Raw genomic sequence first — 57,671 nt, 5'->3', positions numbered from 1 at the left:
CTCTCACTATGACGGTGCGATCAATAATTATTTCCTTTCGAAAGATTCAAGCGCAGATGATGCCTTGTTTAACTTTACAAAATTGCCGTCACAAACACTTCGTTACGGGGAAAATCCTCATCAAAGTGCAGCGTTCCACGGTGATCTTGATAAAATGTTTGACAAGCTTCACGGTAAAGAATTGTCTTATAACAATCTTGTAGATGTTGACGCATGTATCGGTTTGATCGATGAATTCGCTGGTTCAGATCCAACATTCGCCATTATAAAACATACCAATGCCTGCGGTGTTGCTACGGCTGCGACTGCAAAAGAAGCTTATCTGAACGCTTTGGCTTGTGATCCGGATTCTGCTTTTGGCGGTGTTGTGATCACCAATGTTAAGGTTGATCTGGCTACGGCAGAAGAACTGAATAAACTTTTCATGGAAATTCTGATCGCTCCTGATTTTGAAGAAGGCGCATTGGAATTGTTGAAATCAAAGAAAAACAGAAACTTGTTGAAGCGTAAATCTGTGGAACTTCCAGGAATTATGTTCAAAACAATATTAAACGGTGTGTTGGTACAGGATAAAGATCTTGCAACTGAAACAGCGGAACAAATGACAACTGTAACCGAAAAAGCGCCAACAGCTAATGAATTGGTTGCTCTGGAATTTGCTTTGAAAGTTTGTAAACATACAAAATCAAATACGATTGTTCTTGCCAAAGAAAACCAGCTTTTCGCAAGCGGAACAGGACAGACATCGCGTATTGATGCGCTTCGTCAGGCGATTGAAAAAGCGAAACATTTTGGCTTTGATCTGCAAGGAGCGGTAATGGCATCTGATGCGTTTTTCCCATTCCCTGATTGTGTTGAAATCGCGACTCAGGCAGGAATTACGGCAGTTGTACAACCAGGTGGCTCTATCCGTGACAAAGATTCTGTTGCTTATTGCAATGCAAATGGCGTGGCAATGGTAACGACTGGAATTCGTCATTTTAAACATTAATTCTAATTTTAAGCACGGCGTTTCGTTATTTTTGAGACGTCGTGTTAAAATCAATTTGTATTAAAGCGTGCCTCATTGAAAACCAACCCATTATTTAAATCCCGTGTTGCCGCTCTTGGCAAATTTCTTCTGATCGGGTTGGTTTTAGTTATTCCGGGTTATTTTTTTCTTTATCCTCAGGTTCTTCAATGTCAACTTATAACCTTGTCAAATTTTGAAAAGGTTAGTGACTATATTTATTCCAGTCCCGAACTTCAAAATAGTCAGCGTAAAAATATTGTCGGTGTTATCAAAAAAGCTGAAATGCGGATTGATTCTTTTTGGCTCGGAAAACAGGCCAAACCGAAAATAATAGTTTGTGAAACGCCACAGGAATATCAAAAATATTGTCAGAGTACGGAAGGGGCAGGGTGCAGTTTGGGCACGCCCTGGGGACAATCATATGTCATTTTAAATGCACAAGGTTTGAATGTGGATGTGATAAGTCACGAAATGTCACATGTAGAACTGCTTGACCGGTTAGGCTGGTGGAAAACGACAATGCATATTCCGCAATGGTTTAACGAAGGGACGGCATTAATGCTGGATAAACGTTTTGTGAATAACCCGGATTCGCTCGGCCGGTATTTTGATTATATGGATGAATGGCTGTATCAAACCGGTGGCGGACAAAATATTTTGGAACTCAAAAACATTGCTTCTGTCAAAGGATTTTTTAGCGGAGGCCCCAAAGAGGTGATGCTCGCGTATATGACATCCGGGCTGGAAGTATCGTACTGGCTGGCTTATTGCGGACAGGCCGGTCTGGTAAAACTGGTTGCTGACATGAAAAACGGGGAATCTTTTGAAGAAAGTTATCGCAATCTGGAAAATAAGGCGAAGAAAAATGCCATTCTGAAACTCCCTGATAATCCACTCCGTTTACCCGATTCTTATAAAATTGATGAGTAAAGTAGCTTCTGATTTTACTTGTTAATCTGTTTTTAAACATCAATGATAAATAAAGGCCGACAATAGTAAGGAACATCATTTTTTTACTTGCACTATTTTTCGAAAATAGTGTACCTTTCGGATTGAACAGAAATCGCTTATCCATCATCTAATATTTGATATTTGAAATGCAACAGTTACAAACCCTGGATTACATAGTATTCTTCTTTTACTTTATTCTGGTATCGGGTTACGGGTACTGGATCTACCAACGAAAAAAATCAACTACTGAATCTACGCAAGACTTTTTCCTGGCAGAAGGATCGCTTACCTGGTGGGCAATTGGTGCATCTCTGATCGCGTCAAATATTTCCGCGGAACAATTTATCGGGATGTCTGGAAACGGATTTTCTATGGGTCTGGGGATTTCAACCTATGAATGGATGGCAGCAGCCACGCTGATTATTGTTGCCGTTTTCTTCATGCCGATTTATCTGAAGAATAAAATTTACACAATGCCCCAGTTTTTAAGTCAGCGTTACAATCCAACCGTAAGTTTGATTATGGCTGTTTTCTGGCTGGCTTTGTATATCCTTGTTAACCTTACATCCATTCTATATTTAGGTGCGCTGGCGGTTTCCGGTATTTCAGGACTTGATTTTACCTTCTGTATGATTGCTCTGGCGGTTTTTGCCATTATTATTACCATTGGTGGGATGAAGGTTATTGGTTTTACTGACGTAATTCAGGTTTTCTTCCTGATCATTGGTGGTTTAGCGACAACTTATCTTGCAATTAATCTGGTCTCAGGAGAAACGGGGATCGACGGTTTGATGAGCGGAATGAAAATGATGCGTGAAAATCATGATGATCACTTCCACATGATCTTCCGTAAAAGCAGTCCATTCTATATGCAGCTTCCAGGCCTTGCGGTTTTGTTAGGCGGTATGTGGATCGTGAATTTGAACTATTGGGGTTGTAATCAATACATCACACAACGCGCTTTGGGTGCGGACTTGAAAACTGCCCGTAACGGTATTTTGTTTGCAGCGGGTCTTAAATTGTTGATGCCAGTTATTGTTGTTTTGCCTGGTATTGCCGCTTATGCACTTTACAGCAAAGGTCTTTTCCAGGCTGAAATGTTGGGAGCAGACGGAGCGATCAATCCGGATAAAGCATATCCTGTACTACTTAACTTACTACCAACAGGTTTAAAAGGTCTTTCTTTTGCAGCTTTAACGGCGGCGGTTGTAGCCTCCCTGGCTGGTAAAGCGAATAGTATTTCTACAATTTTTACACTCGATATTTTCAGAAATTATATCGGTAAAAATGCAGATGAAAAGCGATTGGTTTGGGTTGGACGCTGGGTTGTAGTAGTAGCCATGATTCTTGCAATTGTTGTATCTCCTTACATGGGAATTGATAAAAAAGGTGGTTTCCAGTTTATTCAGGAAATGACGGGACTTCTGTCGCCAGGGATTTTTGCTTCCTTTATTATGGGATTCTTCTGGAAAAAAACCAATTCAGCCGGCGCATTATTCGCTATCGTGGGTGGTTTCCTTATTGCGCTTGCAATGCACAACAATTACTTCCCTTTCGCAGACTGGACACAGGTGCCGTTCCTTGACAGAATGGGAATTGTATTCCTGATTTGTGTGGCCGTAATGTTTGTTCTTGGATTGGTATTGCCTGACGAGAAAAAAGGATTACAAATTGACGTTTCAATGTTTAAGCCACATCGCAGTTTTGTGATCGGTGCTTCTTTTGTTATCGCCTTGATCGCAATTTTATATAATCATTTCTGGTAGAACCGGATTTGGAGTAAAATAAGAAAGGCCCGGAAAATTTCCGGGCCTTTCTTATTTTATCAAAGAAAATGAAAGCTTATGCTTCTTCTTCAATGATTGTAATTTTCTGAATTTTATCTCCCTGACGGATTAAATCTACTGTATCAACGCCTTCAACCACTTTGCCAAAGCAAGTATGGTTTCCGTCCAAATGAGCAGTATTGTTACGGCTATGGCAGATAAAAAATTGAGATCCACCTGTATCACGTCCTGCGTGTGCCATCGAAAGAACGCCACGGTCGTGATATTGTTTATCAGCTTTCACTTCACATTTAATTGTGTATCCCGGACCTCCGCGTCCTGTTCCCTGAGGATCTCCGCCCTGAATCATGAAATCAGGAATAACGCGGTGGAATGTAAGTCCATCATAAAATCCTTTTTTAGAAAGATCTACAAAGTTTTTCACAGCAATCGGTGTCTCCTTATCATAAAATTCGATAAGCATGGTACCTTTATCGGTGATCATTTCGGCCTTTGTCATATTCGTTTTGACTGGTATTTGATAAAAAATAAATGAAGTATTTCTATACACTTGTATTTCATAACAAATGCAAAGAAAAGCATATTGCAGTCTTCCTTTGCATTGTAATGATTATATAACCAAAGAAATTAAGAATCAGTTGCTACTCTTGCCAATTGTTTTGAATCCGGTTTCAATTCAGAAAGTTTTTTCTCTTCCCTTATTTGCACCATTTTATCCAAAACATCTCCGCTGCCCCATTCCTTGCTTCTTTTAGGATTGGAAAACCACTCTTTTACTGCTAATATTTTATAAATGTACTTAGTTGTTTCTGCGTTTAACCGAAGCTTAAAATAGTCATCTTTATTTTGTGAGTTCATTCGGTGCTGGATGTGCGTTGGTCCTGCATTGTAGGCAGCGGCTACAAGTGTCCATGAACCAAGCTGGCGGTGAAGTCCTTTTAAATACTTACCTGCTGCGTGAGTGGATTTAACTAGATGTTTGCGATCGTCAACCGTTCCATTTACGGTTAAGCCAAGTGATTTGGCTGTTGCGGGCATTAATTGCCAGTATCCCCTTGCTCCTCTGTGTGAGGTAGCTTCGTGGCTCATGGCACTTTCTATGATTGGAATGTATTTGAAGTCGGAAGGCACTCCGTACTTTTTCAGGATGGGTTCAATAATTCGCATCCTTTTTTCTGCGCTCGTCATCAGTTTACGAAAGGAATCGGTGTCGTAATTTCTGATCATGTTCTGGTACCGCTCGGCTATGCGCATTTCCGTAAGAGGTACCTTTTCGCCACAAAAATTGATGGCAAGAAGGTTGGAGTTGATTGTTAGTTCAGACTTCATTTCCTTCTTTTCTACCTTCAAGTTGCTAAGAGAAAATATCCCCATTGATGCAATTGAGAAGGCAATAAAGATTAATCTAATCATCCATTTTTAATTTCGTTCAACATAATTTTCGGTGGTATTCCACGGGACAAAGATAACGCTATTGAATTAATAATATTTCATTTAAGTGTAAAAAGTTGATTTATAGGTGATTGGCTAATTTTGAATTAGCACTAATTTAAGTTGAAATAATTTCGGATTCTGAAAGGGTTCAAAAATAATTTGTAGGTTTAAACCCAATTTGAAGAATAATCATTGGAAATCACCAAAAGATACAAAATGAATATTTCATAGCATTAATTGTGCTTTTTTAATGTATATTTTTCTATATTGAAAAATAAAATTTTCAAATCTTTATTTTTCAACATTTTTTTGATTCAAACCGGACATGTTTTTTGCTATAAAACCATTCCAAATGAGTAGCGAAATCACTGGTTTTCGTTCGGAATTTTTGTTATTCATTCAGTTTTTAAATAGTAACTTGCATAGTTAGACTCATCACTTTAAAAATGGTCACAGTAGCAGAAGCTAAAAGAAGAATTACGGAGAACACAATTGCGTTGTCCACAGAAGTAAAGACTGTGCAGGAAGCCTCAGGTTATGTATTAGCGAAAGATGTCCTCGCGACTTTTTCTCTGCCTTCTTTCAGACAATCGTCCATGGACGGTTATGCTGTTTTGCATACCGATATTACCAATGAAAATATTTCTCTTCCCGTTGTTTCAGAATCAAAAGCGGGAGGAACTTCGAAGCTTTCTCTGGAACCTGGAACAGCCATCAGAATATTTACCGGAGCCCCTGTGCCTGCTGGTGCTACGGCGGTAATCATGCAGGAACGTACGTCAGTGGAAAATGGGGTTGTGATGATAAAAGAATTTCCTGTTGCCGAAAATCTGAATGTCAGAAATGTAGGACAGCAGATCCGGGAAGGCGACATTGCCTTATCTGCAGCAAGTTATCTGTCAGCCGGAGCAATTGGTTTTTTGACAGGATTGAATGTTCAGGAGGTCGAAGTATTTCGTAAACCAAAAATTGGAATTCTGGTAACCGGTGACGAGCTTGTCAAAACGGGTGAGGAATTAGGTGACGGACAAGTTTATGAGTCAAATTCGGCCATGCTTGTTGCTGCCTTAACTAAGGAAGGGATCAATGATGTGGAAGTTTTTTACGCACAAGATGATTTAACATCAACAATCAATAGTCTTGAATTACTGGCGATTCGGAATGATGTCGTGATTGCCACTGGCGGTGTTTCAGTAGGTGACTATGATTATGTTGGGAAAGCGCTGGAGTCGATAGAAGCTGAGACGATTTTTTACAAAGTCAGACAAAAACCCGGGAAACCTTTATTATTTGCTAAGACTAAGGGAAATCATTTTTACGCATTACCAGGAAATCCGGCTTCGTCTCTTGTTTGTTTTTATGAATATGTCTTGCCCGCATTAAGATTGATGTCGGGGAGAAACGATAACTTTTTACCTTCATTCAAGCTGCCGATTTCTCATGCCTATTCTTTTAACGGAGAAAGGGATGAATTTTTGAAAGCAAGTGTTTCTAATGCACAGGTAACTTCTCTGGAAGGACAGGAATCTTTTGCTTTGCGTTCTTTTGCAGTGGCCAATGCATTAATTTATTTGCCGGTAACTCAACAAAATGTTTACGCAGGCGATCTGGTGGAGGTACATTTATTGCCTTTGTAAAATTAGAACTGATAAAAATGAGTATCAATATTTTATATTTTGGCATGTTGGCAGAAATCTCGGGGCAAGCCAAAGAATCTTTTCCTGGGAAAGAAAACATGACAGTAAAAGATTTGAAAGAGCAGCTGTTTGAAAAATATCCACAACTGCGTGAAAAAAAATTTAAAGTGGCTATTAATCAAAAAATTGGGGACGATGGGATGATTATTCCATCATCAGCAGAAATTGCATTATTACCACCATTTGCCGGAGGTTGACAAAATCATTTAATTTAGAATAACAGAATAAGGAATAAATGGATAAACTTCATAAACCTAAAAAAGTATTCGTTCCGGGTGCCATCAGTCCTCAGTTTGTCGCAGATTCAATTGCTAAACACCAAAGCAAAGTGAATATTGGTGCACATGCCATTTTTCTTGGACAAATCCGGGCGGATGAAAAGGAAGAAGGTTTCGTAACCGGAATCGAATATTCGGCTTATGAAGAAATGGCAGAACAGACTTTTCATGAAATCCGGGAAGACGCGTTTTCAAAATTTGACCTGATTTGTATGCATATTTATCACAGTATCGGACTTGTGCCAACGGGTGAAATCAGTCTTTTTGTATTTGTTTCCTCAGCCCATCGTCGTGCGGCTTTTGAAGCGTCCGAATATATTGTTGAACAAATAAAAACCAAGGTTCCGATTTTTGGAAAAGAACTGGTAGGGCCAGCCGGAGAATATATCTGGAAAGAAAATAAGTAAAATTGATACAATGGTTGATATTACCCATAAAACCAATACGTTAAGGATTGCAACAGCGCAGGCAATAGTTCAGGTCAGTAAACCGGAAACAATTGCCGCGATTCAAAACAAGACTGTTCCCAAAGGTGATGTTTTTGAAATGGCAAAAGCCGCCGGATTACTGGCAGTAAAAAAAACACCGGATTTATTACCGGATTGCCACCCGATTCCCATTGAATATACCGGCGTAATTTATAGAATTGAGGAATTGACGATTGTTATTGAATTGACAGTCAAAACAATTTATAAAACAGGTGTTGAAGTTGAGGCCATGCATGGCGCATCCGTTGTGGCACTTACACTTTATGACATGCTGAAACCGATTGACAAAGGTGTTGAGATCCGGAATATCAAATTGTTGGAGAAAAAAGGCGGGAAAAGCGACAGAAAAGCAATTCCTGAAAATTTGAAAACCGCGGTAATTGTTTGTTCTGACAGTATTTCAAAAGGTATTGGTGAAGATAAATCGGGAAGAAAAATTATTGAAAAACTGGATTTGCTTGGGATTGAAGTGAATGATTACAGCATCATTCCAGATAATAAAAATACGATTCAGGAGAAAATAAAAAGTCTTTGTGGGTTATCTTATCAATTGATATTAATAACCGGAGGAACCGGATTGTCGCCAAGAGATGTTACTCCCGAAGCTGTCAGTGAATTAATTGAGAGGGAAATTCCGGGAATCGCTGAAACGGCCAGACAATATGGACAGGAAAGAATTCCTACTTCCATGTTATCAAGATCGGTTGCAGGTTTGATAGGAGAGACACTGGTTTTAACAATGCCGGGAAGCACTGGAGGCGTAACTGAATATATGGATGCACTATTTCCGCACGTCCTTCATGTTTTTAGTGTTATGGAAGGAAACAAACATTAATTACAATTGAAAATGTCTCAACCCATACTGGATACATTTGGTCGCAAGCACACTTATCTGCGCATTTCGCTGACGGATAAGTGTAATCTGCGTTGTACCTATTGTATGCCTCAGGAGGATATGCAGTTTATGCCTTCCAAATGGTTGATGCAGGCGGATGAAATTCAGACACTTGCAGGCATTTTTGTGGATATGGGTGTTGAAAAAATCAGATTAACAGGCGGCGAACCATTAATTCGGAAAGATGTTGGCCAGATAATTCAAAATTTGGGAAAATTACCAACTTCATTGACTTTAACGACAAACGCTGTGTTTGTTGATCAGTTTATAGATGATCTGAAAAATGCAGGCGTACGTTCCCTGAATGTTAGTCTGGATACCTTGAATGAAACCACTTTTAAAAACATCACAAAAAGGGATCATTTCAACAAAACGCTGGATAGTATTAAACTCCTGATTTCCGAAGGATTTGTTGTCAAGCTCAACGTCGTGGTAATGAAAGGGGTTAACGACAGCGAGATTAATGATTTTGTAAGGTTAACACTGGACGAGCCAAATCTTCACGTTCGTTTTATTGAATTTATGCCTTTCAACGGGAATAAATGGGAAATGTCAAAAATCGTTTCTTACAATGATTTGCTGACTCATATAAGTAAGCAATTTGCATTTGAAAAACTGGAAGGCGAGTTACAGGATACTGCGCACAGTTTCAGGGTCAACGACGGAAAAGGGACTTTTGGGATTATTGGTACGGTAACACATCCTTTTTGTGCTGGATGCAACCGAATCAGGCTCACGGCTGACGGGAAACTTAAAAATTGTCTTTTTGATACAACAGAAATTGACCTCTTAACACCTCTTCGTCGCGGTGAAGATATTCGTTCATTAATACATGCTCATTTTTATAAAAAGCATTTTGCACACGGAGGCCATATTGACTTTACCGCCAAAGAAGCAAAAGCGGATTATGAGCAGAACAGGAGGATGATTGCTATTGGGGGGTAATTGTCTAGCCTGGTTTTTTCTACAAATATTATCTGTTTGTTAAATAAAGATTATAAAATTCATCTGGAATTTATCATCACACCGCGATTTTTTATCACTCTACCGCTCAACACGATTTTTTACCGTTCAACTATTTGCATGCAACATCTGCATCGCTGACGACATCATTGTTGAAAATTTAGCCATAAATCTTCAATCATGAAAAATTTCAAAACAACTTTCGTTGCCGCTATGATCGGCTTATTGGTAAGCGGATTTGCTTTCGCCGGACAAACTCAAAATGCATCAGGAAACAAATATTATGAGCCTTTTCGGGTGGGGATGTATCGTGTAAAAAATACATTGATGATGAATGTATTGGTAGAGAAAGAAAAAAATACCCGCGTTCATATCAGACTTGTAGACAGCAAGGGAAAGATTTTACATCAGGAATACGTAGGTAAAGGAATCGAAAAAATTGGTCAGAAATTTGATTTTTCTGAAATCAGTGATGGAGATTACAAAATTGAAATCGTGAGCGGAGAAGAAAAAATTACGAAAAATGTGAGTCTGGCAACTACTGAAATTGCAGAAGTTGCGGGCAGAAAATTAGTAGCACTAAACTAAATTGAAGATTGGGTTACAAATCCTGAAAAATTTGTAACCCAATAATTTTATTTCGCCCAGCCATTTGCTTTTAACCAGCCGTCCATAGCTGCCGGCCAGTTTGCCAAAGAGCCTTTTCCATCGGTTCTCAATCCAAACCCATGTCCTCCTTTTGGATATAAGTGCATTTCTGCCGGTGTTTTAAATTTTTTCAAAGCCAGATAGTAGGCAATGCTATTTTCCACGGGCACCGCTCCGTCATCCATTGCATGTACTAAAAAAGCCGTTGGTGTTTTTTCGCTAACCTGTAATTCGTTTGAATAATATTTTATTAATTCTTCAGACTTTTCAGCTCCTAACAAAGCATCCCGTGAACCTGCATGAGCAATTTCTGGCATAAAAGAAACAACAGGATACAACAGGATTGAAAAATTTGGTTTTGCCTCTTCCGAAGCCTGTTTTCCAAGATTGTAATGCGTTGATAGCGTCGCGGCCAAATGTCCTCCCGCCGAAAATCCCATCACGCCAATTTTATCAGTATCAATATTCCATTTTTTTGCTGACTGGCGGATAAGCTTAATTCCCTGCATCGCGTCCATCAACGGAACTTCATGCTGATGCGTCATAGCCTTTGCATCCGGCAACCGATATTTCAAAACAAAAGCTGAAATGCCTCTTTCATTAAACCATTTTGCCAGGTCACTCCCTTCATGTGAAGCGGCAAGAATTCCGTAACCTCCTCCTGGACAAATCATCACAGCCGCGCCGCTTGCTTTTTCTTTTGGCACAATAAAAGCGGTGATCGTAGGAACTGTTACACCGCTGATTCTTAATATTCCGGAAGCATCCGTTACTGATTTTTCTTCAACCTTATTGGCAATCGAATTGGGTACTTTTCCTTCCGGCCATAAGGATATTACTTCATTTTGAGCCATTGATTGTAATGATAAAGCAGTCAGGCCAATGGCCATCAATATAGATTTTGTTTTTTTCATCGGTAAAAGAGCTTTCCGGTAAAAGACGATTGTTTTTAATCTCTACCCCAAATCTGCCGATGATGTTACTGAAAGTTATTTTTTATTAAACTTATTGATTCAACATTACAAAATACTGATTTTAGTACTATTCAAATATTTACTATGTTTAATGATATTGTAATCGTATGAAATTGCTTGTGAAAATATACTACGTATATTATTAGTTGTTTTACAAGTTGTTATTAATCAGATTATAAGATTAAAAAACCAAAAATTAATATACTTTATTTGTACAAGTTCCAGTTTAATACTTGTGCCGTGCGATTAGAACGTGAATTTTGATTTTTTTGGTATTATCTGATACATCAATCAATAATAACTTTATGACCATCATACGAATCGTTAGAATGACTTTTTTGCCTGAGAAAATTAATGAATTTCAACGCATTTTTGAGCAATGTAAAAACGATATCAGAAGCATGCCAGGATGTTTACATCTTGAACTTTGGCGTGATGTAGACAATCCGAATATTTTTGTAACACACAGTCACTGGGAATCGGTGGAAACCCTGGAAGATTATAAAAGGACCGAGTTTTTTGGTTTGATCTGGAAAAAAACCAAGATACTTTTCGCCGATACCCCACAGGCATTTTCGGTTGAAAAAATATCCTGACTTAATATAGGTTTCTTCGGTTTTTAGTACCCGCTATTTTTTAGCCGGATTGATCATGATATGCGCGCGATGTGTTCCCGGGTCCATAATCCATGGCATGCCCGGTACATCCGGTTTTAGCGGAAGTCCGGTAGTTTCTGAGGTGGCGTAAGGGATATAAACTACATAACGCATATAGCCATCTTTCAATACGCCCGTTTTTGGATCATAATTTTCAGCAGATCCGGAAAACGAATAAAGTGTTGCGGGTTGTTTTGGCATTAGAAGTTTTTTGCTTTTTACTTCTTCTTCACGAATATCAAATATCTCTTTCTGGGTCTTTCCTTCTTTGTTTAAAGTCCTCCCGCGTTCCATAAACGGTTCAAGGTCTGCGTGATAACAAGCTACATTAATATCTTTTTTGGTGGGGTCGTCGGCGATACAGACAAAATCATTTGTTCCGTTTCTTAAAATTTTAAAAGATCCATCCGGAGCATAACCATATACTTTTGCCGCAGCCTGTTTGTCGCTTGGTGCAGCCAATACCGCTGTTTTAATTTGTATGTCTTCGGGAGAAATTACAGTTTGTGCTTCAACCTGAAATGCAAAGCAGAGAATAGCAAGACTAAAAAAAATCCTCTTCATGGTAGTAAATGGTAGGTGGCTGTTTTCTTATACTCTAAATTTAGTAATCTTTATGGATAGAAACCTAAAATGGGTGACTTTGTAAAGCTTATTCTGCCCAAAAAATAACTGATTAAATTTATCACCGATGAACTTTAAGAATCCGGCAACATTATCAATGTCTGGTATGCTTGCCCTGGGAATACTCGCTGCGTCTTACATGCGAACCAACCCAAGCACTGTAAAAGGATCAGGTCTGGATAGTTTGTACGAAAATCTGACTACCGAACAAAAGCATTCTCCCAAATATGCTACCGCAGGATTGACCGTCGCAAACGGCCTGGAAGCGACACTTTTTGCCTCAGAACCGACGCTGACAAATCCTACCAATATTGATGTGGATCATTTGGGCAGAGTTTGGGTTTGTGAAGCGTATAATTATCGTCCGGCAATTAACGGCAATCCAACGCATGCTGAGGGCGACCGGATTTTGATTTTGGAAGATACCAATGGCGACGGGAAATCGGATAAAACAACGGTTTTTTATCAGGGAAAAGAATTGAATTCGCCTTTGGGAATCTGGGTGATGGGCAATCAGGTAATTGTTTCTCAAAGTCCATACGTCTGGCTTTTCACAGATGCTGACGGTGATGGAAAAGCGGATAAAAAGGAAATCATTTTTGAAGGTGTAGGCGGTGAACAGCATGATCATGGTATGCACGCTTTTGTCTTTGGTCCGGATGGAAAATTATATTTCAATTTTGGAAATGAAGGCGGACATCTGCTGGATGGAAAAGGAAATCCGGTTGTTGGCCAGGATGGAAAACCTGTTGATTTTAAGAAAAATAAACAGGGAATGGTTTTCCGCTGTGACCCTGATTTCAAAAATATTGAAGTGCTTGGAAATAATTTCCGGAACAATTATGAAGTAGCTGTTGATAGTTACGGAACCATGTGGCAGTCGGATAATGATGATGACGGAAACAAAGGTGTCCGGATTAATTATGTGATGCAATATGGGAATTATGGTTACACGGATGAAATAACCGGCGCGGGTTGGCGTGCAAACCGTACTAATATTGAAGATTCGATTCCTTTTCGTCACTGGCATTTAAATGATCCCGGTGTTATCCCGAATCTTTTGCAAACCGGAGCCGGTTCACCCACGGGGATGATTGTGTATGAAGGTCGCTTGTTGCCCAAAATATTCTGGGATCAAATGATTCATTGTGATGCGGGCCCGAATGTGGTTCGTTCTTATACTGTTGCAAAATCAGGCGCAGGTTATTCTGCCAAAATTGTAAATCTTCTGGAAGGGAAACGCGATCAGTGGTTCCGGCCTTCGGATGTCTGTGTGGCGCCGGATGGTTCACTTATCGTTTCCGACTGGTACGATCCGGGTGTTGGCGGGCATCAGGCAGGTGATCAGAATAAAGGACGTTTGTACAGACTTGCTCCTGAAAATACGCCATATAAAATTCCTTCGGCGGACTTTTCAACGGCAGCAGGCGCAGTGCAGGCTTTACAAAATCCTAACCTTTCGGTGCGCTATCTCGCCTGGAATGCTTTGATGAAAATGGGTGATAAATCACTTCCTGAGCTTAAAAGGCTATTTGAAAATACAAAAGAAAATCCGCGTATGCGTGCACGCGCGCTATGGGCTATTGCCACGATTGACAGAGTAAGTACGGAAAATCTGGAATCTGCTTTACGTGATGCTAATCCAGATATGAGGATCATGGCAATACGCGTGGTTCGTGAAAAAAGAAATGCGGATCTGGTAAAATATATCAAATTGCTGGCGAATGATTCGGATGTTCAGGTACGTCGTGAATGTGCTTTGGCGCTTCATGGAACAGTTGCTCCGGATGCTGCAAATCTTTGGGCAGAACTTGCCCAGCAATATGACGGAAAAGATCGCTGGTATCTTGAAGCTTTGGGAATTGGCGCCGAAGGACAATGGGATGCATTTTTCAAGGCCTGGCTTTCAAAAGCTGGACCAAATCCGATTGGAACAGATGCCGGGAAAAATATTGTCTGGCGTTCAAGAAGTAAGGAATCAGTTAATCTGCTTGCATCGCTGGCGAGTGATCCTGGCGTTGATTTGAAAAGTCGTCTGAAATATTTCCGTGCTTTTGATTTTAATCCGGGAGCGAAAGAAAAATCGACGGCTTTACTGAAAATCATGAAAGGAAAAGCCGAAAACCAGAACGAAATCAATGAACTGGCGCTTCATCACCTGGATCCGGTTTTTGTAAAACAATCACCGGAAGCGTTGGCTGCTTTGAAAAAATTGCTGGATGCAACGTATGGTACGGCTGCTTACATGGAACTGGTTTCCCGTTATGAGCTTCCTGCTGAAAATAACCGGTTACTGCAACTGGCAACGTCTAAATCACAGTCAAACATTGGTCGCTCTGCCGGACAACAACTTTTGAAACAAGGAGGCGCGCCATTGCTTTGGACGGTTATCAAAGGAAAAGACGCTGAAAAAGCATCGGCAGCTTTGGCTTCTATAAAAGGTGTTGGAAGCAAACAATCTCTGGATATTCTTAAATCGGTCGCACTGGATAGCAAAATGCCAATCGCCGTTCGTTCGGAAGCTGTGCGCTCTTTAGGCGGCACGATGAATGGGGAGGATCTTGTTTTGGTTTTGTTGAAAGAAGGAAAAATTGCCGGCGATTTAAAAACACCAGCTGTTCAGGGACTGAGTGGAGCCTGGCGGAAATCAATCCAGATTGAAGCTGCTAAATATATTGACGGAAATAGTGTTGGTGCCAAAAAACATCCGGATATCAAAACACTTGTTGGTATGACCGGAAATGCCGGGAAGGGAAAAGAAATATTTTCAATGTATTGCTCAGTTTGCCATCAGGTAAATGGACAAGGAATGGATTTCGGACCGAAACTTTCTGAAATTGGCAGTAAACTTCCAAAAGAAGCAGAGTACGCGGCCATCTTCGAACCAAGTGCTGGAATTGGTTTTGGTTATGAAGGTTTTGAAGTACAATTTAAAGATGGCTCATCAGTGACCGGAATTGTTTCAAGCAAAACAGAAACAGATTTGATCATGAAACTTCCGGGCGGCACATCCCAGGAATATAAAATGTCGCAGGTGAAATCAATGAAACAGATGAAAGATTCCATGATGCCGGCTGGTCTTCAGGACGCCATGACGACGGATGAACTTGTTAACCTTATAGAATATTTAAGTAGTCTGAAGAAAAAATAAGTTACCTCTTTATTACAAATCTTCAATTGCAGCCCGTTAAAACACTTTTGTTTTAGCGGGCTGTTTTTTTGCAATTATTTTTTCAATTTAAGTAAAACTTTGTTTCGTTAATCTGAGAAAGAACTGGTAATTTTGAAGTTGTCCAATAGTCTTCTGCTCCATAGAATTAAGTTTTGAAACGAATTAATTACTTTAAGTCTGCCTTTCTGGTTGCCGCAAATCTTTGTTTTTTTAGTCTGAATGGTATATGCCAAGTGGTTGATACACTGGCAAAAATTCATCCGGATAGTTTGTATGCAACTTTCAGCGAACCTGAAAAACGATTTTCAAGAAATGCTGTCGCTGGTCTTCAAACAGCTGACGGACTTGAAACAACCCTTTTCGCTTCTGAGCCATTAATTACCAATCCGATCAATATCGATGTCGACCATCGCGGACGTGTCTGGGTTTGCGAATCTTATAATTATCGTCCTGCCGTTAATGGAAAATCAGAACTGAGTGTTGGAGACCGGATCGTGATTCTGGAAGATACAACCGGTGATGGAAAAGCGGATGTGACCAAAGTTTTTTACCAGGGTTCAGAATTAAACTCTCCGTTGGGAATCTGGGTGATGGGCAACAAAGCCATCGTTTCCCAAAGTCCGTACGTGTGGCTTTTCACCGATACCGATGGTGATGATAAGGCTGATAAAAAGGAAGTTCTTTTTAAAGGAATTGGAGGAACACAACAGGATGCCGGGGTTCACGCTTTTGTATTTGGCCCGGATGGGAAATTTTATTTCAATTATGGAAATGCAGGAAAACAGCTTGTAGACGGAGAAGATCGTCCACTTTTAGATAAATATGAAAGACCAATCGATTTCCGACAATACCGTCAGGGAGTCGTTTTTCGTGTTGATCAGGAATTCAGAAATGTAGAAATACTAGCCGAAAATTTTCATAATGGTTTTGAAATCGCCGTTGATAGTTATGGTACAATGTGGCAGTCGGATCAGGAAGAACCTGGCAATGGTGCTGACCGGGTTAACTATGTCATGGAAAATGGGAATTTCGGCTACATTGATGAAATGAGCGGAGCCAGCTGGCGTATCAACCATACCAATCTGGAAGATGAAATTCCGCGGCGTCACTGGCATCAGAATGATCCGGGAGTAGTACCAAATTTATTAGAAACTGGCTCAGGACTGCCCATGGGAATGGTGGTTTATGAAGGAGATTTATTACCGAGACGTTATTGGGATCAAATTATTCTGGCTGATGCCGGGCAAAATACAGTTCGTGCTTTTCCAATGCAACCCGATGGAGCTGGTTTTAAATCAACTGGGATTCTTTCGCTTTTGGAAGGAAAAAGAGATAAATGGTTTCGTCCGACGGATGTTTGTGTAGCACCGGACGGTTCGCTGATTATTTCAGACTGGTATGACCCGGTGGCAGGTTCTCACAAAATGAAGGACAAAAGCAGAGGCCGGATTTTCAGGATTGCGCCTCCAGGCACGCCCTATAAAATCCCGGTATATGATTTAACTTCTCCGGTTGAGGCAGTGAAAGCGTTACAAAGTCCTAATTTATCCCAGCGTTACCTGGCCTGGAATGCCTGTGTAAAACTAGGTATGGCAGCAGAACCGGAGCTTGAAAATTTATTCAGATTATACAATGGAAATCCAAAATTACGCGCCCGTGCACTTTGGGTTTTGAATAAAATTGAAGGTTTTAGTTATAGAAACCTGGATATTGGTTTTAGGGAATTAAATCCAAATTTGCGTATCGTAACTTTAAGAGCGGTTCGTCAAAGAAACAGCGATCCTACGGAATATATCAAAAGATTAACCTCCGACCCAAATCCACAGGTGCGCCGGGAATGTGCTTTGGCCATTAATCATAACCATACTTACGAAGCGCTGGATGTTTGGCTGCAACTGGCACAGCAATATAAAGGCAATGACCGCTGGTCTGTGGAGGCGCTAAGCATTGGTGCGATAGGTCAGTGGGAAAGAATTTTTCCTGCATGGCTTGCAAAGGCCGGGAAAAATCCTGGTGCCTCGGATTCCGGAAAAGATTTGATTTGGCTGGCAAGAACCAGACAAGCAATTCCGTACTTAACTGATCTGGCTTCGGATACGTCAGTTACTTTTAAAAGCAGATTACGTTATTTCCGGGCCTTCGACTTTTTCCACGCAGGCTATGAAAAATCGCAGGCACTGATGCATGTGATGGATGTAAAATCATCTGACCGGATTGAAGTCAGCAAACTGGCATTGCTGCATTTGGACAAATCTTTTGTTACGAATTCCCAGCAAGGATTGACGGCGCTAAATAAATTGCTTGACGAAACATACGGTACCGAAGATTATATTGAACTAGTAACCAGATATGCCCCGGAGTCTGAAAATTCAAGGTTATTCCAAATGGCCGTTGAAAAATCTGGCAGTGTTATTGGCCGGGATGCCGGTGCTTTGCTTCTGGAAATTGCCGGCGTTTCTTTTATTACCGACAAATTATCTACCTTAAACGATTCGAAAAAATCAGCTTTACTGGCTTCTCTTCAAACCGCGGGAAGCGCGGAATCTGTATTTATTTTACGATCAACGGTATTGGATGTTGGTCAAAAAGAATCCGTTCGGGCGGCAGCAGCGCGTTCTCTTGGAGGGTCTTGGCCTGGGGAAGATGCGGTGGTAAAGTTGTTAAAGCAAAATCAGATCGATGGAGATATCAGGGAAGCTGCTTTGGAAGGTGTTAAAAATGCTTTCCGGGAAGATGTAAAAAAAGAACTGGCTCCTTATTTCCCAAAGCCTGTTGAACCGGTCGTTGTTGCAGAAGAAGTGGAGCAGCCAAAAAGTAAAAAGGAAAGAAGAAGAAAGAGAAAAGGAGATTAAAGATTTCCGGTTTTAAGGTTTCACGCAAAGCAAAAAAGTTAAAACGCAAAGTTCGCAAAGTTAAAATCTTAGCGGTCTTTGCGTTTTTTTTCTTACCTGCTTTGTGTGAAACCCTTAAATTAATCGGTATAAATCGCCCAAACTTTTCTTTATTCCCTAAAACCATAACAATATCATTAAATCATGCTCCGCAGAAACTTTGTTAAATCATCTCTTGGAATAGCCGGTGCTGCCATTGCAGCGAATGAGGCTTTTGCAGCTCCAACTTCTAACATGGCAAAAAATACCTTCAAACTAAAATACGCTTCCCACTTCGGTATGTTTCAAAACAGTGCCGGAAAAGATGTGATTGATCAGCTTAAATTCATGGCTGACCAGGGATTTATGGCTTTGGAAGATAACGGTATGATGGGTCGTCCGGTTGAAGAGCAGGAAAAAATCGCCAAGGAAATGACTCGTTTGGGAATGGAAATGGGCGTTTTTGTTGTGGATAAAGGTGGAAACGGAGCAAATACATTAGCGTCCAACAAAAAAGAACATATTGATATTTTTCTTGCGGGCTGTAAAAAAGCAGTCGAAACAGCAAAGCGTGTGAACGCAAAATGGATGACGGTTGTACCAGGAGATTTCGACCGCAGTCTGCCGATTGGTGTACAAACCGGAAACGTTATTGATGCACTGCGAAGAGGAGCTGAAATCCTGGAACCACATGGTTTGGTCATGGTTTTGGAGCCATTAAGTGATACGCCAAACTTGTTTTTACGTACTTCCGACCAGACTTACGAAATCTGCCGCGGTGTAAACAGCAAGTCATGTAAAATCCTGTATGACATTTATCACATGCAGAAAAATGAAGGTCGCGTTATCCATAATATCGAAGCAACATGGAGTGAAATCGATTATTTCCAGATTGGCGACGAACCTGGAAGAAACGAACCAACCACAGGAGAAATCAACTATAAAAATATTTTCAAATACATCTACACCCGCAGCAAAAAAGAAGGAAGAAATTTCATCCTGGGTATGGAACACGGAAATTCTCAAAAAGGAAAAGAAGGAGAAGCTGCGTTAATTAAGGCTTATGTAGACAGCGATAATTTTACAATTTGAGGTAGCTGTTGGCTGTTAGGAGACCAGCTTTTAGCTCGGAAAAAATGAAAATGGCCGGTAGAATTATCTACTGGCCATTTTCTGTCTAAAGCTAACAGCTATTAAAGAACTACAACTGAATTTTCTTCTGCATTTACTCCCGCAGGAACATATTTATCAGCTTCCCAGTCATTTGCCCAGATTTCGTTATCTAAAAGATAACGGAATTGGTATTCTTTACCAGGAACCAAGTCAAGGCTAGCCTTGAACGAACCGTCTTTTTGTTTTTTCAATGCCACCGCTTCTTTCGGATTCCATCCATTAAACTCGCCTACAAGCGTAACTTTTTCAGATTTTTCAACGGCTTCAGCAGGCAAGGTGAACGTTACTTTAACAACGGGCTTGCTTTTCAAATACTGTTTCGTTAATGCCATAATTAGTAGTGTTATTTAGTTGATGAGACAAATATACAATCAAAAATTATACAAATAAATGACTGTCAGCATAATAAATTTTTTCTTTCTTCGAATAGTTATATGATTTCGTTTGAAAAAGCGCTCTCAGTGCAATTTTTAGCGGCTTTTTCTGCAAAAACACAATATTATATTAAAGTCATACCAGCATCATAAATGGCCATAATGTATTGGATTATTTTTAGATAACATAACTCAATGAATATAAAAAATGCTGCAAAACAATTATTGTTAAGCAGCATTTTGTAAAAGGAGTCAGTCCGGATATTCTATTGCGACCATTCGGTAGGTTCACGGTCCCAGCGATGTTTCTTTATCTTTTCAAGCTCTTTTTCTGTCAATCTTTTTCCGTCACTAGTAGCCACGTTTGACTTAACATGTGCTAATTTTCTCATTCCCGGAATGGTTGTATGAACATCCTGGTTTTCAAGAATAAATCTCAAAGCAGCTTCCGGCATAGACATATTTTCAGGCAAATCCGGTCGAAGTGCTTCTGCATGATCAACGCTGCTATTCAGATTTTCCGGAACAAAATAAGTAGAACGCCAGTCGTCTGCCGGGAAGGTTGTTTCCTTGGTAAGATGTCCTGACAAGGTACCTTCATCCAATGGAACACGTGAAATGACACCAATATCCAGTTTTCTGCAAAGCGGAAAAAGATTGTCTTCCGGTGCCTGATCGAAAATATTATAGATAACCTGAACTGCATCGATCAAACCTGTTTCTAAGGTTGTTAACGCGTTGTCCGGTTCCCAGCGATTGATGCTGATTCCCCAACGTTCCACTTTTCCTTCTTTTGTCAGCTTTTGAATCGCTTCTTTCCACTCATCTTCATGTGCCCATGCATCTTCCCAAACATGGAATTGCAAAAGATCAATGGTTTCCAAACCCAGATTTTTAAGACTTTTTTCGGTATACTCAACAATGTAGTCTGCCGGAAAAACATCCTTTAAAAGGAATGATGGTTTTGAAGGCCACTGACGATTTTTTGGCGGAATTTTTGTTGCAGCATATAATTTTTTATCAGGATTCCGGCGGATAAGTTCTCCCAGAATCATCTCACTTTTACCTTCGGCATAACCCCAGGCTGTATCAAAAAAGTTACATCCTGATGCCACGGCCAGGTCCAGAGAATCCTCAATTTCCTTGATATCTGATCCTGTCCAGCCGGCAAGTCCCCACATTCCATAACCTATCTCGCTGATCTTCCAGTCACTACGTCCAAAACGGCGGTATTGCATTTTTGTTAAAGTTTAGTTGTTTTTTCTTTAAAGGAATTTATAGTACAATTTTAATGCTATTGAAATACATTTGTTTTAATTTATTACATTTAGAAGATACTGCGTTTGTTATTAAAGAAAATGTCATTTAGCTGGAAAGAATTGTTGGAGGGTACCATGAAACGGTTGGTTGGCTTATTGTTGATTGTGGGAATGGCAGGGTGGAATACGCAAACAATGCCCAAAGATAATATGCTAACTTATTGCAGTACTTTTCGTCAGATTCAGGAGGATATCAGAGACTGCGCCATTACACCGGATTCGGCGGCGCGGGCCTGGCAGCAAAATATCAGAAATATCAGGGCTACATTTCATAATGGGGATTCTTGCCGGATGGGTGATTCGACTTATTTCGTTTTTCCAATTAAAGGTTACACGCCAGAGAAATCAATCGGCGGAAAAGGAATGGGTTACCGGGCCGATGGTTTTGATCTTTTTGATATGGATGTAAAGGGAAGTCACCCGGCGCATGATCTTTTTGTTTACGATAGAAATCAGGATAATCTGGACGACAGAACCTGGAAACCGGTTGAAGTTTTGGCTTTCACTTCTGGCGTTGTAGTGGCCGTAGAGAATAACTGGAAATACGATAGCGATTTACGTGGCGGAAACTGGATCTGGATTTATGATCCATGCCTTGACGGATTATTTTATTATGCCCATAATAATGTTTTATTTGTAGAACCTGGACAATGGGTAAATGCCGGAGATAAAATTTCGGAAATGGGTAGAAGCGGTTTTAACGCATTTAAAAAACGCTCACCTACGCATTTACATTTAATGTTTTTGAAATTAAACAGCGATGCCTTACCATATCCCGGTGATACTTACGACTGGTTAATGAATTCAATAGTGAAACAATAGCCTTGTGAATAAGCGAGTTGGGAAGAGGGCTTGATTAAAATTGATTGAAAATATTTGTAATATCTTATAATTCACTCCCTTAACTATTCCTAATTTCTCGTAATTATGAACAACCGCCGGTCTTTTATCAAAAAAAGTGCTGCCTTGGGTATGGGCGCCTTTGGAGTCAATAGTCTTTTTAACGAATTGCATGCCGCTGATTTTCAGTCGGCTGAGAAATTCTGGAAAGATGATATTGGGAATAATGAAGATTACTGGGCGGTTATTCAGGAAGCCTATTCCGCCAGCAAAAGTGATATCATTATTTTGAACAATGGCGGTGTTTCTCCTTCTCCGTTGGTGGTTCAGGAAGCGCTGGAAAAATATAACAGACAGGCGGCACAAGGTCCTTCTTACTACATGTGGCGGGTTATGGATAAAGGACGTGAGCCATTACGTCAGCGATTGGCAGCATTAGGAGGTTGTGATCCGGAAGAAGTTGCAATCAACAGAAATGCCACGGAAGCTTTAAATACCGTGATTTTTGGTCTGCCTTTACAAAAAGGTGACGAAGTAATCGGGATGAAATTCGACTATCCAAACATGATGAACGCCTGGCGTCAGCGTCAGCTTCGGGATGGAATTGTTTACAAACAATTGTCATTTGAATTTCCGATTGAAAATGATGCGATGATTGTGAAGGCGTATGAGGATGCGATCACACCTAATACGAAAGTTATTCATCTTACACATGTGGTCAACTGGGTTGGACAAATTATGCCGGTTAAGAAAATCTGCCAGATGGCGCATAAAAAAGGCGTTGAGGTGATCGTGGATGGCGCGCATTCTTTTGGCTTACTTGACTTTAAAATTGCCGATCTTGAATGTGATTATTTCGGAACCAGTCTGCACAAATTTTTGAGTGCGCCAGTAGGTAGTGGGATGATGTGGGTGAAAAAGGATAAAATCGCTAAAATCTGGCCATTGGTTTGTAATCATGAACCGACGAGCGCAGATATCCGCAAATTTGAAACACTTGGAACAAGAAGTTTTTGTATCGAACAGGCAATCGGTGAAGCAATTAATTTCCAGGGAGCCATTGGTACAAAAAGGAAACAGGATCGTATTCATTATCTCAAAAAATACTGGGCAGAAAAAGCACAGCAAATTCCGGGTGTAAAAATCCATACGTCGTTAAAACCGGAATATTCCTGCGCAATCGCCGGTGTAAGTGTAGACGGGATCAAGCCAGGAGAACTGGAAAGTAAGTTGTTTACGGATTTCAAAATTCATACAACGCCAATCAGTTATGAATATGTGAACTGTGTACGTGTAACGCCTCATGTTTATACCAAAATAAGTGATCTGGACAGGTTGGTTGGGGCTTTGGAGAAGATTTCGAAGAAGGCGTAGACGATATAAATGATAGAAATTGTAAAATCCTTTGAAGGCATTTATTCTGCTTTTCAAAGGATTTTGAGTTTTAGGTCATTTAGGTTTGTTAACCATCTATCCAATTAAATCGTCGTTTAAACAACTTAAAACATTTATTGGAGCTTATATTCAACCGTTTGACAAAATTGCTTTCACTACTGTTTTCTAAACCGCTACATTTGGTTTATTCTTTAACCGGGAAAATTTGTTAAAACTATGACCAAACTACGCAACGGTTCTTTCATCAAAAGAGCCAAAGATATAACGCTAAGCAGCGCATTAACGCTGGCGATTTTGTCAGGAACGTCAATGATAAGCAGCTGTTCGTCTAACGATGATGAATCTGATTACAGCTATGAAGAAACCACCTATTCAAAAGGGATCCGTTCGCACATTAAGGAAGTAAAACCGGGCGAATTTAAAATTACGGATGAAGAAAGCGTAGCCGCAGACAAATCCCTGGCAATCGTTACTTATCTGGATGGACATACGGATTCTTTAAGTACAACTGCCGCCAAAGCTTTGATTGATAAAGATATACGTAATAATCAGTCTTATGTCGGCCATCATAGTGGACTTTCCAGTATGCTATTGTATGGTGGAATTGGGTATATGCTGGGAAGAAATAATAGTAACAGCTACATGAACACCTATCGTGATCAGAACAATTCCAGAGGAAGTGTTTATAGCAGTCCAGGTGTTTTTAGTAAATCTCAAAGTGCAGTGAATGATGTGAGCGCGTCGCGTTCAACAAGAATTGTAAATACGCGTCCATCGGGTGGAAGAAGCGGATTTTTCGGACGTTCCTCAGGAAGAAGCGGAGGTTGATTTCAGTTTTTGAAAAAAATCTGAAATCTAAAACTTGAAATATAATGATAAAATTAAAATCGCTACCAAAAACTCCGGAAAGTGCACTTCAAAAATTAGGCTGGAACTGGATGTTAGGAACAGATACGACGCCATATCTGGTAAAAGATGTTGTTGTGGTTGATGAAGATACAGCCACTCAGTACTATGAAGCTGCTGCAACACTTTACGATATGTTTGTTGAAGCTGGTCAATATGTTATTGATAATCAGATATTTGATGAAATGGGAATTGCCCCGAATCTGGTTGAACTGGTTAAACTTTCATGGGAAGAAGACCGGAATGTACATCTATACGGACGTTTTGATCTTGCCGGCGGTTTTGACGGACAGCCGGTGAAACTGATAGAATTCAATGCTGATACAGCAACTTGTCTGCCGGAAAGTGCGGTGGTGCAATGGGCACATTTGCGGACAAATAATGAAGATGATTCCAAGCAGTTTAATACTTTGTATGAAACGCTTGTAAAACAATTTCAATATATCAAGCTGGTTAACAAGGATCTGACTGCATCCATACTTTTCTCGACCATGCGTGGTTTTCCGGAAGATGATACGAATGTGAATATTTTGTCGGAAGCGGCCAAGGAAGCCGGTTTTGATGTTGATTTTGCTTACATTGATGAGGTTGAGTTTTCCAAAGAAGGAATTTTCAAACAGGATAGCTCGGGATCAGGAAGTTTCGTCCGTTTTGATTTCTGGTTTAAACTTGTTCCCTGGGAATTTATTGGTGGCGATGAACCTGAATTGACGACCTTATTGACAGAAATTGCCAAAAATCGATTGGCTGTTATCCTCAATCCGGCATATACTTTACTGTTTCAATCAAAATATATTCTTAAAATTTTGTGGGATTTATTTCCTTATCATCCGCTTTTGCTGCAAACGGAAAGGTATGTGATACCGCATAAAAAATCGGTTAGCAAAGTTTTGTTTGGCAGAGAAGGAGCTAATATTTCCATCATTGAAAGGGGAGGTGAAGTACTGGAAAAGGTGGAGGGAGATTATGAGGGACAAAAAAGAATTTATCAGGAATACGTAGAGTTTCCGAAAGATGAGGAAGGATTCTCATATCAGGCCGGCGTTTTTTACGCAGGCGAACCTTGCGCATTAGGTTTCCGGCGCGGAGGCAAAATTCTTGATAACACTGCTCAATTTGTAGGTCATATCGTTGAATAATCGGTTCTGATTTTTAGTATGAAGGTTTCTGTTAAGTTTTTGTTCGGGTTATTATTGGTTTTTGGTTTAGATTCTAAATCCTTTGCACAGGAAAAAGATCAACCTGTTATTTTCAAAATTGATATTAAAAATAAGGCGCAGGTTATTGAAAATTTTGGGGCAGCAGGTTGCTGGTTTTCAGAAGGTATCGGCAAATACTGGCCTGAACAGAAAAAGGAACAAATTGCCGAATGGCTTTTTAGTAAATCTTTTGACGAAAAAGGAAATCCCAAAGGAATAGGTCTTTCCGCCTGGCGGTTTAATATCGGCGGCGGAACAGCAGAACAAGGTGACAGCAGCGGAATCAAAGATTTCAGAAAACGGGTTGAATCCTTTCAAAATCCTGACGGAAGTTATGACTGGAACAAACAGGCCGGTTATATATGGTTTGTCAAAAAAGCGAAATCTTATGGCGTCGAAAATCTGATTGCATTTTCAAATACGCCACCCGTACAATTCACTCAAAATGGTCGCGGCTTTAAAACTGAAAAAGATTATAAGTCAAATCTGAAATCTGATAAGTACGGTGCATATGCAGGTTTTTTGGCAGATGTAATTAAACATTTTGATGCAGAAAATTTGCATTTCAACTATATAAGTCCGGTCAATGAACCACAATGGGACTGGTCGAATAAGCCCGGACAGGCAAGTCAGGAAGGAACTCCCTGGCGCAATGAGGAAATTTATAAAGTTACCACAGCCCTTGACAGTGCCTTAACGGCTCAAAAACTTTCTTCGAAAATCATGTTGGTTGAAGCAGGAATGCTAAATTATTTATACGCAGGTTCCGGTAATACCAACCGCCAGATTCAAAATTTTTTTGGGAAAAACAGTAAGTTGGAAGTCAGGAATCTAAAACATATGTCTGACTTCATTGGCGGACATAGCTATTTCACGGAAAATGGTGACAGCAGTCTGGTGCAGATCAGAAAAAATGTATCCGATACAGCCAGGAATTATGATGTAAAATTTTGGCAAACTGAATATTCCATGTTAGCCGATGGTTTCCGGGAAGGTACCAAAGAAAAACGCTCAGCGATAGATTGTGCATTGTTTCTTGCCAAAGTTATTCACAATGACCTTGTTGTAGGAAATGCATCTGCCTGGCAATTATGGAATTCCTATGAACCAGGCAGTCCGGATTTTGACACAAGATATTTTCTGATCGCTCTAAAACCCAACGAAAAACATACAGACGGAGAATATTTTCAAACCAAAGGTTTATGGGCGTTTGGGAATTTTAGTCGTTTTATTCGTCCGGGAATGCAACGATTGATTATTGATCGAAGTGATAAAATGACAGATCTGAAAGCTGCGCAAATTGTGATGTTATCGGCTTATACAGATGAAAAAGGCAAAGTTGTCGTCGTTGCTATCAATTATACAACGTTAGAAAAACGTGTTAAACTTAACCTTGCAAACGCCGGTAAATTTTCAAATTTGAGAAAATATATAACAAGTGCTTCGGAAGGTGATAATCTTAAACCATATCCTGTTCAGAAATTAAAAGATGAGGTGATTTTACCGGCGAGGTCGGTGGTTACTATGGTTGTGGAGTGAAATATTTTGTTCGATTTTCAATCACCATTTCCTACCTTTGCACTCAATGAAAATATTCAAGCTCATATTAAGTCTTTACATTTTACTATTGTCGTGCTTCCCGTGCGGCGATGGGCTGGAATGTAATGGCAAAGATGAGCTGAAAATTTCTGCTTCCCTGGAGCACAAGGATCATACACATGAAAATGAATCCTGTACGCCATTTTGTACATGCAGCTGTTGTGCAGCTTCTACTTTTTTCCAATTTTCAGTTCCAGCGGTTAAAATTCCCAAAGCTGTGTTTGCCGCTGCGAAGTTCCCGGTTTACTCCAATTGTTTCCGTCCGGAACTTTCCTTTTCCATTTGGCAGCCGCCGAAGATTGCCTGATAACAACTTACTTTTTTGGTAAAATTTTGAGGTATCGAGCCGTTATGGTTCCATGTCAAAATTCTGCCTGTTTGTTATTTGGCTATTTAAATTTTCATGTTAGATAAAATCATTCATTTCAGTATCTATAATAAGTTTATTATAGGTCTGTTTATGCTGGCGTTAATTGCTGTTGGAGGTTATTCGCTTAATAATTTGCCCATTGATGCCCTGCCTGATATCACCAATAATCAGGTACAGATCATTACAACTTCCCCAACGCTGGCAACGCAGGAGGTTGAACAATTTATTACCTATCCGATTGAACTCGCCGTAAAATCAATTCCAAAAATTGTGGAATTAAGATCAGTAAGCCGTTTCGGATTGAGTGTTGTTACCATTGTTTTTGAGGAAAATGCAGATATATACTGGGCGCGCGCGCAGATTTCTGAACGACTGAAAGAAGCGGAAAGTAAAATTCCCAAAGGTCTGGGAAATCCTGAACTGGCGCCAATCAGTACCGGACTTGGTGAGATTTATCAATACGTAGTTTTTCCTCAGAAAGGTTTTGAAAAACAATATTCAGCAACAGAATTGCGAACAATTCAGGACTGGATCATTCGTCCGCAGTTGATCGGAACACCCGGGGTAGCGGAAGTTAACACGCTCGGCGGAAGTCTGAAACAATATGAAATTGCAATTGAGCCGGATAAATTGAAAGCGATGAATACCACCATCGCAGAAATTCTGGATGCGCTGGAATTGAATAATGAAAATACCGGTGGCGCTTACATTGACAAAAAACCATATGCCTATTTTATCAGAGGAATTGGAATGGTCAATGGAATTGATGCGATCAACAAAATCGTAATCAAAACAAAAAACGAAATACCGATCTTGATTCGCGATGTTGCTACCGTTCAAATTGGCAGCAGCGTTCGTTATGGAGCTGTTACAAAAGATGGAAAAGGCGAGGAAGTAAGCGGGATGGTGATGATGCTCAAAGGTGAGAACAGTGCCGAAGTAGTATCACGCGTTAAAGAAAAAATGGAGCAGATCAAGAAATCCTTGCCAAAAGGAGTTTCAATCGAAGCATTTGTTGACAGGACAAAACTGGTTAACCGTGCTATCGGAACCGTCGAAAGAAATCTTCTGGAAGGTGCTTTAATCGTGGTTTTTGTGTTGATTCTGTTGATTGGAAATCTTCGTGCAGGATTAATTGTAGCTTCTGTAATTCCGTTGTCGCTGTTGTTTGCAGTGAGTATGATGCATTTATTCGGTGTGTCGGGAAATCTGATGTCGCTTGGTGCGATTGATTTTGGGTTGATTGTTGATGGTGCCGTGATCATCGTTGAATCGATTATTCACCGGTTGCAGATTAATGTCAAGGGCAAATTAACGTCCGAGGAAATGGATGCCGAAGTGTATGAAGCTTCGGCCAAAATCCGGAGCAGCGCAGCTTTTGGTGAAATTATAATCCTGATCGTATATCTGCCCATTCTGGCACTTGTTGGTATTGAAGGCAAAATGTTTGGTCCAATGGCGCAAACCGTATCGTTTGCCATTCTCGGTGCTTTCATTCTTTCCCTGACATATATTCCAATGATGACGGCGTTGGTTTTGAAAAAACAGACGAGTCATAAGATCAATATCAGCGACAAGATCATTCATTTTATACAGCAGATTTACCAGCCATTATTAGCTAAATCTCTACGGTTTAAAGGTTTGGTGTTGTCGATTGCTGTGATATTTCTAATTATTTCTGCCTTCATTTTCAGCTCTTTGGGAGGTGAATTTATTCCAACACTTGACGAAGGTGATATTGCCACAAATCTGGTTATAGCCTCGGGAAGTTCACTTTCGCAAGAAATTGAGGCGACTACAAAAGCGGAACAAATCCTGAAAGCCAAATTCCCGGAAGTGAAAATGATTGTAACCAAAATCGGTAGTTCCGAAATCCCAACCGATCCGATGCCGATGGAAGTAGGTGATATGATTATCATTTTGAAAGATAAAAAAGACTGGACTTCGGCGAAAACCAAGGAGGAATTAATGGAAAAAATGTCAGAAGCTCTGGAAGCAATTCCCGGTGCAACCACAGAATTTTCTCAACCGATTCAAATGCGTTTCAATGAGTTGATGACTGGTGTCAGAAGTGATGTCGCGGTCAAGATTTTTGGAGAAGATCTGGAAATGCTGGTTAGTAAAGGCGATGAGGTTTTGAAAATTATCCAAAATATAAAAGGCGTTACTGAAGCAAAAGCGGAAAGAGTGGCTGGATTGCCACAAATAACGGTTCGCTACAACAAAGATAAACTGGCCTTGTATGGTTTAAATGTGGGAGATCTTAACAAAGTCATCAGAACCGGTTTTGCCGGAGAAATTGCAGGTGTGGTTTACGAAGGTGAAAAACGTTTTGATATGGTCGTTCGATTAGCTCAGGAAAAAAGACAGGATATCTCAAATCTGAAAACACTATTTGTTTCACTTCCATCAGGCAGTCAGATTCCTTTAGAACAGGTAGCCGATATCGCTTACGAACTTGGCCCGATGCAGATCAGCCGGGAAGATGGAAAGCGAAGAATTGTGGTTGGATTTAATGTTCGCGACCGGGATGTAAAAAGTGTGATTGAAGAAATTCAGGACAAACTGGATCAGAAATTAAGTCTGCCGGCTGGATATTATGTGACTTATGGAGGACAATTTCAAAATCTGATTCAGGCGAATGAGCGTTTGGCTGTTGCCGTTCCTGTTGCACTCCTTCTGATTTTTGTATTGCTGTTTTTTACTTTCCGTTCCGTCAGCCAATCGCTATTGATTTTCTCTGCTATTCCTTTCTCTGCTATCGGCGGTATTTTTGCTCTTTGGATTCGGAATATGCCTTTCAGTATTTCGGCCGGCGTTGGTTTTATTGCATTATTTGGCGTTGCAGTATTAAATGGGATTGTTTTGATTGGTTATTTCAATCAGTTAAAAGCGGAAGGAATATCCGATGTCATGCAGCGAATAAAGGAAGGAACCAGCGTTCGTTTGCGTCCGGTTATGATGACTGCGGCGGTTGCTTCACTCGGTTTTCTCCCGATGGCATTAAGTACAAGTGCAGGAGCGGAAGTTCAAAAGCCGTTGGCCACCGTGGTAATTGGCGGTTTGATTAGTGCTACTTTGCTGACTCTGATTGTTTTACCAATTCTTTACTGGTATCTGGAAAACAATTTGAAAATCAAAAAATCAGGTATCGTAACTGCCCTGATGATTTTGCTTTTTATTGGATTTGAAACAAAAGCACAATCAATTTCCAAGCTGAGTTTGCAGCAAGCGATTGAATTAGGTTCAAAAAATAATCAGCTGATTTCTGCGGGAGAACTGGAAATAAAGATGCAGTCCGAATTGAGAGGAACTGCTTTTGATATTCCCAAAACGAATATTGGTGGTATGCTCGGACAATATAATACCAAAGCATTTGACCAGAATTACGAAATTTCCCAATCTTTCAGTCCGTTCCAGTATGGCGCCAGAAAGGAAGTTTTAACCAGCAATCTTAAAGGAAGTCAGATCAAACTGGAACAGTCAAAAAAAGAAATTATCTATGCAATCCGGCAAACCTGGATGTCACTTTTGTATTTGACCAAACTAAATACTTCGCTTACAAAACAGGATAGTTTGCTTGGACAATTTGTAAAAGCCGCGTCTTTAAGGTTTCAAACCGGCGAAACAAATTTGCTGGAAAAGACAACAGCGATCACCAGGGAGCAGGAAATTCAGCAGCGTATAAAACAAAATGAAAGCTTGATAGCTGTTGGGAAATCGAAAATCAGATTGCTTCTGAATCTCAATACTGATTTTTCTGTAAGTGATACCAGCTTTTCAGCCTTGCCGATTAGTGTTTTGTTTGATACAACAGCGATAAATCAAAATCCTGTTTTTCTTCACGCGTTACAACAAGTTGAAATTGCAAGAGCGAACAGAAATCTGGAAAAAGCATTGTTGATGCCTGATTTTACGGCCGGATATTTCATTCAATCGCTCACCGGAAATCAGGATATCGATGGAAAAAACATCAATTACAACGGCGTTCCCCGCTTTCAGGGTTTTAAGGCTGGTATTGCAATACCAATTTTTTCTAAAAGTTACCGGTCAAAAGTTCAGGCTGCGGAAACTAATATTCAGTTGCAGCAAAAGAATGTGGATTATCTTCAGTCGCAGCTTCAAAATCAATATCAGCAACAACTGACACAACTTTATACTTACCAGTCGCTGATTGAATACTACCAGACTTCTGCAATTCCAAACGCAAAGACGATTTCTACAAATGCCTCCAAAAGCTATCAGGGCGGAGAAATTTCTTACGTGGAATATCTTCAGGGCATTCAAACCGCACTGGATATTGATATGAATTACCTGAAAGCGATTGCGGATTTTAACCAGTCTTTTGTGAGCCTGCAATATTTATTAAATCAATAGTTGAAAATCATGAACAGAAAAACCAATATATATTTAAATATTTTGCTGGCATTTGTGACAGTACAGATTCTGCTTTCTTGTAAAAATACCTCGGAAAATGAGACTGAGGAACAGGAAAAACCTAAGACTGAGGAAAAAGTTGGAGAATCAGAAAATAAGGAAGTCGCACTGACACAGGCGCAATATGACGCATCAGATATTGTGCTGGGCACCTTTGAAAGTAAAAATCTTAGTGAGGTAATTAATGCCAATGGTTATACCAAATTGCCACCTCAGAATCAGGCAGATGTTTCCGTTTTTATGGCTGGAATTGTTAAATCGATCAGGGTTATTGAAGGTGAATTTGTGAAAGCCGGACAAACCATTGCAACGCTGGAAAGTCCGGAATTTACAAGGCTCCAGGAATCTTTCCTTATTTCAAAAAGCAATACTGAATTTTTAGCAGCGGAATTTGAAAGACAAAAAACGTTGTCGGATGAGAATGTGAATGCAAAAAAAGCTTTTCAAAAAACAAAGGCGGATTATGAAACGGAAAAGGCACGTTACAATTCGCTTCAGAAACAACTGAGCATGTTACACATTAGTGGATCAGGTTCAGGAAATATTGTTTCAATAGTATCTGTCACAGCTCCGATTTCAGGATATATAACAGAGGTAAATGTCAAGATCGGAAGTAATGTTCAGCCCGGGACTTCATTGTTCAGTATTGTGGATAATACCAAAATGCACGTTGATTTGCTTGTTTATGAAAAAGATCTGCAAAAGGTAAAACCGGATCAGACGGTCCGTTTTGTACTTACCAATCAGGATAATACAGAAATTCGGGGCAAGATTTTTAGTGTTGGAAAAGCATTCGAAAATGAAACGAAATCTGTTGCCGTTCATGCAGACATATTAAATGACAAACAAATACTGATTCCTGGTATGTATGTGAATGCACTTATTGACATTGGTAAAAATAAGGTAAACGCTTTGCCGGTTGATGCTGTGATCAAAGCAGATGGACGGGAATTCATTTTTATATTGGAAGATGAGCAAGTTACTAAGGCGAAAAAAGAAACGGACGAGAAGCTGTATCATTTTCAGCGTATTGAAGTGAAATCCGGAACAACGCAGCTGGGGTATATTCAGGTTACTCCTTTGCAGGTTTTGGAAAAGAATGCCAAAATTGTCTTGAAAGGGTCTTATTATATTCAAAGTCATCTTTTAAAAAGTGACGGAGGTGGAGGACATGAACATTAAGTTTTGTTGAAGCGTTGATAGGAGATAAAAGAATTAATTATGTACAGTATCATTACTGCAACAATATTACTCGGTCTGGTTCACGCACTCATTCCCAATCACTGGCTTCCTCTGGTAGCCGTGGCAAAAGCGGAAAAATGGGAGCGTCCGGAGCTTTTAAGTGTTGCCTTTATAATTGCATTGGCTCATGTTGCTGGTACGGTGGCACTCGGAATAATTCTGGGAATCATCGGGACGCGACTGGCAGGAAAATACAATGAATTTGTAGATATTATCGCACCCGTTTTATTGATTATTTTCGGTTTAATCTATTTTTCTGTCAATCTTCCGCATCATCATCATGGCACGCAGGAAGATGTAAAACAGTATGAAAAATCACGCACCAAATGGATTCTGATTTTAGTAGGAATTATGTTTTTATCACCTTGTCTTGAAGTGGAAAGTCTGTTTCTTTCGGCAGGCGCTTTTGGTGTGAAAAGTGTTTTTTTACTTGCTGCCGTTTATGCAATTACAAGTATAGCCGGAATTGTCAGTTTGGTGATGTTAGCGTTTAAGGGTATACATTTGGTTGACACTCATTTTATTGAGCATAATGAGAAACGGATTACCGGTGTTATTCTGATTCTGGTTGGTATTATTACTTTTTTTCTTCATTAAAAAAGCTAAGTTCCTGAAAAAATGGAACTTAGCCTACTTATTTTCACAGCTTTAATGTTTATCCCGCGTTATGCAATGGATTGAAATGTTTCAACTTTATTCATAAGATCCACGACGTTGGTAACCTGCATTTTACGATAAATCTTAAATTTTACAGTACTGATCGTCGAGGGCGCCAGTTTCAATTCGCGGGCAATTTCAGCTGTTCGAAACCCTTTTAAAAGTAATTGCATAATTTCAGATTCACGGACCGAAAGCAGATTTATAAGATCATGATCAACCATTCCTTTAAGCAGAAAATCCGTAAGTCCGTCGTCCATATATTTGCGACCTTTGATAATCGTATTAAACGCGGATTGGAATTCATGTTTGGTCATGGTTTTCAGACAAATTCCGTCCACACCTTTTTTCAAATAAGGAAGAGCCCATACTTTCTCATTTTCTTCACCAAGAACCAGTATTTTAATTGAAGGCTGAATCCTTCTGAGTCCTTCAAAACTGTTTAAGTTAGTCAGGTTCGATAGGCGAATATCAACGATCAGGACATCAAAATATGATTTCCTCATAAGTGCGGGAATACTTTCCCAGCTATCTGCTTCTTCAATATATACATTGCCCGCATACTCCTTAATAGAAGCTGCAATTCCCAATCGGAAAAAGTCGTTTTTAATTAAAATTAATATCCTTGTCATTTTTGCTTCTGATTGATTAGTGTATGAAATAAATGAAAAATTATTTCCTGAATTTACCAGGGTAATTAAAATTGCTATTACTTTATACTTTTAATTCCTTTAATTCGAGCAGTTTGCTGATTGCTTCATTGATTTTCGTAGTAACAATAATATTTACGGGAATTAAAGGTTTTCCTATAATCAGATTGAGTTTTTCCAGCCATTCGGTACTTTCGGAAGTGTACAAAATGATTCGTAATGCTGGTTTGCTTTTATGGAGATAACCCAGGAAATCAAGCGTCTCCATATCCGGAACATCCAGGCGAACAACTAATAAGTTGTTCTTGTCTTCTGTCAAACTTGCTCTTTTCCCAAAAGCAAGTTTTCTAAAAACGTCACTAATGCCAACCGCTTCTTCTATAGTCACTTCTTCTTTATTGACCTGCAACAGATCAACCAGTTTGGTACGCGCATTATTTTGCAGATCATAAGCAAGAAGTCGTTTCATAACGGTTATAATTTTATTTTCAAGTTCCGGTGACCGTGATTTCAGAAAGATGACAGGGTTTGTCATGTCAAAACTCAGTTAATAACACGATTGCCATGATGAGGGTAAAGTAAGCATTCTTTTGCCGGCAGCTGTCTGAACCTTGTTTGTCCCGGTTCAAACAGCTTGCAATCTGGCATTAGTGTGTGTGCAGTGCAGCCGGATTTAAATTTCTTTTTTTTGTCATAGATGTGTGTCTGTTTGGTTGTAAATGATGCTAATTTCTGATACCAAAGCTAAGGGAGATTTTTAGATGAATTTGTCGAGACACAAATTCCATTTTGTAGAAATATCTCTATTCTTTTTTTATTGGTTTTGTCGCTGAATCTATGTATCAGGGCATAAAAATTTATATTAAAACATAGAGATTTGTTTTAATGAACTGTAATCGAGATGTTAACAGGAAAAAGAGTGGTACCGGGGAAATGGTTAGAGAGCCATACTTATACTATGAGTAAATAGAATTTTTTTATCGACGGTCAGAAATTTTTCAAAAGAGAAACCTTTTTGGATAACTCAATTTCATCTGATACTTCGAGTTTGTCAAAAATCCTTCGTTTGTAAGTACTTATCGTATTTTCTTTAACTTTTAAAATGGAGGCAATTTCTTTTGTCCATTTGCCTTCTGTTAAAAGCTGCATGACAAGCATTTCGCGTGGAGACAGCGTCATGATAGGATTTTTAAGCTTTTTGGAATTATTATCTCCCAGATTGTTCAATAATGTTTGCTGAATGCGATAGCTCACATATTTTCCTCTGTTCATCAAGGCTTTATACGCGGCTTGAAATTCATCGTGTGATGCCTGTTTGGAGAGAAATCCATCTGCACCTGCCTGCATATACGGAAGCGCGTAAACTTGTTCGTCATATCCGGAGTGTATCAGGATAAGTATATCCGGTTGCCGCTGGCGCACCATTTCCATCATTCTGATATTTTCTCCTCCCGGAATGTCAATATCAAGAATCAATAAATCGAATTTCTCCTTATCTAAAAGTCCCAAGCCTGCGGGAAAACTGTCTGATTGTGTCACATTTGCTTTGGGATCTGTATCAGAAATAAGCTGTCCGAGGCCCATGCGTATTAAAGGATGATCTTCAATAATTAAAATATTCATAAATAGTGCAGGTATTGTTTAGCTACAAATCTAAATATTAATTACGGGTTAAAGTATCGAAATAAATCTACAAGAGTTATCCATTTTACGACAGTTTGACGAAAGTATCACCCTATTTTTTCAATAGCCAATTATCGGAATTTATTTTTTTCAAAAGCAGATTCTTTGTTAAAATTTAAACTGTAACATAATGAGCTAAACTTGGAATTAGAAAGGAATTAAGATTCATTTCTGAGATATTGAGTTACAAAATCGATTATATACGTTTAGGGCAAACCGTTGAAATTCCCTGCCGTTCAAACTTCTTTGCAAATTCTACAATAACGATTTTAGCTTTATAGATATAAAAAGATAGAAGATTTTTTTGGTGGCAAGATCGATATTTTATTTGGCTTATACCTTATAATTAAAAATAAATACATATCTTAAACCATATTTTTCAATAAATAATTTTAGTTAATTATTATATATCCAAATTAATAAAAAATGTTTAAATCTCAATAAGGAACACCAGGAACTGTCTGTAACGGAATTATTAACCACGATTTCTGAAGCAGTACGACATATCTTTTGTGATCTAATGAGGTAACCCAAAACCAATAATTATTTAGTGATGTGTAAAAAACTAAACCTTTTAAAGATTTTCTTTTTGCTTCTGATTTTTACTGAGTCAAAAGCCATCGTATCGGATTCAATTCATATTACACTTACAGAAGGAACGAACATGGCTATCGCACTCTCGCCGGATAAAAAAAGCATTGCAATGGATATACAAGGAACCATCTGGCTTCTACCTGTTGGAGGCGGAAAGGCGATAGCCTTAACGGATGCGCTGGGAGATTGCCGTCAGCCGACCTGGTCAGCGGATGGCAACCAGATCGCCTTTCAATCTTATAGGGATGGCAATTTTCATATCTGGAAAATTAATAAAGATGGAAGTGGTTTAACACAGCTGACTTTTGGAGTATATCACGACCGTGAACCACATTGGTCGCCAACAAAAAATGAAATCGTTTTTTCCTCTGACCGAAGTGGAAATTATGACATCTGGAAAATTGATCTGGGAAAAGGTAATCTGACAAGGCTTACCACAGAGCCGGGTAATGATTATTTTCCGGCTTTTTCGTCCGACGGTTCGAAACTGGCCTATGTTTCTGAGCGCAATTCTGCTGCGGGCTTGTATATTCTTGAATCAGCAAGTGAGCCTAAATTACTGGTTCATAGTAAAGAAAAGTTATTTTCTCCCGCGTGGCATCCGAACGGAAAGCAGGTTATTTTTAATAGTCTTTTGCCACAGGGAAGTCAGCTGGAATTGGTAGCATTGGGTGGAGGCGACTGGCAAACTTTATCGGATAAATCGGAAGATGTATTTCCTTTTAAAGCGAGCTGGATTTCGGATACTGAATATTTGTACACCGCGAACGGCCAGATACTTCGTGCAAGTTTGAGTGAAAGGAAAACGACAAGGATAACTTTTCAAGCCGAAGTTATTTTAAACCGTAAAAAATATGTAACAAAGGTCCGGGATTTTGATTCAAAAAAACCACAGGCAGTTCAGGGAATCAGAAGTCCGATGGTTTCTCCCGATGGGAAAAGTATTGTTTTTACTGCCTTAGGTGATTTGTGGATTTATACAAAAGGAACAAAAAAACCTATCCAGATTACTAATGATATATTTATTGATATTGATCCGGTCTGGTCGCCTGATGGAAAGAAACTAGCTTACACCAGCGACAAAAAAGGAAATATGGACCTGTACGTCAGGGATCTGGTGACGGGAAAGGATTCTTGCATGCTGGATGCGCCTGATAACTTAAAGTTTCCTTCCTGGTCACAGGATGGATCAAAACTTGCTTTTTATCAGGCTGATCCAAAATCGCTCGGTAAGAATGTGCTCAACATACTGGACCTGGCCACTGGCAAAAGCAATACCATTTATGGTGCGCTTTTTGAAGGGTCGCAGCCAAGCTGGTCATCGGATGGAAAATATATTGTGATTTCTTCTCTTGAAGCATATTCCACAAGATTCAGGGAAGGGTTAAGTAAAATCCTGATAATTCCGATTGATAAATCTCCGTCCCGTTTTGTGTCGCCTGTTCCGGAACGTACACTGACAACAAGAGGAAAAAATGGTCCGGTTATTTCTCCTGACGGCTCCAAAATCGCCTATATTCTTGATAATATTTTGTGGATTGTCCCGGTTGATCCACAATTAAATATTGTTGGTCCACCAAAAAGATTAACAAATGAGCTTGCGGAAGCTCCTAGCTGGTCCGGCGATTCCCAAAATATCGTGTTTCTGGCGACAGATGTTTTGAAAGAAGTTTCGGTAACTGGTGGTGAAGTCAGGATTATCAATATGCCTTTTACCTGGCAGGAAAAACAGCCGGAAGGGCAGTTTGTTATTCACGCGGGAAAAGTTTTTGACGGCCGGTCAGAAAAATATCTGGAAAATGTTGACGTGCTTATCGAAGGTAATCGTATTAAAAAGATTACACCGCACCGTGTTGGCGCCTATGGAAATGTAAAGATTGTTGACGCTTCAAAGCAAGTATTGATTCCGGGACTTTTTGAAATGCACACGCACCAAAATGCGCAAATGGGTGAAAAAGGCGGAAGACTTTGGCTGGCGTACGGAATTACTTCTATCCGCGAGCCGGGTACAGATCCTTATGACGCGCTGGAAAGAAAAGAATCCTGGAATAGCGGAAAAAGACTGGGCCCGCGTACGTTTTTCACAGGCGGACACATGGAAGGAAGCCGGATTTATTACAACAGAAGTACGAGTAATGTGGGCGGAGGACAGCTGGATCTGGAATTAAACCGTGCTGTAAAGCTTGGTTATGATATGATCAAAACTTACGTTGGTTTGCCTGATAATCTTCAACAAAGAGTAACCGAATTTGCCCATGCTAACGGATTGCCTGTAACATCACACGAGATTTATCCCGCAGTGGGAAATGCTGTGGATGGTGTGGAACATATGGGTGCTACGAGCAGAAGAGGGTATTCTCCCAAGCTGACGGCCATGAATAATACTTATCAGGATGTGCAGCAACTTCTTATTAAATCGGGAATGTACATAACGCCGACAGTTTCGCTTCATGGCGGTTTTACCGCTTTGGCAAAAAGTGATTCTGCATTTTTTAGTCACTGGCAATATGGAAATTTCTTCACTGAAAAGTTAAAAACAGATCTTCAGGGATCGGCCACCAGAATGAGCGAAAGTACTTATTCCAATGTTGAAAAGACTTTGTATAATCTTGTTAAATCGGGTGCAAAAGTTACTTTGGGTACGGATTCGCCTATTATTCCATCAGGGTTTAGTTTTCATGCGGAATTGCAAAGCTGGGTCAAAGCCGGTTTGTCGCCATTTGAAACTTTACGAGCTGCTACCTTATGGTCTGCACAGGAAATAGGTGTGGAAAAAGATCTGGGAACGATTGAGCCCGGAAAAGTGGCGGATATATTACTTGTTGAAGGAGATCCGCTGACGAATATCAAAGATGTTCTCAAAATCAAAGGTGTGTATAAAAACGGAGAGTTTTTTGATCAGAAAAGGTTGAAATCCGGTATCTGAGAATTTCAGAATTACATCCATACGTTAAGGCTGAAATAAATCATGAGAACATTATCAGTTACATACAAAAATCGGAATGGCATAGTTATTGCTCTTTCACCATTTTGTGCGTCCGGATTTTGCATGTAACAGGTAAGTTTTCTGAGTAAGTCTGTACACAAAAAATTCCCCAAAATGATTTTTGCCAGGCTTGTTTTCAAGAGGTTTACAACCATTCGTTCTTGGCATAGTTGTTATAATTGATCCATTCAAAATCTGATTAAAAGGTGAAATTCCGGAAGATGTTACCAGTAACATTACAATGGAAGTTCATAACGGGATCAGGTGGCAGTGTACGCTATCTTTCTTTAATATTTAATGTTGATTCTTTGAATTTTAAGTCTTTTCTCTCAATGGACTTGAAATCGAATTAAAATCAGAAAATGTAAGGAAGTTTTACTTTTTACTTCCTGAAAAAGTGTGTGCATTTACAAGGATGGTTACGATTCAGACTTTATTTATCAACAACTGACAACTGATTATTTATTTCCTGGCAACTATGATTAAACTACCTAAAAACCTACTGTGTTTTTCACATTTACGTTGGGATTTCGTATATCAGCGCCCACAACATTTAATGACGCGATTTTCTGAGTTTTCAGCAGTTTATTATCTTGAAGAACCCATATTCGGATCGTATGAAAATTCTTTTATCAGCTTTTCAGAAAGGCTTCCCAATCTTTGGGTTTGTGTTCCCCATTTACGTCATGGATTGGATAAAGTGGAAGTTAACAGAGAACTCAAATCTCTGTTAAATATATTTTTTGTTAATCGGGACACCAAGGATTTCATGTTCTGGTATTATACTCCGATGGCGCTTGAATTTTCGTACAAGATTGTTCCCGGACTGACGGTTTATGATTGTATGGATGAGTTGTCGGCTTTTAAATTTGCTCCCGACGATTTAAAGGATTTGGAGAGAAGGCTTTTCAACAAAGCGGACGTAGTATTTACCGGTGGACAATCACTTTACGAGGCAAAAAAACACCAGCATTATAACATTCATCCGTTTCAAAGCAGTATAGATAAAAAGCATTTTGCAAAAGCAAGATCCCGGGAAGTTGAACCGGCTGATCAGGCTGCCGTTGATGGGCCAAAATTGGGCTTTTATGGCGTAATTGACGAACGTTTTGATACAGATCTGATCAAAAATATTGCTGATGCGCGCCCAGACTGGCAGATTATGCTTATTGGGCCGGTTGTCAAAATTGATCCTGCCGGACTGCCAAAGAATAAGAACATTCATTATTTGGGATCGAAAAAATACGAAGAACTTCCGCTTTATTTATCGGGCTGGGATGTGGCTTTGGTGCCTTTTTTACTCAATGAATCCACCCGGTTTATAAGCCCTACCAAAACGCCGGAATATCTTGCAGGTGGCAAGCCGGTAGTTTCTTCGGCAATCCGGGATGTTGTAACGCCTTATGCTAAAAATAAACTTGTTTCCATAGGAGTGGATGCGGATGATTTTATTGTCGCTATTGAAGCATTATTAGCCAGCCCGGAAAATGAAGCCTGGCTTACCAAGGTGGATGAGTTTTTGGCAAATAATTGCTGGGACAATACTTTCCGTTCGATGATGGAGATTATGACCAGTACTTTTGAAAGTAAAACAGCGCAGGTTTCACTTGCGGGTGAATAGAAATAATACTTACAACAATTCAGTAATAACTCATGTCTAATCAAAAGATCGAAAATCCGTTTAAATCGTTCTGGATGGCTGGATTTGAATGTACAGATCAATTAAATGCTTTTGGAAACCGTGTTGATTTTCTTCACGTAACCTCACATCTTGAACTTATACAGCAGGATTATCAAAATCTGGGGACATTTAATATTAAGACAGTTCGTGAAGGCTTGCGATGGAGCCAGGTTGAAAAAACACCTCATATTTACGATTTCAGCACTTTCCAAATAATGCTTGAAGCAGGGAAGAAAAACGGTATTCAGCAAATCTGGGATATTTGTCATTTTGGATTTCCTGATGATTTAAGTCCTGTTCATCCGCATTTTACCGGAAGATTTGCGGCGCTGTGCCGTGCTTTTGCAACATTCTATAAGTCCTTGGGATACAGTGAGCCTCTAATTGTAACACCAATTAATGAAGTGAGTTTCATGTCCTGGCTTGGTGGTGACGTAGCCGGAACTTCTCCTTATTGTCACCACAATGGATGGGAAGTTAAGTATTCTTATATGCGAGCATATATTGCTGGCGTTAAAGCTCTTAAAGAGATAGATCCCACAATAAGAATTTTGACAACAGAACCCTTGGTTAATATTGTCGCAAAGCGGGATGCCTCTCCCTGGGAAATCCAGGATGCCAAAAATCATCACGAGTTGCAATACCAATCACTGGATATGTTGAGCGGCAGGATTTGTCCTGAACTGGGAGGAAAGCCGGAATATCTGGATATTCTTGGGTTTAATTATTATTACAATAATCAATGGATTCTTAATCCGCATCAGATCCTTGGCTGGAATGATCCTGTGCCTCATCCTTATTTACGCGAGCTTTCGGATTTGCTTCATGAAGCGCATATGCGTTACAATAGGCCAATTGTTTTGGCAGAAACCAGTCATCCCGGCAAAGATCGTCCACTTTGGATTAAATACATTTCCACACAGGTTTTGAAAATATTGAAGGAAGAAATTCCTTTTTGGGGAGTCTGTATTTATCCTGTAATAGACCGGCCGAACTGGGATCATCTGGACGACTGGCATAATTCCGGATTATGGGATATGGATCCGGCTATTAGCATTAAGAGCCGCATTTTACATCAGCCTTCTGCAAAAGCCTTAACCGAGGGGCAGGAGTTAATATCTGTTGAATTGCAAAAGGCTTTCAATCAGAAAAGTTTTAGTGTTCAGGAAGACGAAGCATTTGCTCTTTGAAATATCTGGGAAGCAGCTCAGTCTTTAATTTGTTAATCAACCCATCTAATGTCACACATTATGGATCAGATATCAGAATTGCATAGCCATATTGGCAAAATGAAAAGTGTAAATGTGGAGGAATTTGGATCCAGTTTAATTGTTGCACCTCACCCGGATGACGAAACGCTCGGATGCGGAGGGACAGTTGCCCTGATGCGGAAAAATGGAATTCCGGTTCATTTTTTGTTTATCAGTGACGGAAGTATGTCACATCCCAACTCAAAGAAATATCCTGCGAAAAAGTTAACAAAAGTTAGGGAAAAAGAAGCAAAAGAAGCTGTATTAACGCTTGGCGGAGAAGTTGACCACATGGAGTTTTTACGGTTAAAAGATACACAGGTACCGCATGAAAACGATAATCAGTTTCAGGAAACGGTGGATAAGATTGTAAAAATAATGGATGATCTAAAACCGCAAACGGTATTTGTTCCGTGGCAAAAAGATCCGCATCGTGACCATCAGGCAACCTGGAAAATTATGTCCGAAGCTGTAAATCAGACAAAAACGAAACCGAGATTTATTGAATATCCGATTTGGCTATGGGAGCTTGGAAATCCTGAAGACATGGAATTGCTGGATCGTATGAAAAAATTTACGGTCAATATTGAGGATACATTGGAAATGAAAAACAAAGCGCTGGCAGCGCACACTTCGCAGGTTACGCATATGATTGATGATGATCCGGAGGGTTTTATGCTGACGCCGGAAGTGATTGCTCATTTTGATATTCCGAGGGAATTATTCTTCGAATCTGCTATAAAATAATACTATGGAAAAGCCGACCAAATCCCTTGATGCAGAGTTTTTTAACGAAATGTATCAACGAAATGAAGATCCATGGGATTTTGAAAACAGTCCTTATGAACGGGAAAAATACGAGGCTACGCTTCGCGCAATTCCCAATCCTGTTTATGATAACGCATTTGAAATCGGATGTTCAAATGGTGTATTGAGTGAAAAACTGGCCAGGCGATGTAAACATTTGCTGGCCGTTGATGCAAGTGAAATTGCAACAGAAAATGCCAGAAAAAGATTGGTAGATTTCCAGTCTGTTGAAGTCAGGGAAATGATTGTTCCTAATAACTTTCCAAATGAAAATTTTGATTTGATACTATTTTCGGAAGTTGGTTATTTTTTAAGCAGGGAGGATCTGGCGATTACAAAAGATAAAATGATTAATGCTCTTTTACCAAAAGGTCATTTACTGATGGTTCATTGGACACCGATTGTAGAAGAATTTCCTTTAACAGGGGATGAGGTGCATGAGCTTTTTATTGAATCAGCGGGAAATGAAAAATCAGATCCTTTGATACACCTCTACGGAAGAAGGGAAGATCAGTATCGTTTGGATTTATTTGAAAAAAAACCGGAACTGTAAGTTCCGGTTTTTTTAATGCTGTAAGTCTTTAATCTTCGTTTTGAGGTCATTGATCACATCCACAACATCCATTTTAGGCCAGATATGCATCCATTCCCCATTTTCCAGCTCGTCCTCAATTTTTTCCCATAATACACCAAAAAAGACTTCTTCTGAAACTTGGCAATGCAGCCAGGAAGCATCCAGTTGCAAAATTTCTGCTACAAGATTAAGCAAGTTTGAATGAGCCTCTTTTTGACTGCAATCACAATTCCAGTATTGGCGAAGAAGTCGTTTAGCCTTCAATTTTTTGAACAAAGCGCCTGCCTGTTCTACCATAACAGGATCTCTCGCCTCATTCATTTCACCCCATTGTTTTAACTGAATTGAAAATCCAAAATCTACACGGCCCTGGATACGCGTGGAAGTAATGACTTTCACGAGCGGACTTAATCTGATTTTGGCATCAATTCTGGTAAGCGCCCTGTGAAAAGCCATATCTTCAAGAAAAGGCACTACGGGTAACCTTCCCGACAAATCATAAATTCTGCACGTAACAGCGAAACTTGCACCAAAACATTGGTAATGTCGTGGCCATGGATCGTTATCAACAGGGTCTAAAAGGGCTTCTGCCTTGGAAACCAGATGTTTGTAAGTGACATCACGAAGATAATAAATCCGGGAAAGGCTGTTTTCCGGACGTGTCAGAATCCTGCCGCCTACAACATCATTCCCTTTTTTTATCTCTTCAATAGTATTGAAAACCCAATTTTTATCAACCTCACTATCACTGTCGGTGCTTGCAATGATTCCTTGCGGCCGTTTTAGTAACGCAAAGCGATTATATGCAGCATCCATCAAAAGCCTGCGAACGGTGCCGATATGGGCAACGTCAGGAGCCAGCTGGATTTCCTCAATATGGAGGCTGAATTCGGGATATGTTTTTTGATAGGTTCTGGCAAATTCTGCGGAGTCATCCGTACAGTTATTTGCCAAAAGCAACACCTCATATTTGGAATATGAAAGTTGTCTTCCTTCGTTATCTTTTTGATTACGAAGTGCTTCCAGTGTTTTAAACAAGTTGTCCTGCTCATTTCTCACCGGTAAAATTACCGATAATTTAAGTTGGCGGGAAGGAGGTATGGTATAAAATAAAGATGAAGCCGTAACCGGCTCATATTCTGCTGTTTCCTCAGAAAAAGTTTGTACCATATAATAGTTGAACAATTAAAATTGAGAGATATCTGCTCACAAAAATTATAACCGGTCAGGGATAATTTTGACAAGTATTTGTAAAAACTATGCCAAAATATATTCCCGCTTTTTTCGCTGATTGTGAAGGCTAACTGAGATTAAATCGCATATTACAGGATTATTTCAGGGCACAGTTTTTGAATAGATGTCCCGAATTTATTATCTCTACTATGATTGTTAACTATCAGGAAAATGGCTGGAATATTATTTCCCAGCGGGCACATGGGCTACTGGCCGGGCAAATATGTTTTAACTGGAAAGAAAAGCTTCATCCGGAACTCTGGATGGAAACGATTGTAGCCACTATTGAACACGATGATGCATTTAATGAATTTTCCTGGGATGAAAGTTTGCTCAATAAAAATGGCGGACCTCTCAATTTTAAAATGAGAAATTTTGAAGAAAAAAAGTGTGAAGAGCTGCTTCAAATGGCACTTTTCAAAAGCAGGTATATTGGATTGCTGATTTCCCGCCACATTCAATTCCTGCACGAAAATTCGGAGGATCTGGCTGCCAGAAAATATTGTCAGAATTTAAAAAAACTGGATAAGAAATGGATCAAAGTTGCAGCTTGTAGCGAGGAAGAGGTCAAACATGCCTATGCAATTCTTCAATGGTGTGATGCCCTTTCGTTAATTATTTGTCAGCAATTAATTCAGCCAGAAAACCGGAAGATAGAAATAAGTACTGGTCCGGGAAATCAGTGTTACATGCTGCATGCACCCACAGAAAATATGCTTACCGTTGAGCCATGGCCATTCGAACCAGAAAATTTTGAAATACACTACGAGTCCAAAACCATTGCTCAGCTGGAATTTAAAAATGAAGACGAATTCCGACAGCTGCTTTTAAAAACGGAGCCTGTTTTGCATCGTTTTCAATTTGCTAAACATTAAATATCAGATATTTATCTTAATTTGGTGTCGTAAAATTATTCATATATCTTATGATAATTTAAATCATTTCACAACACTAATAATATAAATATGGCCCTTCCCGATATTTTTACAAAACCGGTAACAGAAGAAGTAATTGTCCGGATCGACAAGCTTACAGACAAATCCCAGCCATTGTGGGGAAAGATGTCGGGTGCGCAAATGTTGGCTCACTGCTGTGTTTCTTACGAATATGTGTTTGATAATAAACACAAACCACCGGGAAAATTGATGAAATTTATTCTGAAAACATTTGTGAAGGATAAAGTAACAACGGAAATTCCTTACAAAAGAAACAGCGCTACGGCACCTGATTTTGTCATAAAAGGAGATAGGGATTTTGAAACAGAAAAGGCGAGATTGACTGAATACATCAGGAAAACACAGGATTTAGGTGTGAATTTTTTCGATGGAAAAGAATCCCATTCATTTGGAAAATTAACTATTCAGGAATGGAATAATATGTTTTACAAACATCTGGATCATCATTTGACGCAATTTGGGGTTTAGGATTAAAAATAACAAAGGACACTTTAAGGCATTTCTTAAAGTGTCCTTTGTCAATGAAACATATTAAATCTATTTCAAATTTTTCCTCGCCTTATATTCCTTAAATCTTTTATTATATTCTTCTAATTGCTCGGCCTTAAAACTTTTCTTCAAATTTTCTGGCAATTCGAGCCGCTCCTGCATTTTTAAAGTTGTTGACAATTCTACCAGCGTATTTTGTCCTTTTTTATCTTTTTCAAGATTGAACGAATCATACAAATCACCACTGACTGTAAATGCTTTAAATGAAAGTAAGCCATCATTTACCGTGATAACCTGATATAACTGGGTATTCGAAGCGGCACGGTCCATCCAGTTTTGCAGACCAATGTCATACATTTTTGGCCCACTTACGGAAACCACGTAGATTGGCCCGTCAGGTTTTTTTCTGCTTTGTCCCAATGGCATATTTATACCACGGCCATATGTATGATCATGCCCCTGTAACACCAGATCCACCTTATATTTTTTATAAAGCGGCTCCATTTTTGCTCTCCATTCATCATTGTCGCGACCGTTTTTAGTAGAATAAATTGGATGATGATGCATCACAATTGTCCAGCGCATACCATGCCCGACAGCAACTTTTTCAAACCAGGCAGCCTGTTTGTCCAAAATTGTAGAATCCAGAATTGCTTCCTGAGAATTTAAGGAAATAAATCTTATACCCTGATAGTCAAAATAATAAGCTGTTTCAGTCAAACCTTCCGGGCCATTTTCAGGTAAAGCAAACTGAGGTCTCCAGTGCATAGAAACGTGTGGTTTCTTTGCCTTATCCGTATAATATTCATGGTTCCCAGGTGTCGCCAAACTCGGTATCATACCATTTACCCAACCACCCGCTTCAAACCATTCGCCCCATTGATAATCCGCATTTGAACTATTGATCAAGTCACCTGCATGAATCATGAAATCAGCTTTGGGCAGAGTTGAATAAGCTCCGCGAATAGCGCGCGACCATAAAGATCTGATATCATTTTGTGCATCTCCGAAATAAAGAAAAGATACCAGATCATTTTTTTCAGAAGCGGTTGTAAAATGAAACCATTCACTCCAGTATTTTCCATCGCCAACGCGGTACATATATTGAGTTGCCGGTTTCAGTCCTGTGAAATCTACTTCATGATATTTAACCTGTTTTCCGTCAAGTATGATGGCGATTGTTTTTGCATCAACACTTTTTGCATTGGATTGAAAGTCAGGAGCTGGGTCAGCCTCATGAATCATTGCGATCGCCTTGGTTATTGTGGAATCCGTTCGCCAGTTTACAGCCTGGGAATGAGCCGCATCAGCTTTCCATCCAAGAATTATCCGGTCAGGGAATTTGGAAGCGGGGTAGGATTTATTTTCCTGAGCAAAACCAATAGCTGGTATAATGGCCAGTCCCAGAGATATGAACAGAAAAAGAAGATTATTTCTTGAAGAAAACGACATGGTCAACTTGTATTTAGTAAGATATTACAGCTGCAATAGTACTTTCTAAGTTTAATAGTAGGCTATAAATGAATGTTATGATAATGTGAAGAATGCATTATTTAAAAACTAAGTGCTGATTTTTTCACTTAAATCCATCCAAAACTTCCCGTACCTTTGTATTGTGAAAATTGAGATACGCAGTGCTTTGAAAAAGAAAACCTTATTTATAACCCCGCCATTTACCCAGCTGAACACTCCATACCCGGCAACAGCTTACCTGAAAGGGTTTCTGAATACACTGGGGAGGGAATCACATCAGGCAGATTTAGGAATTGAGGTCATTCTGGCACTTTTTTCTTCAAAAGGACTGCGCCGGTTATTCACTTTGCTGGAAGATTCTGACACGGAATTATCTGATAACTGTTTCCGGATATATTCACTCAGAGACGAATACATCAATACGATTGATCCTGTAATTCGTTTTCTTAAAAATAGAAATCCAACCCTTGCTCACAGTATTTGTGATCGGAGTTATTTACCCGAAGCTGGTAGATTTCAGCAATTGGAAGATATGGATTGGGCTTTCGGGACCATGGGAATTCATGATAAAGCCAGACATTTAGCTACTTTATATCTTGAAGATCTTGGCGATTTGATCCAGGAAGCTGTGGATCCGCATTTTGGTTTTAGCCGGTATGCGGAACGTCTTGGGCGTTCAGCTTCACATTTTGACGAAATGTGTGAGGCGCTGGAAATGCCAAATACTTTGCTGACAAATCTGCTTGTAAATTTACTGGAAGAAAAAATTCAAAGTTACCAGCCCGATATTGTTTGTATTACAGTTCCGTTTCCCGGCAATCTTTATGGCGGAATGAAGTGCGGACAATATATAAAAAATCACTATCCGGAGATTTCTGTGGTCATGGGAGGCGGTTTTGCCAATACAGAATTGCGCTCTTTGAAAGAACCACGCGTTTTTAATTATATTGATTTTGTTTGTCTGGATGATGGTGAAGCACCACTTTTATCTTTACTGGAATATCTGGACGGAAATCGTGAAAGAGAAAAACTAAAACGTGTTTATGCCCGGACAGACGGCAAAGTAATTTACTATAACGGCGCCCAGGAACGTGATGTGCCACAACGTGACACCGGAACACCGGATTACAGCGATTTGCCTTTACACGATTATTTGTCGGTTATTGAAATCGTCAATCCAATGCATAGGTTATGGAGCGATGGCCGCTGGAACAAGCTGACTTTGGCACATGGCTGTTATTGGGGAAAATGCTCATTCTGTGATATTTCGCTGGATTATATCAAAAGATATGAGCCAATGACGGCTGCACTTTTGTGCGACCGAATTGAGGAAATTATTGAACAAACTCAACAAAATGGATTTCATTTTGTTGATGAAGCAGCTCCGCCCGCTTTATTGCGGGATCTTGCTTTGGAAATTATCCGCCGGAAATTAACCGTTGTTTGGTGGACGAATATCCGTTTTGAAAAAAACTTTACCCACGATCTTTGTCTGTTACTGAAAGCTTCCGGATGTATCGCTATTTCAGGTGGGTTGGAAGTTGCATCGGATCGACTTTTGGAACGGATGAAAAAAGGAGTAACCGTCGCTCAGGTTGCCAGAGTAGCGGATGCTTTTACACAAGCCGGCATTATGGTTCATGCTTATCTGATGTATGGTTTCCCTACGCAAACCGCACAGGAAACTATTGATTCGCTGGAAATGGTGCGTCAGTTATTTCATTTGGGAATTGTCCAGTCAGGTTTTTGGCATCGTTTTGCCATGACAGCGCATAGCCCTGTCGGACTTCATCCGGAAGAATTTGATGTGATGCGGATTGGGCCTGAAATTGGAGGATTTGCCAATAATGATTTGGAACATGATGATCCCTCAGGTGCAAATCATGATTTATTTGGAGAAGGTTTGAGGAAATCTCTTTTCAATTATATGCACGGCGTATGTTTCGATTTTCCATTGCAAAAATGGTTTAATTTTAAGATTCCGTCTCCATCCATTTCGCCAAAATATATTGAAAAGAGTATAAGCCAGTTTCCTGATGCAATTCCGCGCACCAATGCCATGGTTGTCTGGATGGGAAGTTTGCCCTCAATTTCTGTTTTTGAAGAGAAAAAAGGAAAATATATTGTAGAAATAGCCGAGCTGGTTTTTTACAACAAAAAGCAGGAATGGGCATTGGAAACCAGCGTTCCCGTCGGGGAATGGTTAAGCGAAATAATGCCCGAATTACTTATTGGCAAACACGAACCCTATCCGTTAGATAAGTTGAAAAACAATTTTGAATCACAAGGCTTAGGTGAATTCGAAATTTTTATGCGGTCAAAAGTCTGGGAAGAATTGAAAAGCGGTGGGTTGTTGGTAGTGTAATTTTAACCGCAATAAATAAATGCTGAATCTCTTCGCGTCAATTGCGAAACCCATTGCGTCTATTGCGCCGGGCCGCCGGAGCGGTTAAAAAATTCAATTTATGACCTCAAATTTTTCTAACAAATCATCAAAAGAAGTAAAAACCGCAGGATAACCTACCGCCACACTTCCGATTTTATCATCTAATCCAACCGCGATTGCAGGACGAATTGTAGCCATTTCAATAGCTTCCTGCAAAGGAATTCCCACTTCACGTACCGCATTCCGCACAGCATCAGCCAGCGAAATAGTAGCACCTGCAAGATTTCCTTCGGAGTTATTATACTGACCATTTTGCAGATAGGCGTCAAATTCTCCCCATTTAAATTCCGTTACTTTTTCCCCTACAAAAAGTGCATCCGAGATAAGAAATAATTTATCTTTCTTTGCCTTGTATGCAATTCTAGCCGCGGCATAATCACAATGAACACCATCGATAATGATCGGGGCATAAACTGTATTATTGTCAAAAGTAGCACCGACCAACCCAGGCTGGCGATGGCCAAATGCCGACATGGCATTATATAAATGTGTTACCAGTTTTATCCCCTGATCAAATGCCTGGCTCGCTTCCTGATATGTCGCATTGGAATGTCCCGCAGAAACGGTAATTCCGGATGCCAAAAACATATCAATTTGTTCCGGTGTAAACATTTCCGGCGCTATTGTTATCAGCTTAATCACATCTTTTCCATGACTGATAATGGCTTCCAATTCAGTATCAGAAGGTTTTCTCACATATTCTGTAAGATGAGCTCCACGCTTCACCGGATTTAAAAAAGGACCTTCCAGGTGCATTCCCAGAACACCAGATCTTGGATTATTCCGGATATACTTTTTCGTCGCTTCAATTCCTTTCAGAATATTTTCAAGAGAGGAAGTGATAAGTGTAGGCAAAACGTAGGCTGTTCCTAGTGCTTTACTGGCCTGATAAATGTCGTCGATGGTTTCTTCATCCGCTTTTTCAGTAAAATGAAAACGTTCTCCGCCATTAATATGCGCATCAAAAAGACCGGCACAAATATTTTGAACATTGAGCGCTCCTTCTACAAATCCGGAAGAGGTTATGGAAGAAATAACACCATTTTCAACAGAAATAAGCTGACCGGTCAGAACAGCATTACCGGTATAAACTTTCTCTGCAAATATCTGGTAAGAAGACATAAGTTAAAGGAGATTTTTAAGGTTTAGGATGATGACGAATTTAGATAATCGTCATTTGATTATAATGTCAAATTTAGTCAAAAGACCTGCCAAATCAGAAGAAAGAAATTTCGCCTTTTTTACATTATTTATAGCCGGGTCAATCGTAAAATTCTGACTTGTGGTAAAATCTACACCGCTGAGATTGGTATAGGAAAAAACAGCACCTAACAAGTCGCAATTCGAGAATTTGGATTTGGAAAGGTCGGCTTGTGTGAAATCGGCACCGTTAATTTTACAATTTACGAAGGCACTCTTGTTCAGCTTTTTATTGTCAAAATTGGTATAATCCAAAAGGCATTTTTCAAAACGAGCGGAAAAACCAAAGTCCTTCGTATCTGAAAAGTTAACACCAATCAGCTTGCAATCGACAAATTCTACGTCGAACATTTTGCAGTTTGTAATCACTGCATTGCTCATGTTACAGTTAATAAAAGAACAGTCGGTAAAATCAGTACCCGAAATATTGGAAAAAATACAATTCGTAAATTCATACTGTTCAAAACTTTGCAGCGGAAGATCCTGAACTGTGAAATCGATATTACTGATTGACTCGACGTTTCTTTTATTAAACATTAAACTCGAAAAATAGGATTACTATAAATATTTACTGATCACGCTTTGCAGCTGATTGGCCTGTACAACGCCAGACTGACGCCACATAACTTTGCCATGTTTGAAGACAATCAGTGTAGGCACCCCTTGTATTTTATATGCTTTGGCAGCGGAAGGGTTTTTATCGACATCCACTTTCACAATCGTCGCTTTGTCACCCAAATCTGCTTTTAACTCTTCCAGAATAGGTTTCATCATCTTACAAGGTCCACACCATTCGGCTGAAAAGTCGACCAAAACCGGTTTATTGCTGTTAATTAAATCCGAAAATGCTGACATGATTTTACATTGGATAGTACACAATGATAACCAATCTGAGCGCCGAATGGTTTACTATTTAAGCTGAACTTGTCCTGATTTCGAAATAATAATCCAGTCAATGGATTTATAAATCAAGTTTCGATTTGAGGAATTTACCAAATCGCTTTTCTATCAGCTCGTATGTAAAATGGGAATAAACAATCGTAAGAGAGATTGAAGTAATTAACGAAAATGCAATCATCGGCTCTGTTGGTTCAGCTTTGAAAACCCTGAAAATACAGATATTGATAAAAATCAGAACGATCGCGTGATTGAGATAAATCGAATAAGAGATTTTACCCAAATACTGAAACGGCGCACTGGAAAGCACGCGGGTGATTATACCAGTTGAACTGGCAAAAATGATAATACCGATTGAGAATAGGAAGGGAAAAATAAGTCTGGTCAGATTCCACTCATAATGATGGGTTGCATACATCGCGGCAACAAGTAAAATCAGAAAAGGTATTTCCAGATAAGTCAGTTTAAAATCTTTTTCTTTTAAAAACGCGAAAGTGAAAATTCCCATGCAAAAACATAACAGGCCGCGTACAAAACCGTAGTCGTATACCAGCATGTAATCATTTATGGATACGATAAATCCAATGCAGACAATACTTAAAAGAAGGAAAACCAGATATTTTTTTGATGGAGCAAACAAAAGCACCAAACCAAAAACAACATAAGAAATCATCTCGGAAGATATCGACCAGGCAGGATAATTAATTCCCATCCAATCACCAAGAATAGGCGTGGAACCCATAAAAGTAAGTGTATCTAATCCTGATTTTAAATAATACGACAGTCTCATGTCGGTCATATTTTTCAATGCGCTGTGATCTCCAATAAGATTGGCTATGATGAAAATTACCTCTGTGTAAAAAAGTAAGGGATAAAGACGTACAAATCTTTTTTTAAGAAAAGTAGCAAAATCTTCGCCGGTTTGTATCCTTTCGATGTAGTTCATCGCAATCACAAATCCGCTTAGTACAAAAAAGAAATCAACGAAAAGGCTGGAATTAATTACAAAAAAGTTGTTGTAAAAAATGGATTCTCTGAATGCATTGTGATGATGGGCAATGACCAGTATGGAAAAAATCCCTCTCAATCCATCGAGCTGTTCTACTCTGTTTCTCATTGATAAATGCAATGTCATTAACCTCAATGTTTGTCAGATCAAGGTAATGTCAAAATTAATAATTAGATGGTTGCGAACCGGCAGCAGTCAATCTGCCCTGGGCTGGTCTTCGTGCTAATTTGTAAAAATAATCGATACCCAGGAAGCGAATCATCACGGCATAAGGAAACCAGTAAGAAATATCATATGGCCGGCCTCCGGAAATTAACAATACGATCAATGAAATAAAGAAATATGCAAGAAAAGTGGAAAGCGGGGTAGTGTTTCTTTTAATTTCCTGAATGGAATAAATGAAAAGAAAAAAGTTGAATCCATTAAAGAAAAGAAATCCCAGTATTCCGTGGTTTACCAATGCTTCAAGTATCGGCACATCAAGAAAACCGCTTTTGTATCCACGTCCTAAAAATACATCGCGTGAATAAAGCGTATCCAAAAATGTCCCAAAACCACTTACCCGCCCCATAGCTGAAGCATCAATATCAGCGGTATCGGATAATTTTACACCAAAAGATGTAAAGATTACGTCCATAATACGGCCTTCAAATATATCCCAATAATTAAGCAGATTGTCTAGCACACCACCATATTGACTTAAAAAATAACTGATACCGAGGAACACGAGCACCATCAGCAATATATTTTTAAAGCTGAAAAAACTGCCAACAGCAGAGAAGATATTGGTGAGTCTGAAATTGTAAAAAACATATAAACCCAGCATAAGACCTACACCTAGGTAGCTGGATTTAGCAAGTGAAAGTACAATTACAGCAAGGCTGAACAATACTGAAAAGTAGAAGAATAATTTGGCAAAAATACTTTTATATTGAGGTACAAGTACCATCGCCGTCAACAGGCAAATAATGCCATTCCTGGCCGTAATGTGCGGATTTCCACCGGCTTGCGCACCTTCATTGGAAAAACTTACTGCCGCCCGCATACCAAGTGTCCAACTCGGATCCGTCATCAGCGAATATACCAGGGTAAGATTTGAGAACAGGGAAAAAATGAAAAGAACAGGTACAAGTGTATCTTTTACATCACTGGGTATACTTAGTAATAATAGCAGAAAAGCAAAAATATAAGCATAGTTACCAATATCGGTAACCCCCATGCCCATGTTATTGAAGAAAATGAAGTAGTAGACTGATAAAAGTAAAAAACCTACTCCAAGATTGAACAGAACCGGATTTGGACTATAAAATCTTAGAAAAAGATTCGTTGGGACCATCAAAAGAAGTGCTACGGCAAAGAAAACAGCCGTAAAAGTGCTGCTTGCAGGTCCAATCCCTAATGTATCGCGAAAAAAGAATATCAAAGGAAAACCGTTGAATAGCATAGCTATACCGGCGGAATACCTCAGATAGTTAAAGTTTTTTAATAAATTCCCTAGACTCAAATTCATCTTGATAGTCTGAAACGTATGTATTTGAAATCAAATCGAAAAGTAAAATAGGCTATTTTTCTAACCTTACACCAAAGATACCTGATTTTGTTCAGAGCCGGGAATGATAACGCAGAATTGTACAATTTTTGTATCCTCAAATGTTCTTCCGAGCCAACGGAGGCAATCGTCGATGACTTGGCGTCTGCATGTACACGAAGCGCGCCGCCTAATCCTTCAACTTTTCTGATCCGTGTTGAATCATGCATTGTGAAACGTGTGATAAATTCGTAATCAAATGCAAAACGGTAAGATTCATCAAACTTCCCGAATTTCTCAACCAGCGATTTTTTGAAAAATAATGACTGGTTGTGAATCTGCATTCCTTCCAGAATCTGACAGGTCAAACTGTAAGACGTTGTTTTTAATATTTCCGTCACCTCATCATCCGTAGTGATCATGAACAAATCTCCGTACAAAATATCAGCCGGCTGTTCCAGTGCTGCTTTACCAAAACGTTCAAACGTGCCTGCAAAATATACGTCATCAGAATTTTGAAAACTTATCCATTCACCGGTTGCTTTTTCAAGTGCCTTGTTAATAGCATGAACCTGCCCGCGGTCTTTTTCAGAAACCCAGTAAGTCAGATAAGATTCATATTTTTTTATAACCTCAACGCTTTTATCCGTAGAACCACCGTCAATAATAATATATTCGAGATTGGGATAATTTTGATTTAGAACGCTCAAAATGGTACGTTCCAGAAAGTCAGCCTGGTTGTAGGACGGCGTAATGATGGTAAGTTTTGGAAAATGCGCTTTTCCCTCCGCACTGAAAGTTTTCACTTTTAATGCAGCAATAAATTCGCGGAGTTCCGTTGTACTTTCCTGAAGAGGCTTCATACTTTTTATTTCTGTTGATTGATCTTAAAACTGATCAATGAATTTTGTAATCGCTTTTAATTTTCCGGTCAGATTTTTCCTAAGTAATCTCTGGTCACTTATTTTCGGAATCATACCATAACCCGGTTCTTTATCCGGTAATCCTTTGTCATAAGTCTTAACAGTTTCAGAATATTCCCTGAATAGTTTTTTGAATACCGGACTTTGGTTAATTAGTGCAGAATGATCGGACCAAACCGGATCAAAATGCATCAGTCCTGCAAAATCTGCCGAAATAAGCTTTTCGTTTTCAACGGATAAATTCCCGTTTTTCTCGGATAAAGTTTTGTTCAAAACGCTGTGCAAACCATAATGCCAGCCAGGATGACCGATTTTTGTCGTTTTCTCAACCCAGACAGGCATATAATTTAGCCAGAGCTGATCCATGCACATGCCGTTACAAAGATCAAATTTCGCTCTGTCGATTGTCCTATGAGCCCACCAGTCGAGCATTTTAATGGTAACCGGGTTAGGTTTCAAAGTCCAGCTTCCGGAATGGTACATGCCAATATTCAAAATTCTTTTGTCATCCAGATTTTTGGAAGGAGCAAGTGGTTTTGTAATATTTGGCGTCAAAAGCAGATCAGCCGCAGGATCATTAATCTCCTGCATAGAATCATATAATATTGTCGTCGGCGACAAAAATGTCAACGTACTGCAATTTGGATTTGATTTCAAAATGCCTTTTGCAAACCAGGGACGTGCGGCAGCTACCAATTCAAAATCATAATACCGCGCGCACATTTCTCCCCATTCCTGGATTCCAAGTTTTTCAACCGAAATTGTTTTTATGTTTTTTGGCAGGTTAGAAAGCGGTATTGTATCCGCCCAGCCTATATAAAACAGATAATCAGGGTGATGGCGTAACACCGAAACACCCAAAGCCAAAGCGTTGGGTAACTGAGTTCTATTGCAAACGGTAAAAACTATATTCATTATGGTGCGCTTTCTTCTATTTATAAAAAGGAAGATGATCAATATTTTTGGTCGTAACTCCCGTTATTCCTGTTGGCCAGGCGTCCCGGTTATTTGGAAACAAGGTTGCTCTTTTTTCGATATTTTGAGAAAAACGGTTTTGAACAATGTCCGTAGGTTTTCGCAAATATGGCCAGAGCCGGTTGGCTTCCAATTCCCAGAATAATGAATCCTTGTTTTCGAAATCGTTCTTCTCTCGGTAATGATGCGCTTCTTTTTTCTTTGCCGACAACGTGCTGATCATCCTTTGTACATGACAAAGTTTTAATCCGTCATTATCAAATCCCTTTCCAAGTGCCTTTTTTTGTCCTTCATTAAGACCAAAAACTTTTGAAAAGTCATTCATCTTCCCATTTTTAAAATCCGAATGATCCAAAA

The 57,671-nt window shown here is 39.6% G+C and carries 49 protein-coding genes (2 of these 49 only partly in view); 30 read left to right on the top strand and 19 right to left on the bottom strand.

All coding sequences use genetic code 11. From position 1 onward, the window contains the following. The 3 genes from purH to IEE83_RS24030 all read left to right on the top strand — a co-directional run. Positions 1-991, top strand: partial view of a bifunctional phosphoribosylaminoimidazolecarboxamide formyltransferase/IMP cyclohydrolase gene (gene purH, locus IEE83_RS24040; RefSeq protein WP_194123014.1) — the 3' portion only. It extends 545 nt beyond the left edge of the window; only the last 991 of its 1,536 coding nucleotides appear in the window; its start codon lies off the left edge, out of view; its stop codon occupies positions 989-991. A 75-nt stretch (positions 992-1,066) separates the two neighbouring features. Then, positions 1,067-1,942: a hypothetical protein gene (locus IEE83_RS24035; protein WP_194123013.1), complete on the top strand. Its 876-nt coding sequence runs from the start codon at positions 1,067-1,069 to the stop codon at positions 1,940-1,942. A gap of 167 nt (positions 1,943-2,109) precedes the next feature. Continuing rightward, a complete protein-coding gene (locus IEE83_RS24030; protein WP_194123012.1) occupies positions 2,110-3,729 on the top strand; it encodes a sodium:solute symporter family transporter in 1,620 nt (539 codons plus the stop codon). A 76-nt stretch (positions 3,730-3,805) separates the two neighbouring features. Here IEE83_RS24030 and IEE83_RS24025 read toward each other — a convergent pair whose 3' ends face one another. Both IEE83_RS24025 and IEE83_RS24020 read right to left on the bottom strand, forming a co-directional pair. Continuing rightward, entirely contained in the window at positions 3,806-4,249 is a 444-nt protein-coding gene (locus IEE83_RS24025) for a peptidylprolyl isomerase (protein ID WP_194123011.1), read from the bottom strand. Between the two features lie 128 nt (positions 4,250-4,377). Beyond that, on the bottom strand, positions 4,378-5,079 hold the full coding sequence (locus IEE83_RS24020) for a lytic transglycosylase domain-containing protein (RefSeq protein WP_228101953.1): 702 nt from the start codon (positions 5,077-5,079) through the stop codon (positions 4,378-4,380). Positions 5,080-5,630: 551 nt separating this feature from the next. On the opposite strand from IEE83_RS24020, the gene IEE83_RS24015 reads away from it, so the two are divergent. The 6 genes from IEE83_RS24015 (at position 5,631) to IEE83_RS23990 (ending at position 10,093) form a co-directional block, all read left to right on the top strand. Then, positions 5,631-6,821, top strand: coding sequence for a molybdopterin molybdotransferase MoeA (locus tag IEE83_RS24015; RefSeq protein WP_194123009.1), 1,191 nt, complete (start codon positions 5,631-5,633; stop codon positions 6,819-6,821). A gap of 17 nt (positions 6,822-6,838) precedes the next feature. Beyond that, positions 6,839-7,078, top strand: a complete 240-nt coding sequence (locus tag IEE83_RS24010; RefSeq protein ID WP_194123008.1) for a MoaD/ThiS family protein — start codon at positions 6,839-6,841, stop codon at positions 7,076-7,078. Between the two features lie 38 nt (positions 7,079-7,116). Continuing rightward, positions 7,117-7,566: a molybdenum cofactor biosynthesis protein MoaE gene (locus IEE83_RS24005; protein ID WP_194123007.1), complete on the top strand. Its 450-nt coding sequence runs from the start codon at positions 7,117-7,119 to the stop codon at positions 7,564-7,566. A 10-nt stretch (positions 7,567-7,576) separates the two neighbouring features. Further along, on the top strand, positions 7,577-8,482 hold the full coding sequence (gene moaCB / locus IEE83_RS24000; RefSeq protein WP_194123006.1) for a bifunctional molybdenum cofactor biosynthesis protein MoaC/MoaB: 906 nt from the start codon (positions 7,577-7,579) through the stop codon (positions 8,480-8,482). 12 nt (positions 8,483-8,494) lie between these two features. Further along, positions 8,495-9,487, top strand: coding sequence for a GTP 3',8-cyclase MoaA (gene moaA / locus IEE83_RS23995; RefSeq protein WP_194123005.1), 993 nt, complete (start codon positions 8,495-8,497; stop codon positions 9,485-9,487). Positions 9,488-9,685: 198 nt separating this feature from the next. Next, positions 9,686-10,093, top strand: a complete 408-nt coding sequence (locus tag IEE83_RS23990) for a T9SS type A sorting domain-containing protein (protein ID WP_194123004.1) — start codon at positions 9,686-9,688, stop codon at positions 10,091-10,093. Between the two features lie 47 nt (positions 10,094-10,140). Here IEE83_RS23990 and IEE83_RS23985 read toward each other — a convergent pair whose 3' ends face one another. Beyond that, a complete protein-coding gene (locus IEE83_RS23985) occupies positions 10,141-11,067 on the bottom strand; it encodes an alpha/beta hydrolase (RefSeq protein WP_194123003.1) in 927 nt (308 codons plus the stop codon). A 365-nt stretch (positions 11,068-11,432) separates the two neighbouring features. Here IEE83_RS23985 and IEE83_RS23980 point away from each other — a divergent pair, with 365 nt between their 5' ends. After that, positions 11,433-11,723 (top strand): putative quinol monooxygenase, encoded by a 291-nt coding sequence (locus IEE83_RS23980; RefSeq protein ID WP_194123002.1) that lies wholly within the window; start codon positions 11,433-11,435, stop codon positions 11,721-11,723. Between the two features lie 33 nt (positions 11,724-11,756). Here the strand turns inward: IEE83_RS23980 and IEE83_RS23975 are convergent, their stop codons facing one another. Then, the gene (locus tag IEE83_RS23975) at positions 11,757-12,347 is read right to left on the bottom strand and encodes a hypothetical protein (protein WP_194123001.1); all 591 of its coding nucleotides are present in this window, start codon (positions 12,345-12,347) and stop codon (positions 11,757-11,759) included. 127 nt (positions 12,348-12,474) lie between these two features. Here IEE83_RS23975 and IEE83_RS23970 point away from each other — a divergent pair, with 127 nt between their 5' ends. The 3 genes from IEE83_RS23970 to IEE83_RS23960 all read left to right on the top strand — a co-directional run bounded on the left by IEE83_RS23970 (position 12,475) and on the right by IEE83_RS23960 (position 19,541). Next, positions 12,475-15,558 carry a PVC-type heme-binding CxxCH protein gene (locus IEE83_RS23970; protein ID WP_194123000.1) on the top strand — a complete coding sequence of 1,028 codons (3,084 nt, stop codon included), beginning with the start codon at positions 12,475-12,477 and terminating at the stop codon, positions 15,556-15,558. A gap of 173 nt (positions 15,559-15,731) precedes the next feature. Then, positions 15,732-18,431 carry a PVC-type heme-binding CxxCH protein gene (locus tag IEE83_RS23965; protein WP_228101952.1) on the top strand — a complete coding sequence of 900 codons (2,700 nt, stop codon included), beginning with the start codon at positions 15,732-15,734 and terminating at the stop codon, positions 18,429-18,431. A gap of 183 nt (positions 18,432-18,614) precedes the next feature. After that, on the top strand, positions 18,615-19,541 hold the full coding sequence (locus tag IEE83_RS23960) for a hydroxypyruvate isomerase family protein (RefSeq protein ID WP_194122999.1): 927 nt from the start codon (positions 18,615-18,617) through the stop codon (positions 19,539-19,541). 101 nt (positions 19,542-19,642) lie between these two features. Here the strand turns inward: IEE83_RS23960 and IEE83_RS23955 are convergent, their stop codons facing one another. Together IEE83_RS23955 and IEE83_RS23950 are read right to left on the bottom strand one after the other, a co-directional pair. Continuing rightward, entirely contained in the window at positions 19,643-19,954 is a 312-nt protein-coding gene (locus tag IEE83_RS23955; protein ID WP_194122998.1) for an isoamylase early set domain-containing protein, read from the bottom strand. Between the two features lie 308 nt (positions 19,955-20,262). Further along, positions 20,263-21,234 carry an aldo/keto reductase gene (locus tag IEE83_RS23950; protein WP_194122997.1) on the bottom strand — a complete coding sequence of 324 codons (972 nt, stop codon included), beginning with the start codon at positions 21,232-21,234 and terminating at the stop codon, positions 20,263-20,265. A gap of 120 nt (positions 21,235-21,354) precedes the next feature. On the opposite strand from IEE83_RS23950, the gene IEE83_RS23945 reads away from it, so the two are divergent. From IEE83_RS23945 to IEE83_RS23910, 9 genes are all read left to right on the top strand, one after another. Continuing rightward, positions 21,355-22,137 carry a M23 family metallopeptidase gene (locus IEE83_RS23945; RefSeq protein WP_228101951.1) on the top strand — a complete coding sequence of 261 codons (783 nt, stop codon included), beginning with the start codon at positions 21,355-21,357 and terminating at the stop codon, positions 22,135-22,137. Between the two features lie 105 nt (positions 22,138-22,242). Beyond that, a complete protein-coding gene (locus IEE83_RS23940; RefSeq protein WP_194122996.1) occupies positions 22,243-23,529 on the top strand; it encodes an aminotransferase class V-fold PLP-dependent enzyme in 1,287 nt (428 codons plus the stop codon). A gap of 237 nt (positions 23,530-23,766) precedes the next feature. Beyond that, on the top strand, positions 23,767-24,378 hold the full coding sequence (locus IEE83_RS23935) for a Cj0371 family chemotaxis-regulating polar lipoprotein (RefSeq protein WP_194122995.1): 612 nt from the start codon (positions 23,767-23,769) through the stop codon (positions 24,376-24,378). A gap of 44 nt (positions 24,379-24,422) precedes the next feature. Beyond that, entirely contained in the window at positions 24,423-25,595 is a 1,173-nt protein-coding gene (locus IEE83_RS23930) for a glutathionylspermidine synthase family protein (protein WP_194122994.1), read from the top strand. 18 nt (positions 25,596-25,613) lie between these two features. Further along, positions 25,614-27,194, top strand: a complete 1,581-nt coding sequence (locus IEE83_RS23925) for a glycoside hydrolase (RefSeq protein WP_194122993.1) — start codon at positions 25,614-25,616, stop codon at positions 27,192-27,194. Between the two features lie 46 nt (positions 27,195-27,240). Continuing rightward, a complete protein-coding gene (locus tag IEE83_RS33655) occupies positions 27,241-27,561 on the top strand; it encodes a DUF6660 family protein (protein WP_369009350.1) in 321 nt (106 codons plus the stop codon). Between the two features lie 96 nt (positions 27,562-27,657). Further along, the gene (locus tag IEE83_RS23920) at positions 27,658-32,001 is read left to right on the top strand and encodes a CusA/CzcA family heavy metal efflux RND transporter (RefSeq protein WP_194122992.1); all 4,344 of its coding nucleotides are present in this window, start codon (positions 27,658-27,660) and stop codon (positions 31,999-32,001) included. A gap of 9 nt (positions 32,002-32,010) precedes the next feature. After that, positions 32,011-33,243 (top strand): efflux RND transporter periplasmic adaptor subunit, encoded by a 1,233-nt coding sequence (locus IEE83_RS23915; RefSeq protein WP_194122991.1) that lies wholly within the window; start codon positions 32,011-32,013, stop codon positions 33,241-33,243. 39 nt (positions 33,244-33,282) lie between these two features. Further along, positions 33,283-33,900, top strand: a complete 618-nt coding sequence (locus tag IEE83_RS23910; RefSeq protein ID WP_194122990.1) for a hypothetical protein — start codon at positions 33,283-33,285, stop codon at positions 33,898-33,900. 68 nt (positions 33,901-33,968) lie between these two features. Here IEE83_RS23910 and IEE83_RS23905 read toward each other — a convergent pair whose 3' ends face one another. From IEE83_RS23905 to IEE83_RS23895, 3 genes are all read right to left on the bottom strand, one after another. After that, a complete protein-coding gene (locus tag IEE83_RS23905; protein ID WP_194122989.1) occupies positions 33,969-34,592 on the bottom strand; it encodes a LuxR C-terminal-related transcriptional regulator in 624 nt (207 codons plus the stop codon). 82 nt (positions 34,593-34,674) lie between these two features. Then, positions 34,675-35,079, bottom strand: a complete 405-nt coding sequence (locus IEE83_RS23900) for a hypothetical protein (protein WP_194122988.1) — start codon at positions 35,077-35,079, stop codon at positions 34,675-34,677. Positions 35,080-35,597: 518 nt separating this feature from the next. Then, positions 35,598-36,233, bottom strand: coding sequence for a response regulator transcription factor (locus IEE83_RS23895; RefSeq protein ID WP_194122987.1), 636 nt, complete (start codon positions 36,231-36,233; stop codon positions 35,598-35,600). 613 nt (positions 36,234-36,846) lie between these two features. On the opposite strand from IEE83_RS23895, the gene IEE83_RS23890 reads away from it, so the two are divergent. The 5 genes from IEE83_RS23890 (at position 36,847) to IEE83_RS23870 (ending at position 44,164) form a co-directional block, all read left to right on the top strand. After that, positions 36,847-39,813 (top strand): DPP IV N-terminal domain-containing protein, encoded by a 2,967-nt coding sequence (locus IEE83_RS23890; protein ID WP_194122986.1) that lies wholly within the window; start codon positions 36,847-36,849, stop codon positions 39,811-39,813. A gap of 616 nt (positions 39,814-40,429) precedes the next feature. Then, positions 40,430-41,494, top strand: coding sequence for a glycosyltransferase (locus IEE83_RS23885; RefSeq protein ID WP_228101950.1), 1,065 nt, complete (start codon positions 40,430-40,432; stop codon positions 41,492-41,494). Between the two features lie 32 nt (positions 41,495-41,526). Then, positions 41,527-42,744 (top strand): amine oxidase, encoded by a 1,218-nt coding sequence (locus tag IEE83_RS23880; protein WP_194122984.1) that lies wholly within the window; start codon positions 41,527-41,529, stop codon positions 42,742-42,744. Positions 42,745-42,804: 60 nt separating this feature from the next. Further along, positions 42,805-43,551 (top strand): PIG-L deacetylase family protein, encoded by a 747-nt coding sequence (locus tag IEE83_RS23875; RefSeq protein ID WP_194122983.1) that lies wholly within the window; start codon positions 42,805-42,807, stop codon positions 43,549-43,551. Between the two features lie 4 nt (positions 43,552-43,555). Beyond that, complete coding sequence (locus IEE83_RS23870) at positions 43,556-44,164, top strand: class I SAM-dependent DNA methyltransferase (RefSeq protein ID WP_194122982.1); 609 nt, start codon at positions 43,556-43,558, stop codon at positions 44,162-44,164. Between the two features lie 12 nt (positions 44,165-44,176). On the opposite strand, the gene IEE83_RS23865 is transcribed toward IEE83_RS23870, so the two are convergent. Then, a complete protein-coding gene (locus tag IEE83_RS23865; RefSeq protein WP_194122981.1) occupies positions 44,177-45,355 on the bottom strand; it encodes a glycosyltransferase family 2 protein in 1,179 nt (392 codons plus the stop codon). A gap of 212 nt (positions 45,356-45,567) precedes the next feature. Here IEE83_RS23865 and IEE83_RS23860 point away from each other — a divergent pair, with 212 nt between their 5' ends. Next, a complete protein-coding gene (locus IEE83_RS23860) occupies positions 45,568-46,293 on the top strand; it encodes a DUF3891 family protein (RefSeq protein WP_194122980.1) in 726 nt (241 codons plus the stop codon). A gap of 90 nt (positions 46,294-46,383) precedes the next feature. Next, the gene (locus tag IEE83_RS23855) at positions 46,384-46,842 is read left to right on the top strand and encodes a DUF1569 domain-containing protein (protein ID WP_194122979.1); all 459 of its coding nucleotides are present in this window, start codon (positions 46,384-46,386) and stop codon (positions 46,840-46,842) included. Positions 46,843-46,911: 69 nt separating this feature from the next. On the opposite strand, the gene IEE83_RS23850 is transcribed toward IEE83_RS23855, so the two are convergent. After that, positions 46,912-48,315, bottom strand: coding sequence for a purple acid phosphatase family protein (locus IEE83_RS23850; protein WP_194122978.1), 1,404 nt, complete (start codon positions 48,313-48,315; stop codon positions 46,912-46,914). A 187-nt stretch (positions 48,316-48,502) separates the two neighbouring features. Here IEE83_RS23850 and IEE83_RS23845 point away from each other — a divergent pair, with 187 nt between their 5' ends. Further along, complete coding sequence (locus IEE83_RS23845; protein ID WP_194123533.1) at positions 48,503-50,701, top strand: B12-binding domain-containing radical SAM protein; 2,199 nt, start codon at positions 48,503-48,505, stop codon at positions 50,699-50,701. A 93-nt stretch (positions 50,702-50,794) separates the two neighbouring features. On the opposite strand, the gene nagA is transcribed toward IEE83_RS23845, so the two are convergent. From nagA to IEE83_RS23805, 8 genes are all read right to left on the bottom strand, one after another. Further along, positions 50,795-51,904 carry an N-acetylglucosamine-6-phosphate deacetylase gene (gene nagA, locus IEE83_RS23840; RefSeq protein WP_194122977.1) on the bottom strand — a complete coding sequence of 370 codons (1,110 nt, stop codon included), beginning with the start codon at positions 51,902-51,904 and terminating at the stop codon, positions 50,795-50,797. Positions 51,905-51,955: 51 nt separating this feature from the next. Further along, the gene (locus IEE83_RS23835; protein ID WP_194122976.1) at positions 51,956-52,519 is read right to left on the bottom strand and encodes a pentapeptide repeat-containing protein; all 564 of its coding nucleotides are present in this window, start codon (positions 52,517-52,519) and stop codon (positions 51,956-51,958) included. Between the two features lie 21 nt (positions 52,520-52,540). Continuing rightward, positions 52,541-52,837, bottom strand: coding sequence for a thioredoxin (gene trxA / locus IEE83_RS23830; RefSeq protein WP_194122975.1), 297 nt, complete (start codon positions 52,835-52,837; stop codon positions 52,541-52,543). A 106-nt stretch (positions 52,838-52,943) separates the two neighbouring features. After that, positions 52,944-53,996, bottom strand: coding sequence for an acyltransferase family protein (locus tag IEE83_RS23825; protein WP_194122974.1), 1,053 nt, complete (start codon positions 53,994-53,996; stop codon positions 52,944-52,946). Between the two features lie 55 nt (positions 53,997-54,051). Then, complete coding sequence (locus IEE83_RS23820; protein WP_194122973.1) at positions 54,052-55,311, bottom strand: hypothetical protein; 1,260 nt, start codon at positions 55,309-55,311, stop codon at positions 54,052-54,054. 83 nt (positions 55,312-55,394) lie between these two features. Continuing rightward, positions 55,395-56,279 carry a glycosyltransferase family 2 protein gene (locus IEE83_RS23815; protein ID WP_194122972.1) on the bottom strand — a complete coding sequence of 295 codons (885 nt, stop codon included), beginning with the start codon at positions 56,277-56,279 and terminating at the stop codon, positions 55,395-55,397. A gap of 24 nt (positions 56,280-56,303) precedes the next feature. Then, positions 56,304-57,254: a hypothetical protein gene (locus IEE83_RS23810; RefSeq protein WP_194122971.1), complete on the bottom strand. Its 951-nt coding sequence runs from the start codon at positions 57,252-57,254 to the stop codon at positions 56,304-56,306. A 16-nt stretch (positions 57,255-57,270) separates the two neighbouring features. Further along, positions 57,271-57,671, bottom strand: partial view of a DUF5672 family protein gene (locus IEE83_RS23805; protein ID WP_194122970.1) — the 3' portion only. 361 nt of this gene lie beyond the right edge of the window; the window shows 401 of its 762 coding nt (coding positions 362-762); the start codon falls outside the window, past its right edge — the gene reads right to left on this strand; it ends in the stop codon at positions 57,271-57,273.

The sequence above is a fragment of the Dyadobacter subterraneus genome (genome assembly GCF_015221875.1).
Taxonomy (GTDB): domain Bacteria; phylum Bacteroidota; class Bacteroidia; order Cytophagales; family Spirosomataceae; genus Dyadobacter; species Dyadobacter subterraneus.
This window is presented reverse-complemented; position numbering and strand designations above follow the sequence as displayed.

Bases quoted from the DNA above. Each gene is read 5' to 3' on its own strand.
- IEE83_RS23850 (WP_194122978.1), bottom strand. From the start codon at position 48,315: ATGTCGTTTTCTTCAAGAAATAATCTTCTTTTTCTGTTCATATCTCTG.
- IEE83_RS23810 (WP_194122971.1), bottom strand. From the start codon at position 57,254: ATGAATATAGTTTTTACCGTTTGCAATAGAACTCAGTTACCCAACGCT.
- IEE83_RS23935 (WP_194122995.1), top strand. From the start codon at position 23,767: ATGACCAAACTACGCAACGGTTCTTTCATCAAAAGAGCCAAAGATATA.
- IEE83_RS23815 (WP_194122972.1), bottom strand. From the start codon at position 56,279: ATGAAGCCTCTTCAGGAAAGTACAACGGAACTCCGCGAATTTATTGCT.
- IEE83_RS23985 (WP_194123003.1), bottom strand. From the start codon at position 11,067: ATGAAAAAAACAAAATCTATATTGATGGCCATTGGCCTGACTGCTTTA.
- IEE83_RS23975 (WP_194123001.1), bottom strand. From the start codon at position 12,347: ATGAAGAGGATTTTTTTTAGTCTTGCTATTCTCTGCTTTGCATTTCAG.
- IEE83_RS23885 (WP_228101950.1), top strand. From the start codon at position 40,430: ATGACGCGATTTTCTGAGTTTTCAGCAGTTTATTATCTTGAAGAACCC.
- nagA (WP_194122977.1), bottom strand. From the start codon at position 51,904: ATGTCTTCTTACCAGATATTTGCAGAGAAAGTTTATACCGGTAATGCT.
- IEE83_RS23980 (WP_194123002.1), top strand. From the start codon at position 11,433: ATGACCATCATACGAATCGTTAGAATGACTTTTTTGCCTGAGAAAATT.
- IEE83_RS23855 (WP_194122979.1), top strand. From the start codon at position 46,384: ATGGCCCTTCCCGATATTTTTACAAAACCGGTAACAGAAGAAGTAATT.
- IEE83_RS24020 (WP_228101953.1), bottom strand. From the start codon at position 5,079: ATGAAGTCTGAACTAACAATCAACTCCAACCTTCTTGCCATCAATTTT.
- moaCB (WP_194123006.1), top strand. From the start codon at position 7,577: ATGGTTGATATTACCCATAAAACCAATACGTTAAGGATTGCAACAGCG.
- IEE83_RS23880 (WP_194122984.1), top strand. From the start codon at position 41,527: ATGTCTAATCAAAAGATCGAAAATCCGTTTAAATCGTTCTGGATGGCT.
- IEE83_RS23990 (WP_194123004.1), top strand. From the start codon at position 9,686: ATGAAAAATTTCAAAACAACTTTCGTTGCCGCTATGATCGGCTTATTG.
- IEE83_RS23865 (WP_194122981.1), bottom strand. From the start codon at position 45,355: ATGGTACAAACTTTTTCTGAGGAAACAGCAGAATATGAGCCGGTTACG.
- IEE83_RS23970 (WP_194123000.1), top strand. From the start codon at position 12,475: ATGAACTTTAAGAATCCGGCAACATTATCAATGTCTGGTATGCTTGCC.
- IEE83_RS23915 (WP_194122991.1), top strand. From the start codon at position 32,011: ATGAACAGAAAAACCAATATATATTTAAATATTTTGCTGGCATTTGTG.
- IEE83_RS23910 (WP_194122990.1), top strand. From the start codon at position 33,283: ATGTACAGTATCATTACTGCAACAATATTACTCGGTCTGGTTCACGCA.
- IEE83_RS23920 (WP_194122992.1), top strand. From the start codon at position 27,658: ATGTTAGATAAAATCATTCATTTCAGTATCTATAATAAGTTTATTATA.
- trxA (WP_194122975.1), bottom strand. From the start codon at position 52,837: ATGTCAGCATTTTCGGATTTAATTAACAGCAATAAACCGGTTTTGGTC.
- IEE83_RS24030 (WP_194123012.1), top strand. From the start codon at position 2,110: ATGCAACAGTTACAAACCCTGGATTACATAGTATTCTTCTTTTACTTT.
- IEE83_RS23905 (WP_194122989.1), bottom strand. From the start codon at position 34,592: ATGACAAGGATATTAATTTTAATTAAAAACGACTTTTTCCGATTGGGA.
- IEE83_RS23940 (WP_194122996.1), top strand. From the start codon at position 22,243: ATGAACAACCGCCGGTCTTTTATCAAAAAAAGTGCTGCCTTGGGTATG.
- IEE83_RS33655 (WP_369009350.1), top strand. From the start codon at position 27,241: ATGAAAATATTCAAGCTCATATTAAGTCTTTACATTTTACTATTGTCG.
- IEE83_RS23925 (WP_194122993.1), top strand. From the start codon at position 25,614: ATGAAGGTTTCTGTTAAGTTTTTGTTCGGGTTATTATTGGTTTTTGGT.
- moaA (WP_194123005.1), top strand. From the start codon at position 8,495: ATGTCTCAACCCATACTGGATACATTTGGTCGCAAGCACACTTATCTG.
- IEE83_RS23825 (WP_194122974.1), bottom strand. From the start codon at position 53,996: ATGAGAAACAGAGTAGAACAGCTCGATGGATTGAGAGGGATTTTTTCC.
- IEE83_RS23930 (WP_194122994.1), top strand. From the start codon at position 24,423: ATGATAAAATTAAAATCGCTACCAAAAACTCCGGAAAGTGCACTTCAA.
- IEE83_RS24005 (WP_194123007.1), top strand. From the start codon at position 7,117: ATGGATAAACTTCATAAACCTAAAAAAGTATTCGTTCCGGGTGCCATC.
- IEE83_RS23890 (WP_194122986.1), top strand. From the start codon at position 36,847: ATGTGTAAAAAACTAAACCTTTTAAAGATTTTCTTTTTGCTTCTGATT.
- IEE83_RS23835 (WP_194122976.1), bottom strand. From the start codon at position 52,519: ATGTTTAATAAAAGAAACGTCGAGTCAATCAGTAATATCGATTTCACA.
- IEE83_RS23870 (WP_194122982.1), top strand. From the start codon at position 43,556: ATGGAAAAGCCGACCAAATCCCTTGATGCAGAGTTTTTTAACGAAATG.
- IEE83_RS23895 (WP_194122987.1), bottom strand. From the start codon at position 36,233: ATGAATATTTTAATTATTGAAGATCATCCTTTAATACGCATGGGCCTC.
- IEE83_RS23900 (WP_194122988.1), bottom strand. From the start codon at position 35,079: ATGAAACGACTTCTTGCTTATGATCTGCAAAATAATGCGCGTACCAAA.
- IEE83_RS24025 (WP_194123011.1), bottom strand. From the start codon at position 4,249: ATGACAAAGGCCGAAATGATCACCGATAAAGGTACCATGCTTATCGAA.
- IEE83_RS23950 (WP_194122997.1), bottom strand. From the start codon at position 21,234: ATGCAATACCGCCGTTTTGGACGTAGTGACTGGAAGATCAGCGAGATA.
- IEE83_RS24010 (WP_194123008.1), top strand. From the start codon at position 6,839: ATGAGTATCAATATTTTATATTTTGGCATGTTGGCAGAAATCTCGGGG.
- IEE83_RS23955 (WP_194122998.1), bottom strand. From the start codon at position 19,954: ATGGCATTAACGAAACAGTATTTGAAAAGCAAGCCCGTTGTTAAAGTA.
- IEE83_RS23875 (WP_194122983.1), top strand. From the start codon at position 42,805: ATGGATCAGATATCAGAATTGCATAGCCATATTGGCAAAATGAAAAGT.
- IEE83_RS23860 (WP_194122980.1), top strand. From the start codon at position 45,568: ATGATTGTTAACTATCAGGAAAATGGCTGGAATATTATTTCCCAGCGG.
- IEE83_RS23960 (WP_194122999.1), top strand. From the start codon at position 18,615: ATGCTCCGCAGAAACTTTGTTAAATCATCTCTTGGAATAGCCGGTGCT.
- IEE83_RS23945 (WP_228101951.1), top strand. From the start codon at position 21,355: ATGTCATTTAGCTGGAAAGAATTGTTGGAGGGTACCATGAAACGGTTG.
- IEE83_RS24015 (WP_194123009.1), top strand. From the start codon at position 5,631: ATGGTCACAGTAGCAGAAGCTAAAAGAAGAATTACGGAGAACACAATT.